The organism is Dietzia sp. CH92 (genome assembly GCF_032248695.1).
In the GTDB taxonomy this organism is placed as follows: Bacteria; Actinomycetota; Actinomycetes; order Mycobacteriales; family Mycobacteriaceae; genus Dietzia.
This window is the reverse complement of the sequence record NZ_JAVHXC010000001.1, coordinates 457,577-515,247: the sequence shown is the minus strand read 5'-3', so window position 1 is coordinate 515,247 and position 57,671 is coordinate 457,577. Positions and strand designations below refer to the sequence as shown.

Annotated in this window: 47 protein-coding genes, 1 tRNA gene and 1 pseudogene (3 of these 49 only partly in view); 38 read left to right on the top strand and 11 right to left on the bottom strand. The window is 71.9% G+C overall.

Going from position 1 to position 57,671, the window contains the following annotated elements:
- Positions 1-230, top strand: the final stretch of a protein-coding gene (locus RWK90_RS02425; protein ID WP_314034313.1) for a glycine betaine ABC transporter substrate-binding protein. 685 nt of this gene lie to the left of the window's left edge; 230 of the gene's 915 nt are visible here — the last part of the coding sequence; its start codon lies off the left edge, out of view; its stop codon occupies positions 228-230.
- A gap of 110 nt (positions 231-340) precedes the next feature.
- Here RWK90_RS02425 and RWK90_RS02420 read toward each other — a convergent pair whose 3' ends face one another.
- The 3 genes from RWK90_RS02420 to RWK90_RS02410 form a co-directional block, all read right to left on the bottom strand.
- Positions 341-4,210 (bottom strand): multifunctional oxoglutarate decarboxylase/oxoglutarate dehydrogenase thiamine pyrophosphate-binding subunit/dihydrolipoyllysine-residue succinyltransferase subunit, encoded by a 3,870-nt coding sequence (locus RWK90_RS02420; RefSeq protein WP_396230254.1) that lies wholly within the window; start codon positions 4,208-4,210, stop codon positions 341-343.
- A gap of 128 nt (positions 4,211-4,338) precedes the next feature.
- On the bottom strand, positions 4,339-5,031 hold the full coding sequence (locus RWK90_RS02415; protein ID WP_314034311.1) for a hypothetical protein: 693 nt from the start codon (positions 5,029-5,031) through the stop codon (positions 4,339-4,341).
- An 80-nt stretch (positions 5,032-5,111) separates the two neighbouring features.
- Positions 5,112-6,446, bottom strand: coding sequence for a D-arabinono-1,4-lactone oxidase (locus tag RWK90_RS02410; RefSeq protein WP_314034309.1), 1,335 nt, complete (start codon positions 6,444-6,446; stop codon positions 5,112-5,114).
- 144 nt (positions 6,447-6,590) lie between these two features.
- Between RWK90_RS02410 and RWK90_RS02405 the strand changes: the two genes are divergently transcribed.
- Genes RWK90_RS02405 through RWK90_RS02385 form a run of 5 tightly spaced genes read left to right on the top strand, consistent with a single transcriptional unit; the run spans position 6,591 to position 13,034 of the window.
- A complete protein-coding gene (locus tag RWK90_RS02405) occupies positions 6,591-7,229 on the top strand; it encodes a TetR/AcrR family transcriptional regulator (RefSeq protein ID WP_070721510.1) in 639 nt (212 codons plus the stop codon).
- On the top strand, positions 7,222-8,418 hold the full coding sequence (locus RWK90_RS02400) for an alanine racemase (protein ID WP_314034306.1): 1,197 nt from the start codon (positions 7,222-7,224) through the stop codon (positions 8,416-8,418). The genes RWK90_RS02405 and RWK90_RS02400 overlap by 8 nt, the downstream gene beginning before the upstream one ends.
- Positions 8,415-9,749 carry a M20/M25/M40 family metallo-hydrolase gene (locus RWK90_RS02395; RefSeq protein WP_314034304.1) on the top strand — a complete coding sequence of 445 codons (1,335 nt, stop codon included), beginning with the start codon at positions 8,415-8,417 and terminating at the stop codon, positions 9,747-9,749. The genes RWK90_RS02400 and RWK90_RS02395 overlap by 4 nt, the downstream gene beginning before the upstream one ends.
- The gene (locus RWK90_RS02390; protein ID WP_314034302.1) at positions 9,746-10,978 is read left to right on the top strand and encodes an MFS transporter; all 1,233 of its coding nucleotides are present in this window, start codon (positions 9,746-9,748) and stop codon (positions 10,976-10,978) included. The genes RWK90_RS02395 and RWK90_RS02390 overlap by 4 nt, the downstream gene beginning before the upstream one ends.
- Before the next feature lie 55 nt (positions 10,979-11,033).
- The gene (locus tag RWK90_RS02385; RefSeq protein ID WP_314034300.1) at positions 11,034-13,034 is read left to right on the top strand and encodes a DEAD/DEAH box helicase; all 2,001 of its coding nucleotides are present in this window, start codon (positions 11,034-11,036) and stop codon (positions 13,032-13,034) included.
- Positions 13,035-13,119: 85 nt separating this feature from the next.
- Here RWK90_RS02385 and RWK90_RS02380 read toward each other — a convergent pair.
- Positions 13,120-13,401 (bottom strand): annotated as a pseudogene (locus RWK90_RS02380) (HNH endonuclease family protein); the annotation flags it as partial.
- Between the two features lie 631 nt (positions 13,402-14,032).
- Here RWK90_RS02380 and RWK90_RS02375 point away from each other — a divergent pair.
- From RWK90_RS02375 to RWK90_RS02355, 5 genes are all read left to right on the top strand, one after another.
- Complete coding sequence (locus tag RWK90_RS02375) at positions 14,033-16,948, top strand: DEAD/DEAH box helicase (RefSeq protein ID WP_314034298.1); 2,916 nt, start codon at positions 14,033-14,035, stop codon at positions 16,946-16,948.
- Positions 16,945-17,694: a hypothetical protein gene (locus RWK90_RS02370; RefSeq protein ID WP_314034296.1), complete on the top strand. Its 750-nt coding sequence runs from the start codon at positions 16,945-16,947 to the stop codon at positions 17,692-17,694. The genes RWK90_RS02375 and RWK90_RS02370 overlap by 4 nt, the downstream gene beginning before the upstream one ends.
- A gap of 49 nt (positions 17,695-17,743) precedes the next feature.
- On the top strand, positions 17,744-18,931 hold the full coding sequence (locus RWK90_RS02365; RefSeq protein ID WP_314034295.1) for a metallophosphoesterase: 1,188 nt from the start codon (positions 17,744-17,746) through the stop codon (positions 18,929-18,931).
- Positions 18,928-21,618 (top strand): AAA family ATPase, encoded by a 2,691-nt coding sequence (locus RWK90_RS02360; RefSeq protein WP_314034293.1) that lies wholly within the window; start codon positions 18,928-18,930, stop codon positions 21,616-21,618. Before RWK90_RS02365 ends, RWK90_RS02360 begins: the two co-directional genes overlap by 4 nt.
- Before the next feature lie 78 nt (positions 21,619-21,696).
- A complete protein-coding gene (locus RWK90_RS02355) occupies positions 21,697-22,176 on the top strand; it encodes a MarR family transcriptional regulator (RefSeq protein ID WP_314034291.1) in 480 nt (159 codons plus the stop codon).
- Positions 22,177-22,296: 120 nt separating this feature from the next.
- On the opposite strand, the gene RWK90_RS02350 is transcribed toward RWK90_RS02355, so the two are convergent.
- A tRNA-Arg gene (locus RWK90_RS02350) sits at positions 22,297-22,372 on the bottom strand.
- Positions 22,373-22,563: 191 nt separating this feature from the next.
- Between RWK90_RS02350 and argS the strand changes: the two genes are divergently transcribed.
- From argS to thrB, 5 genes are read left to right on the top strand one after another with little or no spacing between them, the layout of a single operon-like run.
- Complete coding sequence (gene argS / locus RWK90_RS02345) at positions 22,564-24,216, top strand: arginine--tRNA ligase (protein ID WP_314034288.1); 1,653 nt, start codon at positions 22,564-22,566, stop codon at positions 24,214-24,216.
- The gene (lysA, locus tag RWK90_RS02340) at positions 24,213-25,631 is read left to right on the top strand and encodes a diaminopimelate decarboxylase (protein WP_314034286.1); all 1,419 of its coding nucleotides are present in this window, start codon (positions 24,213-24,215) and stop codon (positions 25,629-25,631) included. The genes argS and lysA overlap by 4 nt, the downstream gene beginning before the upstream one ends.
- Entirely contained in the window at positions 25,628-26,974 is a 1,347-nt protein-coding gene (locus RWK90_RS02335) for a homoserine dehydrogenase (RefSeq protein WP_314034284.1), read from the top strand. Before lysA ends, RWK90_RS02335 begins: the two co-directional genes overlap by 4 nt.
- Positions 26,971-28,053, top strand: coding sequence for a threonine synthase (gene thrC, locus RWK90_RS02330; protein ID WP_314034282.1), 1,083 nt, complete (start codon positions 26,971-26,973; stop codon positions 28,051-28,053). Before RWK90_RS02335 ends, thrC begins: the two co-directional genes overlap by 4 nt.
- Entirely contained in the window at positions 28,050-29,012 is a 963-nt protein-coding gene (thrB, locus tag RWK90_RS02325) for a homoserine kinase (RefSeq protein ID WP_314034280.1), read from the top strand. The genes thrC and thrB overlap by 4 nt, the downstream gene beginning before the upstream one ends.
- Before the next feature lie 7 nt (positions 29,013-29,019).
- Here the strand turns inward: thrB and RWK90_RS02320 are convergent, their stop codons facing one another.
- The gene (locus RWK90_RS02320; RefSeq protein ID WP_314034278.1) at positions 29,020-30,687 is read right to left on the bottom strand and encodes an AMP-binding protein; all 1,668 of its coding nucleotides are present in this window, start codon (positions 30,685-30,687) and stop codon (positions 29,020-29,022) included.
- A 428-nt stretch (positions 30,688-31,115) separates the two neighbouring features.
- On the opposite strand from RWK90_RS02320, the gene rho reads away from it, so the two are divergent.
- From rho to RWK90_RS02235, 17 genes are all read left to right on the top strand, one after another.
- Positions 31,116-33,305, top strand: coding sequence for a transcription termination factor Rho (gene rho, locus RWK90_RS02315; protein ID WP_314034276.1), 2,190 nt, complete (start codon positions 31,116-31,118; stop codon positions 33,303-33,305).
- On the top strand, positions 33,302-34,387 hold the full coding sequence (gene prfA, locus RWK90_RS02310; RefSeq protein ID WP_314034274.1) for a peptide chain release factor 1: 1,086 nt from the start codon (positions 33,302-33,304) through the stop codon (positions 34,385-34,387). The genes rho and prfA overlap by 4 nt, the downstream gene beginning before the upstream one ends.
- A gap of 2 nt (positions 34,388-34,389) precedes the next feature.
- Positions 34,390-35,382, top strand: coding sequence for a peptide chain release factor N(5)-glutamine methyltransferase (gene prmC / locus RWK90_RS02305; protein ID WP_314034271.1), 993 nt, complete (start codon positions 34,390-34,392; stop codon positions 35,380-35,382).
- Positions 35,379-36,032 (top strand): L-threonylcarbamoyladenylate synthase, encoded by a 654-nt coding sequence (locus tag RWK90_RS02300; protein WP_314034269.1) that lies wholly within the window; start codon positions 35,379-35,381, stop codon positions 36,030-36,032. The genes prmC and RWK90_RS02300 overlap by 4 nt, the downstream gene beginning before the upstream one ends.
- A 3-nt stretch (positions 36,033-36,035) precedes the next feature.
- Positions 36,036-37,196 carry an MraY family glycosyltransferase gene (locus RWK90_RS02295; protein WP_314034267.1) on the top strand — a complete coding sequence of 387 codons (1,161 nt, stop codon included), beginning with the start codon at positions 36,036-36,038 and terminating at the stop codon, positions 37,194-37,196.
- A 10-nt stretch (positions 37,197-37,206) separates the two neighbouring features.
- The gene (locus RWK90_RS02290; RefSeq protein ID WP_314034265.1) at positions 37,207-37,653 is read left to right on the top strand and encodes a hypothetical protein; all 447 of its coding nucleotides are present in this window, start codon (positions 37,207-37,209) and stop codon (positions 37,651-37,653) included.
- A gap of 269 nt (positions 37,654-37,922) precedes the next feature.
- Positions 37,923-38,648, top strand: a complete 726-nt coding sequence (gene atpB, locus RWK90_RS02285; RefSeq protein ID WP_007627624.1) for a F0F1 ATP synthase subunit A — start codon at positions 37,923-37,925, stop codon at positions 38,646-38,648.
- A 100-nt stretch (positions 38,649-38,748) separates the two neighbouring features.
- Complete coding sequence (locus RWK90_RS02280; RefSeq protein WP_106386252.1) at positions 38,749-38,988, top strand: ATP synthase F0 subunit C; 240 nt, start codon at positions 38,749-38,751, stop codon at positions 38,986-38,988.
- 32 nt (positions 38,989-39,020) lie between these two features.
- The gene (locus RWK90_RS02275) at positions 39,021-39,593 is read left to right on the top strand and encodes a F0F1 ATP synthase subunit B (protein WP_314034262.1); all 573 of its coding nucleotides are present in this window, start codon (positions 39,021-39,023) and stop codon (positions 39,591-39,593) included.
- Positions 39,594-39,607: 14 nt separating this feature from the next.
- Positions 39,608-40,426, top strand: coding sequence for a F0F1 ATP synthase subunit delta (locus RWK90_RS02270; protein WP_314034261.1), 819 nt, complete (start codon positions 39,608-39,610; stop codon positions 40,424-40,426).
- Positions 40,427-40,523: 97 nt separating this feature from the next.
- Positions 40,524-42,164, top strand: coding sequence for a F0F1 ATP synthase subunit alpha (gene atpA / locus RWK90_RS02265; protein WP_314034259.1), 1,641 nt, complete (start codon positions 40,524-40,526; stop codon positions 42,162-42,164).
- A 55-nt stretch (positions 42,165-42,219) separates the two neighbouring features.
- Complete coding sequence (locus RWK90_RS02260; RefSeq protein WP_314034257.1) at positions 42,220-43,206, top strand: F0F1 ATP synthase subunit gamma; 987 nt, start codon at positions 42,220-42,222, stop codon at positions 43,204-43,206.
- A gap of 3 nt (positions 43,207-43,209) precedes the next feature.
- On the top strand, positions 43,210-44,658 hold the full coding sequence (atpD, locus tag RWK90_RS02255; protein WP_314034255.1) for a F0F1 ATP synthase subunit beta: 1,449 nt from the start codon (positions 43,210-43,212) through the stop codon (positions 44,656-44,658).
- 9 nt (positions 44,659-44,667) lie between these two features.
- Positions 44,668-45,039: a F0F1 ATP synthase subunit epsilon gene (locus tag RWK90_RS02250; RefSeq protein WP_314034253.1), complete on the top strand. Its 372-nt coding sequence runs from the start codon at positions 44,668-44,670 to the stop codon at positions 45,037-45,039.
- A 58-nt stretch (positions 45,040-45,097) separates the two neighbouring features.
- Positions 45,098-45,547 (top strand): DUF2550 family protein, encoded by a 450-nt coding sequence (locus RWK90_RS02245; protein ID WP_314034251.1) that lies wholly within the window; start codon positions 45,098-45,100, stop codon positions 45,545-45,547.
- 48 nt (positions 45,548-45,595) lie between these two features.
- On the top strand, positions 45,596-46,276 hold the full coding sequence (gene nucS / locus RWK90_RS02240; RefSeq protein WP_314034249.1) for an endonuclease NucS: 681 nt from the start codon (positions 45,596-45,598) through the stop codon (positions 46,274-46,276).
- A gap of 12 nt (positions 46,277-46,288) precedes the next feature.
- Positions 46,289-46,591, top strand: a complete 303-nt coding sequence (locus RWK90_RS02235) for an ATP/GTP-binding protein (RefSeq protein WP_314034247.1) — start codon at positions 46,289-46,291, stop codon at positions 46,589-46,591.
- Here RWK90_RS02235 and RWK90_RS02230 read toward each other — a convergent pair.
- Positions 46,572-47,450 carry a hypothetical protein gene (locus RWK90_RS02230; RefSeq protein ID WP_314034245.1) on the bottom strand — a complete coding sequence of 293 codons (879 nt, stop codon included), beginning with the start codon at positions 47,448-47,450 and terminating at the stop codon, positions 46,572-46,574. The two genes, RWK90_RS02235 and RWK90_RS02230, sit on opposite strands and share 20 nt — an antisense overlap.
- Positions 47,451-47,485: 35 nt before the next feature.
- Entirely contained in the window at positions 47,486-47,956 is a 471-nt protein-coding gene (gene mce, locus RWK90_RS02225; RefSeq protein WP_314034243.1) for a methylmalonyl-CoA epimerase, read from the bottom strand.
- 76 nt (positions 47,957-48,032) lie between these two features.
- On the opposite strand from mce, the gene RWK90_RS02220 reads away from it, so the two are divergent.
- Both RWK90_RS02220 and RWK90_RS02215 read left to right on the top strand, forming a co-directional pair.
- Entirely contained in the window at positions 48,033-49,232 is a 1,200-nt protein-coding gene (locus tag RWK90_RS02220) for an acetyl-CoA C-acetyltransferase (protein WP_314034241.1), read from the top strand.
- A 35-nt stretch (positions 49,233-49,267) separates the two neighbouring features.
- The gene (locus RWK90_RS02215) at positions 49,268-50,221 is read left to right on the top strand and encodes a tetratricopeptide repeat protein (RefSeq protein ID WP_314034239.1); all 954 of its coding nucleotides are present in this window, start codon (positions 49,268-49,270) and stop codon (positions 50,219-50,221) included.
- Positions 50,222-50,328: 107 nt separating this feature from the next.
- On the opposite strand, the gene glgB is transcribed toward RWK90_RS02215, so the two are convergent.
- Together glgB and RWK90_RS02205 are read right to left on the bottom strand one after the other, a co-directional pair.
- On the bottom strand, positions 50,329-52,635 hold the full coding sequence (glgB, locus tag RWK90_RS02210; RefSeq protein WP_314034237.1) for a 1,4-alpha-glucan branching protein GlgB: 2,307 nt from the start codon (positions 52,633-52,635) through the stop codon (positions 50,329-50,331).
- Between the two features lie 11 nt (positions 52,636-52,646).
- Positions 52,647-54,665 carry a maltotransferase domain-containing protein gene (locus RWK90_RS02205; protein ID WP_314034235.1) on the bottom strand — a complete coding sequence of 673 codons (2,019 nt, stop codon included), beginning with the start codon at positions 54,663-54,665 and terminating at the stop codon, positions 52,647-52,649.
- A gap of 156 nt (positions 54,666-54,821) precedes the next feature.
- On the opposite strand from RWK90_RS02205, the gene RWK90_RS02200 reads away from it, so the two are divergent.
- The 3 genes in view from RWK90_RS02200 to RWK90_RS02190 are tightly spaced (at most 10 nt apart) and all read left to right on the top strand, a layout consistent with a single transcriptional unit that may run on beyond the window.
- Entirely contained in the window at positions 54,822-55,664 is an 843-nt protein-coding gene (locus tag RWK90_RS02200; RefSeq protein WP_314034233.1) for an ABC transporter ATP-binding protein, read from the top strand.
- A 5-nt stretch (positions 55,665-55,669) separates the two neighbouring features.
- Positions 55,670-56,443 carry an NUDIX hydrolase gene (locus RWK90_RS02195; protein WP_314034231.1) on the top strand — a complete coding sequence of 258 codons (774 nt, stop codon included), beginning with the start codon at positions 55,670-55,672 and terminating at the stop codon, positions 56,441-56,443.
- A 10-nt stretch (positions 56,444-56,453) separates the two neighbouring features.
- Positions 56,454-57,671, top strand: the 5' portion of a protein-coding gene (locus RWK90_RS02190; protein ID WP_314034229.1) for a THUMP-like domain-containing protein. The gene runs 12 nt beyond the window's last position; the window shows 1,218 of its 1,230 coding nt (coding positions 1-1,218); it begins with the start codon at positions 56,454-56,456; its stop codon lies beyond the right edge, outside the window.
- On the bottom strand, positions 57,668-57,671 hold the 3' end of the coding sequence (locus tag RWK90_RS02185) for a PQQ-binding-like beta-propeller repeat protein (RefSeq protein WP_314034227.1). It continues 1,355 nt past the right edge of the window; 4 of the gene's 1,359 nt are visible here — the last part of the coding sequence; its start codon lies off the right edge, out of view — the gene reads right to left on this strand; it ends in the stop codon at positions 57,668-57,670. The two genes, RWK90_RS02190 and RWK90_RS02185, sit on opposite strands and share 16 nt — an antisense overlap.

Sequence of the window (57,671 nt, the reverse complement as noted above, 5' to 3'; positions counted from 1 at the left end):
TCCCCGAGGACATCGTGACGTTGGACGACGACGAGGACGCGATCCTGGCGCAGAATCTGGTGCCGGTCTTCCGCAAGGGCTCCCTGTCGGAGGACCAGTTGGGTCTGGTCAACCGCATCAGTGGTGAGCTGACCACCGACGACATCCGTGAGCTCCTGCTGGGGGTGGAGTTCGGGACCGCCACCCCGGTGGCGCTCGCGAACTACTGGCTGGACTCGCACGGCTACTGACCGGCCACTGACCGGCTACTGACCGGCTACTGATCGGCGCGTTCCCCGGGTGGGAGCGAGAACGGGGCCCGACCGCGAATCGCGGTCGGGCCCCCTCGTCTAGCGGCGGATCAGGCGAAGGCCTCGTCCACCAAGGCCTTCTGCTCGACCGCGTGGACCTTGCTCAGGCCGGTCGAGGTGGCGGCCATCGGGCGACGCGACACCCGCTTGAGCGGCGGGAGGTTGTCGATCCGCTCCGGCAGCTCGAGCGCGAGGAAGCTCCACGCACCCTGGTTGGCCGGCTCCTCCTGAACCCACCGGACCTCGCTGACGTTCGGGTAGTGGTCGAGTGCCTCACGGAGACGACGGTGCGGGATCGGGTGGAGCTGCTCGAGGCGGACGATCGCGATGTCGTCACGGCCGTCCTTCTCCTGACGGGCGGCCAGCTCGTAGTACAGCTTCCCGGAGACCAGCAGCATGGTCTTGACCTTGCCGGCGTCCTTCGACCCGTCGGCGAACGTCGGATCGTCGAGCACGGACCGGAACTTGCCCGAGGTGAAGTCCTCGACCGCGCTCACGGCCTTCTTGTTGCGCAGCATCGACTTGGGGGTGAACACTACCTGGGGCCGCTTGATGCCGTTGGCGTGACGACGCATGAGGTGGAAGTAGTTCGCCGGCGTCGACGGCTGCGCGACGGTCATCGAGCCCTCAGCGCAGAGCTGGAGGAAACGCTCGATGCGGCCGGACGTGTGGTCCGGGCCCATGCCCTCGTGCCCGTGGGGCAGCAGGAGGGTCACGGACGACTTCTGGCCCCACTTGGCCTCACCGGACGAGATGTACTCGTCGATGATGGTCTGGGCGCCGTTCACGAAGTCACCGAACTGGGCCTCCCACATGACGAGCGCCTCGGGGTCGCCCACCGAGTAGCCGTACTCGAAGCCGAGCCCCGCGTACTCGGTCAGTGCCGAGTTGTAGACCTCGAACCGACCCTCGGCCCCGTCGAGGTGCTGGAGGGGGGAGTAGGTCTCGGCCGTGGTCTTGTCCACGATCACCACGTGACGCTGGGTGAAGGTGCCGCGCTGGGAGTCCTGGCCCGCGAGGCGGACGGTACGCCCCTCCATCGCCAGGGAGCCGATGGCCAGAAGCTCGGCGAACGCCCAGTCGATGTTGCCGTTGTAGGCCATCTTCTGGCGGGCCTCGTAGACCGGCTTGACCCGGGGGTGGATGTGGAACCCCTCGGGCAGGTTGCCGAAGGCGTCACCGATCGCGTGGATGACGGACTCGTCGACCGCCGTGACGATCTTGGGCAGCGGCTGATCCGGCTCGATCGACTGGGAGGGCGAGACCGGGTGCTTCTCGAGCTCGCGGACCTCGTTGAAGACGCGCTCGAGCTGCCCCTGGAAGTCGCGGAGCGCGTTCTCCGCCTCCTTCTGGGTGATGTCACCACGACCGACGAGATCCTCGGTGTAGGACTGGCGGACGCTCTTCTTGCCGTCGATCACCTCGTACATGCGCGGCTGGGTCATCGAGGGGTCGTCGGCCTCGTTGTGGCCCCGGCGGCGGTAGCAGACGAGGTCGATCACGACGTCCTTCTTGAACTTCTGACGGAAGTCCATGGCCAGACGGGCCACGCGGACGCAGGCCTCCGGATCGTCACCGTTCACGTGGAAGATCGGAGCACCGACCATCTTCGCGACGTCCGTGCAGTACTGGCTCGACCGGCCCGCCTCGGGGGCCGTGGTGAACCCGATCTGGTTGTTGACCACGATGTGGATGGTGCCGCCGGTCCGGTACCCGTCGATGAGCGACAGGTTGAGGGTCTCGGCGACCACGCCCTGGCCGGCGAACGCGGCGTCACCGTGCAGCATCAGCGGCACGACCGGGTACTCGGCGCGCCACTCCGGGTCCTCGATGAGGTCCTGCTTGGCGCGGACGATCCCCTCGAGGACCGGGTCGACCGCCTCGAGGTGCGAGGGGTTGGCGGTGAGCGAGACCTTGATCTCGTTCTCGCCGAACATCTGGTATTGGATGCCCTCGGCGCCGAGGTGGTACTTCACGTCGCCCGAGCCGTGCGCGGCCGAGGGGTCCATGTTGCCCTCGAATTCGGTGAAGATCTGGCGGTACGGCTTGCCCACGATGTTCGCGAGCACGTTGAGCCGGCCGCGGTGCGGCATGCCGATGACGACCTCGTCCAGGCCGAACTCGGCGGCCTCGTCGATGACCGCGTCCATCATGGGGATGACGGACTCGGCGCCCTCCAGCGAGAACCGCTTCTGGCCGACATACTTGGTCTGCAGGAACGTCTCGAAGGCCTCGGCGGCGTTGACCTTGGACAGGATGTACTTCTGCTCCGCGACGGTCGGCTTGTCGTCGACCCCCTCGATGCGGTCCTGGATCCACTGGCGCTGCTCGTTCTCGAGGATGTGGGTGTACTCGATACCGATCTTGCGGCAGTAGGCGGCGCGCAGGGCCGACAACACGTCCCGCAGGCGCAGCTTGTCCTTGCCGACGAAACCGCCGACGGAGAACTCGCGGTCCAGGTCCCACAGCGTGAGCTCGTGCGTGTTGACGTCGAGGTCCGGGTGGAACGTGCGCCGCCGCCGCGCGTACTTGCCGTCGAGCGGGTCGATGTCGGCCATGAGGTGGCCGCGGTCCCGGTACGCGGCGATGAGCTCGAGGACGCGCGCGTCCTTGTCCACCCGCGGGTCGGTGATGTCCTGGCGCCACCGGACGGGCTCGTACGGGATGCCCAGGGCGTCGAAGATCTCGTCGTAGAACTCGTCGGCGAGCAGCAGGCGGTGGATCTCGCGCAGGAACTCGCCGGACTCGGCGCCCTGGATGATCCGGTGGTCGTAGGTCGAGGTCAGCGTGGTGATCTTGCCGACCGCGTTCTTGGCCAGCAGCTCCTCGCTGGCGCCCTGGAACTCGGCCGGGTACTCCATGGCCCCGACACCGAGGATCGCGCCCTGGCCCACCGTGAGGCGGGGAACCGAGTGGACGGTGCCGATGCCGCCCGGGTTGGTCAGCGAGACCGTCACGCCGGAGAAGTCGTCCATCGTCAGCTTGCCCTCGCGGGCGCGGGCGACGATGTCCTCGTAGGCGTCGAGGAAGCCCCGGAAATCGAGCTCCTCGCAGTTGCGGATCGCCGCGACAACGAGCGAGCGACCGGCCTTGGTCTTCATGTCGATGGCCAGTCCGAGGTTGATCCCCGCCGGGGTGACGGTGTGCGGCTTACCGTCGATCTCCTCGTAGTGGTTGTTCATGTTGGGGTAGACCTTGATGGCCTGCACCATCGCGTACCCGATGAGGTGCGTGAACGAGATCTTCCCGCCGTGGGTGCGCTGGAGATGGTTGTTGATGACCATCCGGTTGTCGATCATGAGCTTGGCCGGCACCGCGCGGACAGAGGTCGCGGTGGGCAGCGTGAGCGACGCGTTCATGTTCTTGACGATGGCGTTGGCCGCCCCGCGCAGCGCCTTGGTCTCCGGCTCGGACGGAGGCGTGTACTGCGGACGGGAGGGCTTGCCCACCGCGGGCGCGGCCGGTTTGGGGCGTCGCTCGGAGGTGTTCACGGGCGCGGGCACGCCCTCACCACGGGCCTTGCGCGCCGGGCTCGCGTCCGCGGCGGGCTTGGCCGCGACGTCCTTGGCGGACGCCTCCGGGGTCACGTCGTCGATGGTCAACTCCGACGGCTTCGTGGACTTCTCGTCCGCCGGACGGGACGTCGTCCCGGCCTTGCCGGTCCCCGCCGACTTCGCACCCGCCGCCTTCGCACCCGCCGACTTCGCTTCGTTCTCACCGCCCTGACGCGCCCGGTCCCCGGCGCCGCGCGCGGCGGTGCCGTTGGAGGAGCCACCCCCGGAGGAGGAGGCGGCCTCCGGGTTGGCCTCGAAGAACTCGTGCCACGACTCGTCCACGGAGGACGGGTCCTTGGCGAACCGGTCATACATCTCGTCTACGAGCCACTGGTTCTGTCCGAACTGTGAGACGTTGTTGCTCACGATCTTGTGGTGCCTCTCTGGTTCTGTGGTGGGTTTCACACGTAATGGATCCAGGCTAGACCGTCTGCCCGATCGGGGCTTTCCGATCTCACCTGACAGGGGGATGCCACTCGCCCGTCACCGCGCGTTCACGTGGCGGGCCAGGTCGTCGGGGGCGAGCCGAACGTCGCGTCGGCGGTGTCCACGACGGTCCGGCCGAGACGGCGGTTGCCCCAGCCGCCGACCGCGGCGCCGAGGCCCGCCGGCGCGAGTTTGCCCATCGCCAGACCGGCCCGTTTGACGGCGAACTTGCGGACGAACCGGTGGAGCATGCGGCGGTTGACCTCCTTGAGGCCGGGGATCCGAAGCGATCCACTCGCGAGCGAGGCACCGCCCGACCCGCCGGCGGACCCGACCGCGTTGGCCAGGAGCGCGGTCCCGGACGCGCCCAACATCACCGTCATGACGAGCAGTTCCTCGTGCTCGCCCTCCCGGACGTCGACGCCGTGGACCTCCGCGACCGCCAGCGTGTAGAAGGCGGCGGCCTCGAGGAACACCAGGGATTCGGCACCGACCGCCCCGAACGCGACGATGGTGCCGATGCCCGGCACGGCGGCGGTGGCCCCCACTGCGGCGCCGGAGGCGGTGACGGTCGTGAGGAACCGGGAGTCGAGTCGGCTGCGGATCCGGGCGGGGCTCTCCTCGGGGTGGGCCCGGCGGAGATGGCGGACGTAGGCGCGGGCCGCGCCGGCCTGACCGCGGATGGCGCGGCGCAGCGCGGCCGTCACCACCCCCGCCGCGGGACCGGAGACGCCGGATTCGGCGGGGACGCGTTCGGTCACTGGTCACTCCTGGGGGTCATGGCGGGCGGGTGGGGCCGCACTCGTACCACCACGGTACGTAACCCGGGACGTGTCGCGCCCTAGGGCAACACGCGCTCGGTGTACTCGTTGCCGAAGAGCCGGTCCGGGTCGAGCCGGTCGCGCACCGCGACGAAGTCGTCGAAGTGCTCGACCATCGTCGACAGGTCCGCGGCGGTCCGCGTGTGCATCTTCCCCCAGTGCGGTCTCCCGCCCGACGCGAGGAAGATCGATTCGGCGAGCCGGAACAACTCAGTGTGGTCCATCCGATGGTACTGGTGCACCGCTATGTAGCAGACGTCGCGGTCGTATGCCGTGGACAGCCAGACGTCGTCGGCGGCCGCGAAACGCACCTCGACGGGGAACGGGGTGACCACGCCGGCGCGATCGATCGTGTCGCGCAGGTCCCTCAGCACGCCCGCCGCGGCCTCGAGGGGGACCGCGTACTCCATCTCGCGGAACCGCACGCGCCGCGGGGAGGCGAACACCCGGTAGCTGCGGTCGGTGAACTCGCGGGCGGACAACGCGCGCGAGGACAGGCGGTTGAGACGAGGCGTGAGCGCCGGTCGCCGGGTCGCCGCGCGGCACACCGCGTCGAACGCCTCGTTGGACAGGAACTCGTCGCTCACCAGCTCCCGGATGCGGCCCACGGGACGGAGGTCGGTGTCCCCGGCCAGGCGGGTGTTGCGCTTGACGCTGATCGCGTCCGTGTGGGGGAACCAGAAGAACTCGGCGTGGTCGGCGGACCGGGCGAACCCCTCCAGATCAGCCAACGCCGCCGAGAGGGTCCACGGCCGCTCCTCGGCCCGGAGGGCGAACGCCGGGACGCACCGGATCGTCATCTTGGTGATGATCCCCAGGGCGCCGATCCCGAGCCGCGCGGCCTCGAACACCTCCGGATGCGAGGTGCGGGAACACGACACGACGGATCCGTCCGCGGTGACCAGCTGGAGCCCCACCACGGTGGCGGGGATCCCGGGCGCGGTGAGTCCCGTGCCATGGGTGCCGGTGGAGACCGCCCCGGCCAGCGACTGCTCCGCGAAGTCACCGAGGTTCTGCTGCGCGAGCCCCAGATCCCACAGGAGCGGGCCGAGGCGGTGCAGGCGCGTGCCGGCCCAGACGGTCACCTCCGCGCCGTCGGCACGGCCGTCCGCGCCGAGGGTCGGGACTATCGCCTCGATCCCGGTGAGATCGTCCAACGAGACCAGGACCCCGTCCGTCGCCGCGGCCGGGGTGAAGGAATGGCCCGCACCGACGCATTTGACGCGGTCCCCGCGCTCCGCGGCCCCCGCCACGATCTCGGCCACCTCGGCGACGGTCGTGGGCCCGCGCCGCTCCGACGGGGTCGCCAGCACGTTGCCGGCCCAGTTCTGCCAGGTGGCCACGGAGGTCGTCATGGCTGCAGAGACTACCGCCGGGTCGCGGTCCCGGAGGCAGACCTGGACATTCGACCTGACCCCTGTCCGTGCAGGCGTTCGCGTCAGGGGGTCGGTGCGCGGTTAACGGTGTCCACGTCCTCGTCGTCGTCGTACCATGGACGGGTGACCAGACGACTACCTGCAGATCAGCGCCGGGCGCAACTCCTCCAAGCCGCGCTGGAGATCGCCGAGCACGACGGTCTGGGGGCGGTGACCGTGCGCGGGGTGGCCGAGCGTGCGGGCGTGTCCCTGGGTGTCGTCCACTACTGCTACACGGACAAGGAAGAGCTCATCCGCGAGGTGATCGGCGCGGTGAACTCCGAGGTCCACCAGGCCGCGCGCGCGTTCGTGAGCGTGGACTTCGATTCGGGGGCCCGCGGAACCGAGGGTCTGCGCCGCCGGCTGTACGAGGCGATCGATCTCGTCTGGGCCGTGATCTCCGCCTCGCCCGATCGACAACTGCTCACCTACGAGATCGTCTCGTACTCACTCCGGACCCACGGGCTACCCGAGGTCGGACTGGCCCGGAACCAGCAGGAGTCCAACGAGGCGATCGTGCGGTCGGTGCTCGAACGCACCGCCGACTCCGCCGGCGTCCGGTGGGGCATGGGTCTCGACGACATGGTGCGGGTGGTGCTCTCGATCATCACCGGCGTCAGCCTGCGCTGGCAGATCTACAGGGACGACGACGAGGCCAACGATCTGTTGCACCGCGCGGTCGACCTCATCGTGCGGGATGCGCGGCCGGTCGACGGTGCCTGAGGCCGACCCGGCTCACCACCGGGCGGTCGCCGGGGCCCTGGACACCGCGACGGCCCGACTCGAGGCGCCCCTCGCCGCGCTGCACCTGCCGAGCCTGCGCGCCAACCTGGAGGACCTGCGCCGACGGGCGGGCGGCACGCGCATCCGGATCGCGAGCAAGTCGGTGCGGTGCCGACGGGTGCTCGAGGAGGCCCTCGGCGCGGACCTGCGCGGCGACGCGGCGGTCCGCGGCGTCATGGCGTACTCCCTCGCCGAGGCGCTGTGGCTCGTCGACTCCGGGTGCGACGACGTCCTGGTGGGGTACCCGACGGTCGACCGGTCGGCGCTGGGGCGGCTCGGTGCGGACCCGGACGCGCTCGACGCCGTGACCCTGATGGTCGACGACCCGCGCCAGCTGGCGATCGCCCGCGAGGCCGGCGCGCGCGGGGCCCGGGTGTGCATCGACGTCGACGCCTCGCTTCGGGTCGGTCCGGTCCACCTCGGCGTCCGGCGATCCCCCCTCCGCGGCCCCGCCGATGTGGAACCGCTGGTGCGCCACGCGAGCGACCAGGGCTTCCGCGTGGTCGGCGCGATGTTCTACGAGGCCCAGGTCGCCGGGGTCCCGGACGACGTACCCGGGATCGGGTTGGTCAAGCGCGTGTCGATGCGCCGCCTGCGCGGGGTGCGCGAGGCGGTCGCCGCGGTGATCGCGGACATCACCGGCGAGCCGCCCGAGATCATCAACTCCGGCGGCACGGGATCGGTCGCGGAGAGCGCCGCGGCGCCGGCCGTCACGGAGGTCACCGCCGGGTCCGGCCTGTACGCCCCGGGACTGTTCGACGCGTACCGCTCCTTCACCCCCCGGCCGGCCCTCATGTTCGCGCTGCCCGCCGTACGCCGACCCGCGCCCGGGCTGACCACCTTCCTCTACGGCGGGTACGTCGCGTCCGGGCCCCCGGGCGGGGACCGACTGCCCGTTCCGGTCGCCCCCGCGGGGATGCGCTACCTCGGTCGGGAGGGCGCCGGCGAGGTCCAGACGCCCGTCCGGGGTGACGTGACGATCGGCGGACGCGGCTGGTGGCGCCACGCCAAAGCCGGCGAGGTGTGCGAGCGGTTCGACACACTCCACGTGGTGGACGAGACTGCAGACGGGCCCGCCCTCGTGGACCGCTGGCCCACCTACCGCGGGGAAGGGAAGTGTTTCGGATGAGCGACGCCCACCAGATGACCGACGAGGCCCGGGCGCGGATGCACGCCGAGGCCGTCTCGATCACGGCCGATCTCGTGTCCATCGACTCGACCAACACCGGCGACGCGGCGACCATCGGCGACGGGGAGACCCGGGTGTGCCGGCGGATCGCCGAGTACCTCGCCGAGGTCGGCATCGACAGTGAACTCGTGGAGTCCGTGCCGGGCCGGGGCAGTCTGTTCGCCCGCGTCGAGGGCGCCGACCCCGGGGCCGGAGGTCTCGTCGTGCACGGGCACGTCGACGTGGTGCCCGCGGTCGCCGAGGACTGGACGGTCCCGCCCTTCGCGGGTGAGATCCGCGACGGGTGGCTCTACGGACGCGGCACCGTCGACATGAAGAACATGATCGGCATGATGCTCGCCGTCGTGCGCCACTACCGCCGGGAGGGGATCGTCCCCCGACGGCCGCTGCTGTTGGCCTTCTTCGCGGACGAGGAGGCCGCCGGGATCATGGGCGCCAAATGGATCGTGCGCGAACGCCCCGAGATCTTCGACGGCATGACCCAGGCGCTCAGCGAGGTCGGCGGATGGTCGGTGCCCGTGGCCGGGCGTCGCCTGTACCCGATCGCGGTCGCGGAGAAGGGGGTGGCCTGGGCGAAGGTCACCGCCCACGGCACCGCCGCGCACGCCTCCCGTCCCACGTCCGACAACGCCGTCGCCGCCGTCGCGGGGGCGGTCCACCGCGTCGCGGGGATCGAGTTCCCGATCGAACCCACCGAGGCCAACACCGCGCTCGCCGCGACGGTCGGCCGGATCGCCGGAGGCGGCGGCGATGTGGCCGAGCTGCCGGAACGACTCGAAGTGCTCGGCCACTTCGGGCCGCTCGTGGCCGCCTCGCTCTCCCACACCGCGTCGCCGACCGTCCTGTCCGCCGGGTACAAGACCAACGTCATCCCGACCGAGGCCCGCGCCGAGATCGACTGCCGTGTCCTCCCCGGGGGAGAGGAGACGTTCCGAGCGGAGGTCGAGCGGGAACTCGGGCCGGACGTGTCGGTCGAGTGGATCTGGCAGCCGCCCATCGCGGCCCCGGCGGACGCCCCGCTGGTCGACGTGATCGGCGACGCCGTCCGCGGATCCGATCCGGACGCGCTGGTGGTCCCGTACCTCCTTCCGGCCAGCACCGACAACAAGCATCTCGCCGAGCTGGGGATCCACGGCTACGGCTTCGTCCCCCTGCGGGTACCGGACGACTTCGACGTCTTCGGCCACTTCCACGCCGTCGACGAGCGGGTACCCGTCGACGCGCTGCACTTCGGTGCCGACGTGCTCGAGCGCGTCCTCCGGTCGGCGTGAGGGGCGCCGCGCAGGCGAGGGACGCCGCTCCGCGGACGAGGTTGCCCGCGGACATCTGGGTTCTGGTCGTGGCCGCCTTCGCGGTCGCGATCGGGTACGGGCTCGTGGCGCCGGTGCTGCCACAGTTCGCGCGCACCTTCGACGTGTCCGTCACCGCGGCCTCGGTCGTGGTGAGCGCCTTCGCCTTCTTCCGGCTCGTGTTCGCCCCCGCCGGCGGCTTCCTCGTCGACAGGATGGGGGAGCGGTGGGTCTACATGACCGGCCTGCTCATCGTCGTGGCCTCGACCCTGGCGACCGGCCTGGCACAGAGCTACTGGCAGCTCCTGATCTTCCGGGGACTCGGCGGCCTCGGGTCCACGATGTTCACGATCTCCGCGATGGCCCTGCTGACGCGGTTGTCGCCGCCCGGGCAGCGGGGCCGGATCGCCGGGCTCTACGCCACGGCGTTCCTCATCGGCAACATCGGCGGCCCGGTGCTGGGCGGGGTGCTCGCGGAGTTCGGGATGCGTGTGCCGTTCTTCGTCTACGCGGGGACCCTCCTCGTGGCGACCGCCGTGGTCGCGGTATTCCTCCGGGGCGGCCGACGGCGCTCCCCGGACGACGAGACCCCGGAACAGGAACCGCTGCTCGTCGGCGAGGCGCTCCGGCACACCGGCTACCGCGCGGCCCTGATCTCCAGCTTCGTCAACGGGTGGACCTCGTTCGGCGTCCGCGTCGCGATCATCCCGCTGTTCGCCGCGGCGAACTTCGACGCCGGAGCGGGCGTGGCGGGCACCGCCCTGGCCTCGTTCGCGGTGGGGACGGCATCGGTGGTGTCCGTGGCGGGCAGACTGTCCGACCGATTCGGCCGCCGCCCGATGGTCATCATCGGGCTCATCGTCTCGGGTGTCACCACCATCGTCCTGGGCTGGTGCGACACCGTCCCTCTGCTCGTGGCCGCGTCGGTCGTGGCGGGCATGGGGGCGGGCATCCTCAACCCCGCCCAACAGGCGGCGGTCGCCGACGTGATCGGAGCGGACCGCGCCGGTGGCAAGGTGCTCGCCACGTTCCAGATGGCCAGTGACTCCGGGGCGATTCTCGGCCCGGTGGTCGTGGGGCTCATCGTCGACCGGCTCGGCTACACGACCGGCTTCGCCGTCTCCGGAGCGCTCCTGCTCCTCGCGGTGGTGCCCTGGGTGGTCGCCAGGGAGACCCGCCAACCGGCCGACGAGGTCCACGCGGGGGAGTGACCTGCGCAAGCCGTATCGCTCATAGAGGCCGGGACGCCGTAGCATGTGAGACCTCATGGACAACAACGACGAGGACCGTACCGCCACCGCCGGCGACGAGGTCGACACCGACGCCAGCACTCCCGAATCACCTGCAGCCGCCCCCACCCGTGAGGGCGACGACGCCCCCGCCGTCACCTTCGCGGACATGGGCCTCGCCCCCGCCGTGATGAAGGCGGTCCGCGACGTGGGCTACGAGGTGCCGTCCGCCATCCAGGCGGCCACCATCCCGCTGGTCCTCGAGGGGCGCGACGTGGTCGGCCTCGCGCAGACCGGTACCGGTAAGACGGCGGCGTTCGCGCTGCCCATCCTGTCCCTCATCGACCCGGCGGTGAAGGCCCCGCAGGCGCTCGTCCTGGCGCCGACCCGCGAGCTCGCGCTCCAGGTCGCCGAGGCGTGCGTGACCTACTCCGCCGACATGCCGCAGGTGAACGTCCTGCCGATCTACGGCGGCCAGGCCTACGGCATCCAGCTGTCCGGCCTACGGCGCGGCGCGCAGATCATCGTCGGCACCCCCGGGCGTGTGATCGATCACCTCAAGAAGGGGACGCTCGATCTCTCCGGTCTGCGGCACCTCGTGCTGGACGAGGCCGACGAGATGCTGGCGATGGGCTTCCAGGAGGACGTCGAGCGCATCCTCTCGGACACGCCGGAGAGCACCCAGGTCGCCTTGTTCTCGGCCACCATGCCGGCCGCGATCCGGCGGATCTCGCAGAAGTACCTCACCAACCCGACCGAGGTGAAGGTGGCGTCCAAGACGTCGACCGCACCGACCATCCAGCAGCGCTACGTCCTGGTGAACCACCGGGACAAGCTCGACGCGCTGACCCGGATCCTCGAGGTCGAGGACTTCGACGCGATGATCATGTTCGTCCGCACCAAGTCGGCGACCGAGGAGCTGGCCGAGCGGCTGCGGGCGCGCGGGTTCTCGGCCGCCCCGATCAACGGTGACATCCCGCAGAACCTGCGCGAGCGCACCATCGAGGCGCTCAAGGACGGGCGGACCGACATCCTCGTCGCCACCGACGTCGCCGCCCGGGGCCTCGACGTGCCGCGGATCAGCCACGTGGTCAACTACGACATCCCGCACGACACGGAGTCGTATATCCACCGCATCGGCCGCACCGGCCGCGCGGGCAGGAGCGGACACGCCCTGCTGTTCGTCACCCCTCGCGAGCGGCGCCTGCTCAGCCAGATCGAGCGCGCCACCCGGCAGCCCCTGACCGAGATCCAGCTGCCCAGCGTGGACGACGTCAACGAGATGCGGATGGCCAAGTTCGCGCAGTCGATCACCGAGAGTCTCGACGATCCGAACATCGCCCTTTTCCGGCGCCTGGTGGAGGAGTACGCCTCCGAGCACTCGGTCTCGATGGCCGATATCGCCGCCGCGCTGGCCACCCAGTCCCGGAACTCGGACGAGTTCCTCATGCGCGAGCCCGAGCGTCCCCAGCGACGCGATCGGCAGGACGATCGCGGCCAGGACCGTCGCGACCGGCCGGCGCGGAGTTTCTCCGACGGGCCGCGGCCGTCGCGCACGGGTAAGGACATGGCCCAGTACCGGATCGCCGTGGGCAAGCGGAACAACGTCAAGCCCGGCTCCATCATGGGCGCGCTGGCCAACGAGGCCGGCCTCAGCGGTGGGGACATCGGGCGGATCTCGATCCGGTTCGATCACTCGATCGTCGAGCTGCCCGCCGGCCTGCCGTCGGATCAGCTCGAGTCGATGAAGGGCATCCGCGTCGGCGGTGCCGAGATCGACATCCGTCCGGACAGCGGCGCGCCGGCGGGCCGACCCTCCTCGTTCCGCGACGACCGGGGCGGCAAGCCGCGCGGCGGCGGGCACCGGCGAGACGACCGCGGCGACCGCGGCGACCGCTACTCGGATCGGCGCGGCGACCGGCAGGGCGATCGCCGGGACAACCGGCGCGACGACCGTGGATCTTTCCGCCGCGGTGACGACGACCGCCGCGGTGGCGGCTTCCGGGGCCGGTCGTCGGGCGGCCAGGACCGCTACTGACGCGAGGGCGCCGGGCCCGGCGCCGATGCCGGGCCCGGGCCCGACGCGCGGCCGGACATCGGCGGGCCGCATCGCCGAGGGCCTCGTGGTCCGCTCTCGTCACCGGGAGTCCGTAGGCCGTCGCCGCGGTGAGGTAGCGGGCCGCGTAGAAGCAGTGCCGGGTCTCGTCCGGTGGTAGCCAGTCGGCGGGGGTCGAGTCGCTCTTGCCCGTGTTGACCGCCGCGGAGACGGCCAGCAGGTTGGCGTCGACGTCGTTGGCGAAGGCGGCGCGTCGCCCCGGGGGCCAGGCCCAGGCGCCGAGGTCCCACGCGGCGGACAACGGGTAGACGTGGTCGACGTGGACACCGCGTGAGCCCGTGACCCCCACGTCGACTCTACGTCCCGTGTACGGGTCGACCAGCACTCCGCCGGAGCGTTCACACGGCGACCCGGGGACGGGGACGGCCCCGACGAGATCGCGGGCCAGGACGTCGTGGCGGGTCGAGCACCCGTTACCGGATCCGGGGGCGTCCGAGACGTCGCTCCAGGCGGGCCCGAAGACGCAGGCCGACGCCCCGGAGCAGTCCCGGTCGTAGCCGGGGGCGGGCGTGCGCTCCGGCACGACCCGCACGGTGTCGAGGAGGGCGAGCACCGTCTCCCTCGGAGGACTGCCGGGCGCCGACCCGGGCGGCTCGGCGAGGTGGGAGACCAGGGCCGCGGTCAGCAGGACGGTCAGGGCGAGCGCCAGGGCCCGCGGTGCGAGCGGCGGCACGGCGCGGCACGGGGACGGTGCACGTTCACGTCCCCCGGGACCGTGCCCCGCCGTCTGTCGTCCCGCCGGCCGCGGTCGTCGCCTCCCGATCACGGCCCGATCCTGGCATCGGGGATCGGGCGCAGCCTGCCGCCGGGGGTTCCCGGGCGGGCGGCCTGTGGAGACGGACGGTACCTGTGGAGGACCCGCGGGCCGCGGCGGGGGCGTGCGCGACGGCCCTGTCGGACCGGCGTGCTTACATGTGGGCGTGACCCCTGCTCCGGCCCCCCGCCTTCACGCCGTCTGGCAGGCGGGTGTCATCGGGCTGTGGTGCGAGACGGGCCTGCGCAGGCCCGAGTCCATCGCCCCGGCGGCCTCGGTGACCGCGGTGGGTCGGGCCGGGGCCCCGCCCGAGGTCGTGGAACTGCTGGACGGGTACTCGCTCACCCACAAGATCCCGGTACGGGTCCCCCTGGACGGGCGTGTCCGCCCCGCCACGGTCCCGGGGATACGCGTCTCGGTGGCCTCGGCGGTGGACCTGTGCGCGATGGCGGACCATACCGAACACTGGGTCGGTCCGGGTCTGCGGGCGCTCGGCAGGCTCTCCGCCGGGGTGGCGGCCCTCGTCCGCGCCGGGCACGTCGTGCCCAGGATGACCCGCGCGGACGGTACGTGGGTCACGTCGTGGGCTCTGGTCGCCTCGCCCGTCGTGTCGGCGTGGACCGCCGAGAGCCTGGGCCGATGCCACGGTCTCGTGGCGGGTCGGGAGGACCTGGACAGGCTGCTGGCGGCGTTGGCGGATCAACACGCCCGGATGGCGCTGGCACCGCTGGCCGCCGGCCGCCGCAGCGCGCTGGGGACCGCCCTGATCACCGGTGGTGAGGTGACCTCGGGAGGTCACGCGTTGGCGGAGGCGGTCGCCGAGTTCGGCCGGGCCGCGGCGGCGCGCGACGTCGAGGTGGTGTTCCGCGTCGTGGAGCCGTCCGCCGCGGCGGAGGCCGGGGGGAGCGGGGGCGGTGACGGCGGCGGCGTAGGAACCGGTCACCCGCCCCCGGGCACGCCCGCTGATCCGGAGATCTCGTGGCGGCTGGAGGTCCTGGTCCGCACCGGGACGGACTCCCTGCGCCCGTATTCCGAGCTCCCGGACACGACCGCCGTCGGCGACGCCGTGCGCGACGTCGTGGACAGGGCCGTCCGGTCGTGGCCGCCGCTGGGTCGCGCCGCCCCCGCGGCGGGAAGCCCGGACCTGCTCCTGCCCACCGACCTCGTGGTGCAGCTCGTCGACGAGGGGGTGGAGGCGCTGCGCGGCCGGGGCGTCGAGGTCCTCCTGCCCCGGGCGTGGACCAGGGTGCGCACGGCCGTGCGGGTCACCGTCACCCCGCCCGGAACGGAGAACGTGGACTCCGGTCGACGTCTCGGTCTGGACCAGTTGGCGGACGTGAACTGGGAGATGGTCGTCGACGACGTGCCGCTCGACGCGACCGAGGTGCGGATGCTCCTCGACGCGGCGTCCGACCTGGTCCGTCTCCGCGGTCAGTGGGTCCGGGCGGATCCCGGCGCACTCCGGCGGGCGGCCCGCTTCCTCGCGGCGCGGCGGGGTGGTCGGGTCACCGCACCGGCACTGGCCGCCGCGATGATGTCCGAGGAGGGCGAGGGCGTCGAGATCGAGGCGCCCACGACCCTCGACTGGATCCCCTCGTCGTCGTCGATCCCCGTCGACCTCCCGCCGTGGTTCCGCGCCACCCTGCGGCCCTATCAGCTCGAGGGCGTGCGGTGGTTGACGGCGCTGGCCCGGGCGGACGTCGGCGCGGTGCTGGCCGACGACATGGGGCTGGGCAAGACCATGCAGGTCCTGGCGCTCACGGCGAGCGAACACTCCCGTGGGGTGCGCGGTCCCACCCTCGTCGTGGCACCGCTCACCCTGGTCGCCACCTGGGCGCGTGAGGCCGCGACCTTCGCCCCCGAGCTGACGGTGGCCGTCCATCACGGTCCGTCCCGCGAGCGCGGCGACGACGCGGCCGGGCGGCTCGCGGTCGCGGACCTCGTCCTCACCTCCTACGGCACCGCCGCGCGTGACGTCGAGATCCTGGCCGGGGTGCCGTGGCGTCGCCTCGTCGCCGACGAGGCGCAGACGATCAAGAACCCCTCCACGTCCGTCGCCCGCGCGATCGTGTCGATCCCCGCGGAACACCGGATCGCGCTCACCGGCACGCCGGTGGAGAACCGCCTGGACGAACTGCGGGCCGTGCTCGACTTCGCCAACCCGGGGCTGTTCGGCTCGGCGAGCACGTTCCGCGCGCGGTTCGCCGTCCCCATCGAATCCCGGCGAGACGAGGCCGCGGCGTCCCGACTGCGGGCCCTGGCCGCCCCGTTCGTGTTGCGACGCCTCAAGTCGGACCCGAGGGTGGTCGCCGACCTGCCGGACAAACAGCACATCCGGGTGGACGCACCCCTGACCCGCGAACAGGCGACGCTGTACCAGGCCGTGGTCGAGGACATGATGGAGCAGGTCAAGGAGGCCGAGGGGGCCGCCCGCAAGGGTGCGATCCTCTCCGGTCTCACCGCCCTCAAGCAGGTCTGCAACCATCCGGCGCACTACCTCGGTGACGGGTCCGGATTGCTCCGCGGGGGACGCCACCGCTCCGGCAAGCTCGCCGCGCTCGACGAGGTGCTCACCGAGATCCTCGCCGCGGGTGAGAAGGTCCTGCTGTTCACGCAGTACCGCGCGTTCGGCGACCTCATCCTGCCGCTGCTCGAGCGCCGTGCGGCCAGCGCCGTCCCGTTCCTCCACGGGGGCGTGACGGCGGCCGGGCGCGCGCAGATGGTCGAGGAGTTCCAGAGCGCCGACGGCCCGCCGGTGATGCTGGCGTCGCTGCGGGCGGGCGGGACCGGGCTCACCCTGACGGAGGCCAACCACGTCGTGCACCTCGACCGGTGGTGGAACCCGGCGGTGGAGAACCAGGCGACCGACCGCGTCCACCGCATCGGCCAGACGCGTCAGGTCCAGGTGCGCACGCTCGTCGCTCCGGGGACGGTCGAGGACCGGATCGACGAGCTGCTCGAGGCGAAGCGGGATCTGGCCGAACTGACGCTGGGGCCGCTCGCGGGCGCCCTGACCGAACTCGCCGACGCCGATCTCGCGGCCTTGGTCGAGCTCACCGGTGAAGGGCAGGACGAGGAATGACCGGAAGGGGGATCCGGGCGCGCTCACGTGCCGGGGCGTTCGGTGGCCACATGTGGAGTCGCCGGTGGGCGAGCGACCTCGAGTCCGGGGTCACGCGCGGGGAGGCGTACCTGGCGCGGAAGGCCGCGCGGGCCGACCGGGTGCTCTCCCTGGAACACGCGGGGAGGTCGGTGCGGTGCGACGTCGACGGCAGCCGCCCGGAGCCGTTCACCGTCGAGTTCTCCTTCGCCCCCCTCGACGACTCGGATTCGGACGCACTGCGTCGGGCCCTGCGGCGCGAGGAGCACGGGGTGCTCGGCGCGCTGGCGGGCGACTTCTCCGACACCGTCGGGTTCCTGCTCCTGCCGGCGGTTCACGGTGAGACCTCGTTCTCCTGCCACTGCCCCGTGCAACCGGGCCCGTGCCTGCACGTCCTCGCGGCCGCGTACGTCATGGTCGAGTGGTGGGACGCCAGGCCGGACGTCCTCTTCGCGCTGCGCGGCCTGAGCGCCGAGAACCTCGGCGCGGTGCTCCGGGGCGGGGACGACGACGAGGTGTCCGTCGACGTCGAGGAGTCGCTGTGGGCGACCGAGCCGATCCTGCCGACGGTGCCGTCCCCGGAGCCCGCCGGTCTCGAGGACCTGCTGGACACGCCCGTCGCCCGCAGGCTCGCCGCCGCCACGACGAGCGACCCGCTGGAGCAGCTCCGGGTGGTGGCCGACCTCGAGGACTTCCTCGACGCGTTCGGCGACTACCGGGCGCCGTGACGGGCCCCGCCGCGGCCGCCGTGTCGGACCGGCGTCCTACGATGCGCCCATGACCACCCCACGGGACGGTGAGACCATCAGATTCCTGCATTCCGCCGATTGGCAGCTCGGCATGACCCGGCGTTTCCTCGGTGTCGAGTCGCAGGCGGTGTACACGGCCGACCGGCTGGCGGCCGTCGCGTCACTGGGCACGCTCGCCGCCGAGCACGGCGCCCGGTTCGTCGTGGTGGCCGGTGACGCCTTCGAGGACAACGCGGTGCCCCGCTCGATCGTGCTGCGCGCCGTGGAGACGCTCTCGGCGTTCCCCGTGCCGGTGCTGGTGCTCCCCGGCAACCACGATCCCCTGGACGTGGCGTCGGTGTTCCGGTGCAGGGACTTCGCCCCGGCGGTCGAGGGGGGCCGTGTCGTGGTGCTGGACGGCACCGGGCCCGTCGAGATCGCTCCGGGCGTCGAGGTGGTGGGCGTGCCGTGGACATCCAAACGGCCGGATCCCTCCCGGCTGCCCGCGCTGCTCGCCTCGCTGGAACCGACCGACGGGCTGCGCGTCCTCGTCGCCCACGGGGGGACGGACGAGATCTACGGGGGGCACTCGCCGTCGGTGGAGGCGATCGCGGTCGCGTCGCTGGAGGAGGCCCTCGGCTCGGGGCGGATCCACTACGTCGCGCTCGGTGACAGGCACTCGGTGACCCGGGTGGGCTCGGGCGAGCGGATCTGGTTCTCGGGCAGCCCCGAGACCACCGATTTCGACGATGTCGAGACGGATTCCGGCCACGCCCTGCTCGTGGAGCTGACTCGGGGTGCGGAGCCGGCCCGGGCGGGTGCGTGCGAGGTCACGCCGCTTCGGACCGGGCGGTGGTCGTTCCGCGCGATCGACGCCCGGATCGACACGGATGCGGATCTGGACGCGCTGGCCGAGCAGGTCGAGGCGATCGGGGACAAGCCGCGGACGGTTCTCAAGCTCGGGCTCACGGGGACCGTCGGCGTGGCGTTGCGGGCGCGGATCGACGACCTTCTCGAGACGTGGGACGCCCTGTTCGCCGCCGCATATCTCCGGCAGTCGCGGACCCATCTGGTGGTCCGGGCGGAGGACACGGACTTCACCGACCTGGTGGACGGCTACGCGGGGCGCGCCGTGGCGGACCTGGTCGAGATGGCCGGAGCCGGCGGGGCGGACGCCGAGGACGCGGGCCACGCCCTCAGCCTGCTCTACCGACTCGTGGACGGAGGGACCCGATGATCCTGCACCGACTCGTGCTCGAGGACTTCCGTGGGGTGTTCCGCGAAGAGGTCGACCTCCCCCCGCGCGGGGTGCTGGTGATCGAGGGCCCCAACGAATCGGGCAAGACCAGCCTGATGGACGCCCTGGAGATGCTTCTCGAGCACAAGGCCTCGTCGGGGCGCGCCGAGATCAAGGCCGCGAGCCCGGTGGGCAGGGACGTGCCCGTCGTGGTGGAGGCCGAGTTCACGGTGGATTCGCAGCGGATGCGCTACCGCAAGGAGTTCGTCCGCGGGAAGCGGACCTCGCTCGAGTTCCCGGGCTCCACGCGCCCGGCCCTGACCGGGGACGACGCGCACGACTACGTCCGTGATCTCCTGGACCGCCAGGTGGACCGGTCATTGTGGAGGGCGTTGCGGATCGCCCAGGACGAACCGGTGGGTCAGGTCGACGCCGCCAAGGGGATGGGGTCGCTGCGGCGCGCGTTGGACGCCGCGGCGGGCGGGGAGGACCCCACGGGTGACGACTCCCTGATGGAGCGGGTCGCCGACGAGAGGAACCGCTATCTGACGGCCCGCCGCGGTGAACCGACCGGTGAGCTGGCTCGCTCGGAGGCGCGACTGGCCGACGCCCGGGCGGCCCTGGCCGAGGCCCGGGCGCGACACGCGGAGCTCGACGCGGCGGTATCGGATCACGAGGCGCAGGCCTCCGTGCACCGGGCGCGGCAGGAATCGCTGGACACCCTGCGGGCGGAGGTCGACCGGCTCGAGGCGGCCGGCCGGGCGGTGGACGAGCTGCGCGGCGCCTGTTCGGCCGCGGAGGCCGAGCTCGACCGGGCCGTGGCCGCACACGACGGGGCGTCCGGCGCACTGCGGGAGCGCCGCGCCCTGATCGAGCGGGCCGCTGCCGAACAACGCCGGCACGACGAGTCGACCTCGGCCGCCACCGCCGCGGCGGAACGGCTGGCACCGGCCCAGGCGCGGGCCGAGCACGCCCGCGCGGCGGCCGAGGCGGCGGAGGAGCGCCTGTCCCGCGCCCGGGCCCGCCTCGACGCGGTCCGCGCGGACGACGAGCGGGCCCGGCGGCGCGCCGAGCTGGAGCGCCTGGAGCGGCTCCTGGGAACGTTGGCCACACTCGGCGAGGAACTCCGCGGGAAGGAGGCCGACCTCGCGGCGAATGCCGTCCCGGAGGGGGCCGTGGAGGAACTCCGGCGCGCGGAGGACGCCCTCCGGCAGGCCGTGGCACGGAGCGCGGCCAGCGCTCCCAGGGTGGAGATCGCCGGCAGCGGCGAGGTCCGGGTCGCGGGGGAGCACCTCGACGCGGAAGCGGGGTGGTCGCGGGACATCGTGGCGGACACGGTCTTCGAGGTGGGCACCGTGTCGCTCACCGTCATCCCGGCCGGGGACACGGAGGCGGTCCGTCGGGAGGAGGGCAACGCCCGCGCGGAGCGGGATCGTCTCCTCACCGGTCTCGGGGTCGCCTCCGTGGAGGAGGCCGACCTCCGGGCTCGCCGTGCCGAGGGCCTGCGGGCCGAGGTCGAGGCGCTGAAGCGACGCCGCGCGGACCTGCTCGGCACGGACACCCCGCAGGATCTCCACGACCGACGCGACGGTCTACGGTCGCTGGTGGGAGACGATCCCGCCGCCGGGGACGGGCTCGCCACCGCGACGAACGCCGGCGACCGGCACGACGCGGGTGGGGTGGAGGTGTCGGCGGAGACCTCGGACGGGGGGACCGACTCCCCGGGAGCCGACTCCCCGGAGGCCGAGGCCACGGAGGCGGAACACGTGCTCGCGCGGCTCCGCGACGAGGACCGTGCGGCGGAAGTCGAGGCGGCGACGCTCCGGACGGAGCACGCGACCAGGACCGCGCTGGCCGAGGAGTCCGCCGGACGCCTCGCCGAGTGCCGGAAGGCGCTCGACGCGGCGCGGGAGGAGGTCGCGGACCGCGATCTCGAGGTGGCGGAGAGCCGGGCCGGTGACCGGGTCCGATCGGCGAGGGAGAAGGTCGACCAGGCGAGGGCCGCTCTCGCCGAGGCACTCGCGGACGCACCGCCCGATCTGCTGGAGAACGCCCGGGCCTCGCTCACCACGCTCGTCGCCGAGGAGCGCGACTCCGCGGCCGCCGTCGCCACCGCTCTCGGGCGGGTCAACGCGATCGGGGACCAGGGACGGCTGGAGGGGGTGGCCCTGGCCGAGAGGGAACTCGACTCCGCGGAGCGGGAGAACGCCGCCCTGTGGCGGCGGGCGCGTGCGGCGGACCTGCTCCACCGCACCCTCGTCGAGCGCCGCTCGGAGGCGCTGCTCGCGTACCAGGCACCCTTCCACCGCGCGGTTGTCGAGCTGGGGACGCTCGTCTACGGGCGGGACTTCGACGTGAGCCTCGGAGAGGACCTGACGATCCTGTCCCGGCGGATCGGCGACGTGACCGTGAACTACGAATCACTCTCCGGCGGGGCACGGGAGCAGTTGGCCGTCATCGTCCGCATCGCCTGCGCGCGACTGGTCGGCGAGAACGGCGTGCCGGTGTTCCTCGATGACACCATGGGGTACACCGACCCCTCGCGTCGACTGACGATGGGCGCGGTCATCGCCGCCGCGGCGGCGACCTCACAGGTGATCGTGCTCACCTGCGACCGGGCGCGCTTCGCGGGTATCGGCGGGGCGCGCACCCACGTGATGCAGCGGGTGGCCGCCGCTGCGGAGTGAATCCCGCCTGGGAGCACCCCTGGAGAATGGGGGAGTACCTGGACACGTGACCGGTGAGTGTCGTGATGTAATGGTCACATGAGTCAAACACGCTGGTTGAGCGACGACGAGCAGCGCATGTGGCGCCGGTACCGGGACGTCAATCAGTTGCTCGAGCTGGCGATGGAGCGTCAACTCCAGCGTGATGCCTCGATGTCACAATCCGATTACTCGGTCCTGGTGAGCCTCAGCGAGGGCAACGAGCGCGGCCTCCGGGCACGCGAGCTCGGCGCCGCTCTGGGGTGGGACCGTAGCCGCGTGTCCCACCAGGTCCGTCGGATGGAGGGACGCGGACTCGTGGCGAAGGGCGAGTGCGCGGAGGACGGCCGAGGCACCGTCGTCACGCTGACCGAGGCCGGCGCCGAGGCGATCGCCTCCGTGGCGCCCAAGCACGTCGAGAAGGTCCGCGAACTGTTCATCGACGCACTCTCCGCGGACGAGGTGGCCACGCTGACCGACATCTTCGAGCGGGTCGTGAACCGGATCGGACAGGTCGACGGGATCACGTTGCCGCGGTGACGGTCCGGCACGGGATCCGGTGACCCGGCGGTCCTGCCGGGCCACCCGGTCCTCGGACCGGCTCACCTGACAGCACGAGAAAGGCCCGGGCAGTCGCCCGGGCCTTTCTCGTTTTTCCGCTGGTGCCCCCGAAGGGAATCGAACCCCTGACCTTTGGTACCGGAAACCAACGCTCTATCCCCTGAGCTACGAGGGCGGGATACCGGCCCGCACGGGGCCGGAGACTGAACTCGGAACCCACACTCGGTGGAGCCCCTCGAACAGCGAGACTGATCGTAGCACCGGCCCCGGGATGGCACCGCATCGGGCCCCGCCCGGTGTCCGCGACACGGCCGCCGACGGCATCGGATTCCCGGCTCGACGTGCCGACATCTAGGATGGGCAGACGTGACTCCCGCCGACCTCGCCGCCGTCATCCGCGCCGCCCTCATCGCCGTTCTCACCGAGCGTGGGGCCGACACGTCGGTCGTCCCGGAGACGGTGACCGTCGAGAGGCCGCGCAACCCCGAGCACGGTGACTACGCGACCAACATCGCGCTCCAGCTCGCCAAGAAGATCGGGTCCGCACCGCGCGACCTCGCCCAGGCGCTCGCGGACGCCCTGGCGGAGGATCCGGGTATCGCCTCGGCCGACATCGCCGGGCCCGGCTTCCTGAACATCCGGCTCGACTCCGGTGCGCAGGGCTCGCTCGTGGCGACCGTCCTGGAGACGGGGGAGCGCTACGGTCACGGCGACGCCATGGCCGGCCGTCGGGTGAATCTCGAGTTCGTCTCCGCCAACCCCACCGGGCCGATCCACCTGGGTGGTACCCGGTGGGCCGCCGTGGGCGACGCGCTCGGGCGCGTCCTCGAGGCGTCCGGCGCCGAGGTGACCCGTGAGTACTACTTCAACGACCACGGTGCGCAGATCGACCGGTTCAGCCGCTCGCTGGCCGCCGCCGCCCGTGGCGACCGGACCCCGGAGGACGGGTACGCCGGGGCGTACATCCAGGACATCGCGACCCAGGTGGTCGCCGCACACCCGGACGTCCTCGACAAGCCGGAGTCCGAGGCTCTCGAGACGTTCCGGGCGGTCGGCGTGGACCTGATGTTCACCCACATCAAGAACTCCCTCGCCGAGTTCGGGACCGTCTTCGACGTCTACACGCACGAGAACTCGATGTTCACCTCGGGCGCGGTCGACCGTGCCATCGAGACGCTCAAGGGCAACGGCAACCTGTACGAGTCCGACGGTGCGTGGTGGCTCCGCTCCACCGCCTTCGGCGACGACAAGGACCGTGTCGTTCTCAAGTCCGACGGCAACGCGGCCTACATCGCCGGCGACATCGCCTACTTCCTCGACAAGCGCGAGCGCGGCTTCGACCTGTGCATCTACATGCTCGGTGCCGACCACCACGGGTACATCGCCCGTCTCAAGGCCGCCGCCGCGGCGCTGGGCGACGATCCCGCGGCCATCGAGGTGCTCATCGGCCAGATGGTCAACCTCGTCCGGGACGGCGAGCCGGTCAAGATGAGCAAGCGCGCCGGCACCGTCATCACCCTCGACGACCTCGTCGACGCGATCGGCGTCGACGCCGCGCGCTACGCGCTGATCCGGTCCTCGGTGGACCAGACGATGGACATCGACCTGCAACTGTGGACGTCGGCGACCAACGACAACCCCGTGTTCTACGTCCAGTACGCCCACGCCCGGCTGTGCTCGCTGGCCCGTAACGCGGCCGACCTGGGCGTCACCACCGAGGGCGCGGACCTGTCGCTGCTCGTCGAGGACCGCGAGGGCGCGTTGATCCGGACGATCGGCGAGTTCCCCCGGGTCGTCGCGAGCGCCGCGGACCTGCGCGAACCGCACCGCGTCGCCCGCTACCTCGAGGAGCTGGCCGGCGCGTACCACCGGTTCTACGACACCTGTCGGGTGCTGCCGATGGGTGACGAGGAGCCCGGGCCACTGCACGCGGCCCGACTCGCCCTGAGCTCCGCCACCCGCCAGACGCTGGGCAACGGCCTGCGTCTGATCGGCGTCACCGCCCCGGAGAAGATGTGAGCGCGCACCCCGCCGGCTCCCGGCACGAGGTCCCGCACGCCCCCGGTATCGGCGACCGGCCCGCGGACGCGGACGCCCTGATGGCGTTGGCCCCGTCCGTGTGGCCGCGCAACGCCCGACGGCGTGAGGACGGCGTCACGGAGTTCGCCGGAGTGCCCGTGACCGAGCTCGCCGCGGAGTTCGGCACGCCGCTGTTCGTGATCGACGAGGACGACTTCCGTTCGCGTTGTCGCGAGATGGCGGAGGCATTCGGGGCGCCGGAGCGCGTCCACTACGCCTCCAAGGCCTTCCTCACCACCGAGATCGCTCGCTGGGTCGCGCAGGAGGGCCTCGGTCTCGACGTGGCGTCCGGGGGTGAACTGGCGATCGCGCTCCGCGCCGACTTCCCGCCGGAGCGCATCACCGTCCACGGCAACAACAAGTCCGCCGAGGAACTGCGGCTGGCGGTGCGCAGCGGTGTCGCGCACGTCGTGATCGACGCGATGTCGGAGATCGACCTGCTGGACCGCATCGCCCGTGAGGAGGGCGTGGTCCAGGACGTCTTCATCCGCGTCACCGTCGGCGTGGAGGCCCACACCCACGAGTTCATCGCCACCGCGCACGAGGATCAGAAGTTCGGGTTCTCCCTGGCCGGTGGCGCGGCGATGGAGGCCGTCCGGGCGGTCTTCGGCGCCGGGAACATCCGGCTCACCGGGCTGCACAGCCACATCGGGTCGCAGATCTTCGACATCGACGGCTTCGAGCTCGCCGCGCGTCGGGTGATCGGCCTGCTGCGTGACATCTCCGACGAGTTCGGCGCCGAGCGCGCGGCCCAGCTGGATCACCTGGATCTCGGTGGGGGACTGGGCATCAGCTACACCGCGTCCGACGATCCACCGCCGGTGGCCCAGCTGGCCGGCTCCCTCCGCGCGATCGTCGAGGGCTTCGCGCACGACGCGGGCCTGACCCCGCCGACCCTGGTGGTCGAGCCGGGGCGTGCCATCGCGGGCCCGGGTACGGTCACCGTGTACGAGGTCGGTGTGGTCAAGGACGTCGGGCTCGCCGGTGGCGAGACGCGGCGCTACATCAGCGTCGACGGCGGTATGAGCGACAACATCCGCACGGCCCTGTACGACGCGGTCTACGACGCGCGGCTCGTGGGGAGGGCCTCGGACGCCGACCCGGTCGTGTCGCGGCTCGTGGGCAAGCACTGCGAGAGCGGAGACGTGGTGGTCCGCGATCTGTGGATGCCGGAGGACGCCGACTCGGGTGATCTGGTGGCCGTCGCGGCCACGGGCGCGTACTGCTACTCGATGTCGAGCCGGTACAACCTGATCGGCCGCCCCGCGGTGGTCGCGGTGCGCGATGGGCGGGCACGACTGATACTTCGGCGAGAGACCCTGGACGATCTGACGAGCCTGGAGGTGGGACAGTGAGCGACGTAACCGCGTCGGGCGTACGACCCGTGGGGGTGGCGGTGCTCGGGATGGGCACCGTCGGAACCGAGGTCATCCGCTACATGACCGAGAACGCGGAGGCGCTGGCCGCCCGCATCGGGGCGCCCCTGGTGCTGCGGGGTGTGGCGGTGCGCGACCTGACCAGGGATCGAGGGCTCGACCCGGACCTGCTCACCGCCGACCCGGCCTCGCTCGTGTCCCGCGAGGACGTCGACATCGTCGTGGAACTGATGGGGGGCATCGATCTCCCGCGTCCGCTCCTCCTCGAGGCGCTGCGCCACGGCAAGGCCGTGGTGACGGCGAACAAGGCGCTGCTGGCGGAGTACACCGACGAGTTGGCCGAGGCGGCGGACTCCACCCACACGGACCTGTACTTCGAGGCGGCCGTCGCCGGTGCGATCCCGGTGATCGGCCCGCTGCGGCGGTCGATGGCCGGCGACCAGGTCGAGCGCGTCCTGGGCATCGTCAACGGCACCACCAACTACATCCTGTCCGAGATGGGATCGACGGGGGCCGACTACTCGGAGACCCTCGCGGAGGCGTCGCGACTGGGGTACGCCGAGGCCGACCCCACGGCCGACGTGGAGGGGTACGACGCCGCGGCGAAGGCGGCCATCCTCGCGTCGATCGCGTTCCACAGCCGGGTGACGGCAGGCGACGTGTACCGCGAGGGCATCTCCCGCATCTCCCCGGACGACTTCGAGTCGGCCCGGGACATGGACTGCACGATCAAGTTGCTCGCGATCTGCGAGAAGCTGCGTCAGAGCGACGGCTCGGAGGCCGTCTCGGCGCGCGTGTACCCGGCCCTGCTGCCGAACAGTCACCCGCTCGCGGCCGTCAACGGCGCGTTCAACGCGGTGGTGGTCGAGGCCCAGGCGGCCGGTCGTCTCATGTTCTACGGTCAGGGCGCGGGTGGCGCCCCCACGGCGTCCGCGGTGCTCGGCGACATGGTCGCGGCCGCCCGCAACAAGGCCGGAGCCGGCCGCGCCCCGGGGGAGTCGACGTACGCCGCCCTGCCGGTGGCGGACATGAACGAGATCGCGACCCGGTACCACGTGCGCATGCGGGTCGCGGACAAGCCCGGCGTGCTCGCACTCGTGGCCGCGGAGTTCTCCCATCACGGGGTCTCCATCGCCCAGGTCCGCCAGACCGAGGTCCAGGTGCCGGAGGCCGAGGACGTCGAACCGACCGCAGAGATCACCGTCCTGACCCACCGGGCCACCGAGCGGGCGCTCGCCGACACCGTCTCGGCGCTGTCGGAGCAGGATGCGGTCACCGCCATCACCAGCGTCATCCGTCTCGAGGGAGTGGACACCGAATGAGCAACACCCACCAGCCCGTGCACAGCCGCTGGCCCGGCCTCATCGAGGCCTACCGCGACCGGCTGCCGATCGGCGACGACTGGGAGCCGGTGACGCTGTACGAGGGCGGGACGCCGCTCATCCACGCCACCCACCTGTCGGCGGTGACGGGGTGCGAGGTCTATCTCAAGGTCGAGGGTCTCAACCCGACCGGGTCGTTCAAGGACCGGGGCATGACCATGGCGGTCACGGACGCGAAGGCGCGGGGCCAGAAGGCGGTGCTGTGCGCGTCGACGGGTAACACCTCGGCGTCGGCGGCGGCGTACGCCACCCGCGCGGGGATGGGCTGCGCGGTGCTCATTCCGCAGGGCAAGATCGCGGCCGGCAAGCTCGCCCAGGCGGTCATGCACGGCGCCACGATCATCCAGGTCGACGGCAACTTCGACGACTGCCTCGAGCTGGCGCGCAAGACGACCGCCACCTACGCCGAGATCGGCCTGGTCAACTCGGTGAACCCGGTCCGGATCGAGGGCCAGAAGACGGCGGCGTTCGAGATCGTCGACGTCCTCGGCCGCGCGCCCGACCTGCATTTCCTCCCCGTCGGGAACGCGGGCAACATCACGGCCTACTGGAAGGGCTACAGCGAGTACCACGCCGACGGCGTCATCTCGTCCCGTCCGCGGATGATGGGTGTCCAGGCTGCCGGTGCGGCCCCGCTCGTCGACGGCGCGCCGGTGAAGAACCCGGAGACCATCGCGACGGCCATCCGGATCGGCGCCCCGGCGTCGTGGGACGGGGCCGTGGCGGCGCGGGACGAGTCCGGCGGCACGTTCCGCAAGCGCACGGACGAGCAGATCCTCGAGGCGTACCGCACGGTGGCCGGTAAGGACGGCGTCTACGTCGAGCCCGCCTCGGCCGCGTCGGTGGCGGGACTGCTGGACGCGCACGCCAACGGCGAGCTCGAGGCGGGCCAGACCATCGTGTGCACAGTGACCGGTAACGGCCTCAAGGACCCGGACACGGCGCTGCTCGGCATGCCCGAGGTGGAGCCCGTGCCGGTCGATCCCTCCGCGGTCGCCGGCGCCCTCGGGCTGCAGTGAGCGACGTGGACGGCCCGGGCCCGGAGGTCTTCGGCAGCTCGGGTGGGCGGATCCTGCCCGTCGGGAAGACCGTGACGGTCGAGGTCCCGGCGTCGAGCGCGAATCTCGGTCCCGGCTTCGACGCGCTCGGTGTGGCCCTGGGGTTGTACGACACCATCACGGTGACCGTCATCGAGGCGGGGCTGCAGCTCGAGGTGTCGGGGGAGGGCGCGGGCGAGGTGCCCGAGGACGCCTCCCATCTGGTGGCGAAGGCCGTCGAGGCGGGACTGCGGGCGGGCGGTGTCGGCGCACCCGGCGTGCGCATCGCGTGCCGCAACGCCATCCCGCACTCGCGTGGCCTGGGCTCGTCCGCCTCCGCGGCGGTCGGGGGTCTGGTCGCGGCGAACGGGTTGATGGACGGGGCGTTGTCCACCGATCACCTCGTGCAGCTGGCGAGCGAGTTCGAGGGGCACCCGGACAACGCGGCGGCCAGTGTGCTCGGGGGCGTCGTGGTGTCGTGGACGGAGCGTTCCGGTGACGGCGTCCGCTACCGCGCGGTGCGGATGGAGGTCGACCCGTCGATCGTGGCGACCGTGCTGGTGCCGTCCGAGACGTCGTCGACCGCGCAGACCCGCGGTCTCCTGCCGGCGAGCGTCCCGCACGAGGACGCGGCGTTCAACGCGAGCCGCGCGGCGCTGATGTCGGTCGCACTGGCCTCACACCCGGAGCATCTGCTGGCCGCCACCGAGGACCGGTTGCACCAGTCGTATCGTGCGCCGGCGCTGGTGGGGACCACGGAGTGGGTCGCGCGGCTGAGGGATCGCGGGTTGGCGGCGACGGTCTCGGGCGCGGGGCCGACCGTGCTGGTGCTCGGCACGGGCGCCCTGCCGGCGGATCTGCGGGAGCTGGCCGAGCGGCAGGGGTGGACGGTGCTGGACCTGGGCATCGCGGACGGCGCGCGCGTCGTCGACGCCGGCTGAGCCCGCGTCAGTCGGCCGTGCCCGGGGCGATGGTCGTGACGTCGTAGTCTCCCGCCGCGTGCTGGGCGCGGATGCGCTTCTTGTCGAACTTGCCGACCGTGGTCTGCGGGATGCCGTCGACGAACGCCCAGTGGTCGGGCCGTTTCCAGTTCTCCACGAGCCCGTCGAGTCCCTCCCAGAGGGAGCGGGCGCTCGCGGTCACCCCGGCCTTGAGCTGGACCAGGACGAGTGGGCGTGCGCCCCAGCGGGCGTCGGGCACCCCGACGACGGCCGCGTCCGCGACCCGGTCGTCCAGCAGGACGGCGTGTTCGAGTTCGACGGTGGAGATGAGTTCGCCCCCGGAGGCGATGATGTCGTCGACGCGGTCGACCACGTCGAGGTAGCCCCGGGGCGAGATGCTGGCGACGTCGCCGGTGCGCAGCCATCCGTCGACGAACCGGTCGGGGTCCCGGTCGCCGAGGTACCCGGCGGTGACCCACGGTCCGCGGAGTTGCAGTTCGCCGACGGACCACCCGTCGTTGGGCTGGATGCGGTCGCCGTCGACGAGCCGTGCCTGGACGCCGGCGGGGAAGCGGCCCTGGCCCAGCTGCTGGGCGCGCCGGTAGGTGGCCGACGAGTGGGGGTCGGGGCGGGCGAAGCTGGCGATGGGGCTGGTCTCGGTGAGTCCGTAGGCCTGCATGATGGTGACGCCGTGTCGGTCGACGAACGCGTCGAACAGCGCCTCGGGGACGGGGGAGCCGCCCACGAGGACCTCGCTCAGGTGGCCGATCTGCTGGGGGTGTTTCTCCAGGTGGCGCAACAGTCGTTGCAGGGTGGCGGGGGTGGTGGCCATCTTGTTGGGGCGGAAGGTCGCGAGGAGTTCGGCGATGTCGCGTCCGGTGCTCCAGTACCGCCCCGGCCGGGGTCGCGCGGTGATGACGCCGGCGCCGGACATGAACGCCGCGTAGGGCAGTCCCCACGACATGACGTGGTACATCGGGATGGTGGTGAGTACGGTGTCGCCGCTGCGCAGGGCGGCGCTCTCGGCCATGCACATCTGCATGGAGTGCAGCCAGATGGACCGGTGGGTGAAGGCGACGGCCTTGGAGGCGCCGGTGGTGCCGGAGGTGTAGGAGATCGCCGCGGCGGACCGCTCGTCGAGTTCCGGCCAGGGGTAGGTGGTGGGTTGACCGTCGAGGAGGGCCTCGAGGGCGTGGACCTCGGCGCCGAGGTCGCCGGTGTCGAGGGTGGCGGGGACGGTGGGGGCGACGATGACGAGGTGTCGCAGTGTCTCGATCTGTGCGGCGGCACCGAGTGCCGACGGGAGTAGTTCGGGATCGACCAGGATGACGCCGACCCGGTTCTCCCGCAGGACCGACACGATGAAGTCCTCGGAGCGCAGGACGTTCACGGGCAGCGCGACGGCGCCCATGGCCGGGAGGGCGAACATCAGCTCGACGACCTCCGTGCGGGCGCCGGAGAGGATGCCCACCACGTCGCCGGGGCGGACGTCGAGACCGGCGAGGGCGTTCGCGGTGGCCGCGGCGCGGGAGGCGACCACGTCGAAGCGGACCGGTCGCGGTTCGAGGTCGCCGACGAACCCGGTCACGGTGGTGCCACCGTGTCGCTCCGCGGCGTGCTCGAGGATCCGCGACACGAGCAGTGGTGTGTCCGCCATGGTTCCGAACACGGTCACCTCCACGTCGTGTGCCCAGGTGTGGTGTACGTTACCGCCCCCGGGTCCGGCGCCCGGCGGCGGTCGCGACTCGCACGAGGGGACGTGCACGCGATCCGCGCGCGGGTAGTATGCTTGACCTCAGCCACGGGCGCCCGGTCGTCCCCGCATCCCCAGTCTTCCCACTCGACACCCACCGCAGCAGGTCGGTGCCACGTGGGTCGGTCTCGGTGGGAGCGGCCGATCGGCGAGTGGCGCACAGGGATCCCCGGCAGCGGGCAGTTCTCCCCTCGCGAGGATCCCCCTCAGACGAAAGATCCGTGCCCGGCCATGACGTCGGTGCGGAAGGCCTCACACGGCCACCCCGGGACGGCGAGTCCGCTTCCCGGACACCTGCTCGATGCGAGGCGGCATCCACCGCCCCGGCCCCGGGCCCAGAAAGGATCCCCGTGACCTCGACGGACATCACCTCCACCCCGCCGCAGGGAGCCCCGCTGTCGGCGATGCGCCTGCCCGAACTCAAGTCGCTGGCCCAGCAGATGGGTCTCAAGGGCCTGTCCGGTAAGCGCAAGGGCGACCTCATCGCCATGATCGAGGGCGCCAGGGGTGGCCGTCCCGCCCCCGCCACCGCCCCGGACGGTGACACCGCCACCGCCACCGCCACCGCCACCCGCCGTCGCTCGGCTCAGCGGCCGCAGGCCGCGCCGGAGGCCGCCGCGACGGACGCGGGCCCGGCCACCCGGGACGAGGGCTCGACCGCTACCAGCTCGGCGCCGTCCGCCGACCAGCCGGCGGCGCCCGCTCGCGCGGCGTCGACGGATCAGTCCACCGCGACGGGTCCGGACCGGGGCGAGCGCGACGAGCGGCCCCGGCGCGAGAGCGGTGGGCGCTCCGGCGGCTCCCGTCAGGGACGCGGCCAGCAGGGACGTGACCAGGCCGACGGCGACCAGCAGAGCGGCGACAAGGCCGGTCGGGACGGTCGTGAGGACCAGAACGGGAACGGCGGCCGTGGCGACCAGGCCGGGCAGCGCGGCCGCGGGGACCAGAACGGCCAGGGCGGCCGCAGAGACCAGAACGAGCGCGAGGGCCAGGGCCGTCAGGGCGACCAGCGGGGACGCAACGGCCAGGACGGCCGGAACGACCGCGGTGGCCAGGACAACCGGAACGACCGCGGGAACCAGGGCGGGCGCGACGAGCAGGGCCGACAGGGCAGCCAGCGCGGCCGCGACGACCAGGGACGACAGGGCAACCAGCGCGGCCGGGACGAGCAGGACGGTCAGGACGGCGGCGACACGAACGGCCCCCGGGGTGACGGGCAGAACCGCGACGACGACGGTGGGGGCCGCGGCCGCCGCAGCCGGCGCCGCCGGGAGCGCAACCGCGGAGGGGGCCGCCCGGTGGACGGCGAGGCCGAGGTGCGGGAGGACGACGTCCTCCAGCCGGTCGCCGGCATCCTCGACGTCCTGGACAACTACGCGTTCGTGCGGACGTCCGGCTATCTCGCGGGCAACAACGACGTCTACGTCTCCATGAACATGATCCGCCGCCACGGACTGCGCCGCGGTGACGCGATCACCGGCGCGGTGAAGATGCCGCGCGACGGCCAGTCCGACGCCCAGTTCGACGGGCCGGGCGGAGGCCAGGGCGGCGGCCGGGGTGGTGGACAGGGCGGCAAGAACCGCGCCAAGTTCAATCCACTCGCCCGCATCGACACCGTCAACGGCGGGCCCGTCGAGCAGGCCCGCCAGCGCCCGGACTTCTCCAAGCTCACCCCGCTGTACCCCAACCAGCGGCTGCGCCTGGAGACGGAGAAGAACATCATCTCCACCCGCGTGATCGACCTGATCATGCCGATCGGCAAGGGCCAGCGCGCGCTCATCGTGTCCCCGCCCAAGGCCGGTAAGACCACGATCCTGCAGAACATCGCCAACGCGATCGCGATCAACAACCCCGAATGCCACCTCATGGTCGTCCTCGTCGACGAGCGACCGGAGGAGGTCACCGACATGCAGCGCTCGGTCAAGGGCGAGGTCATCGCGTCGACCTTCGACCGGCCGCCGTCAGACCACACGCAGGTCGCCGAGCTGGCCATCGAGCGGGCGAAGCGCCTCGTGGAGCTGGGTCAGGACGTCGTCGTCCTGCTGGACTCCATCACGCGGCTCGGCCGCGCCTACAACAACTCGTCCCCGGCCTCGGGCCGGATCCTGTCCGGTGGTGTCGACTCCACCGCGCTGTACCCGCCCAAGCGCTTCCTCGGCGCGGCGCGCAACATCGAGAACGGCGGCTCGCTGACGATCATCGCCACCGCGATGGTCGAGACCGGCTCGGCCGGCGACACGGTCATCTTCGAGGAGTTCAAGGGCACCGGTAACGCCGAGCTCAAGCTCGACCGGCGGATCGCCGAGCGCCGCGTGTTCCCGGCCGTCGACGTGGGCCCGTCGGGCACCCGCAAGGAGGAGTTGCTCATGAGCCCCGAGGAGGCGGGCATCATGCACAAGCTCCGCCGGGTGCTCTCGGGCCTGGACACCCACCAGGCCATCGACCTGCTCATGTCGCAGCTGCGCAAGACCAACACCAACTACGAGTTCCTGTTGCAGGTGGCCAAGACGACGCCCACGCTGCCGCAGGACGAGGAGTGACCCAGGGCGCGGGGCGGTCGCCGTCCTCGATCGACGACGTCCTGTCCGAGTACGGCGGCCTCGAGGCGCAGCTGTCCGACCCGTCGCTGCACGAGGACGCCGCCGCCGCCCGTCGGGTCGGCAAGCGCTTCGCCGAGCTGACCCCGATCGTGCAGTGTCACCGGGCACTCGTGGCGACCCGGGACGACGCGGCCGCGGCCCGCGAACTCGCGGGGGACGACTCGTCGTTCGCTGAGGAGGCCGACCGCCTGGACGCCGAGGCCGCCGAACTCGAGGCCCGGTTGGCCGACCTCCTCGCGCCGCGCGACCCGCACGACGCCGACGACGTGGTCATGGAGATCAAGTCGGGGGAGGGCGGCGAGGAGTCCGCGCTGTTCGCGGCGGACCTGGCCCGGATGTACACGCGGTACGCCGAGAAGCACGGCTGGACCGTCGAGGTGCTCGGTCTCACCGAGTCGGACCTGGGGGGCTACAAGGACGCGTCCTTCTCCATCCGCTCCCGCCAGCCGTCGCGGGACGGTGTCTGGTCCCGCCTCAAGTTCGAGGGCGGCGTGCACCGCGTCCAGCGCGTGCCCGTCACCGAGTCCCAGGGCCGCGTGCACACGTCGGCCGCCGGCGTGCTCGTGTTCCCGGAGCCCGAGGACGTCGGCCCGGTGGAGATCGACGAGTCGGATCTGCGGATCGACGTCTACCGTTCGTCCGGCAAGGGCGGGCAGGGCGTCAACACCACCGACTCCGCGGTGCGGATCACCCACCTGCCCACCGGCACCGTCGTCACGTGTCAGAACGAGCGCAGTCAGTTGCAGAACAAGCAACGCGCCCTCCAGGTCCTCGCGGCGCGCCTCCAGGCCGCCGCCGAGGAGGCGGCGGGAGCCGAGGCCGCGGAGGGTCGCGCGAGCCAGGTCCGTACCGTCGACCGTTCCGAGCGCATCCGGACCTACAACTTCCCGGAGAACCGGATCGCCGACCACCGGGTGGGGTTCAAGGCCCACAACCTCGACGCCGTTCTCGACGGCGACCTCGACGCCGTCCTCGACGCCCTCGCCGCCGAGGAACGCCGTCGCCGCATGGAGCAGGCCTGATCATGGCCCCCGACCGGACCGCGGTGTCCGCGGTCGTGCGAGCGGCGGCGCAGCGGCTCCGGGCGGCCGGTGTCGACTCCGCACACGTCGAGGCCCAGCTCATCTGCGCCCACGTCCTGGGGGTCGACCGGGGCCGGCTCATGGTCGCCGACGACCTCGACGCCGCGTCGGTTCTCGAGGTGGACCGCATCGTCGCCGCGCGGACGCACGACCGCACGCCGCTGCAGTACCTGCTCGGGCGGGCGCCGTCCGGTCGGCTCGACCTGGCCGTGGGACCCGGCGTGTTCATCCCCCGCCCGGAGACCGAACTGCTCGTCGAGTGGGCGCTGGCCGCCCTGCCCGCGGCCGGGACGGGTCCCGGGCCGATCGTGGTGGACCTGTGCGCCGGTAGCGGGACCATCGCGTTGGAGATCGCCCACGCGCGACCCGACGCGGAGGTCCACGCCGTGGAGCTCCACGAGCCGGCCCTGGGATGGCTGCGTCGCAACGCCGAGGACCGCGCGGCGGCGGGCGACACCCCGATCACCGTCCACCACGCCGACGCCACCGACGCCCGCACTCTCGAACACCTCCGGGGCCGGGTCGCGGCGGTCGTGTCCAACCCCCCGTACATCCCGATGACCGACGAGCTCCCCGCGGACGTCCTCGCGCACGAGCCCGCCACCGCGCTGTTCGGGGGAGCGGACGGCCTCGTCGTCGTCGTCCCCCTCGTCGACCTCGCCGCCACCCTCCTGGCACCGGGTGGGGTGCTCGCCGTCGAGCACGACGACACCACCGGTGACGCGGTCGCCGCGGTGGTCTCCGCGCACGGGGGGTTCGGTACCGTGGAACAGCACGCCGACCTCGCCCACCGACCGCGGTTCGTCACCGCCAGGCGCGGCGACGCGCCCCGCGACCACGTCGGTGCGCGCCGCGACCACGACGGCGCCGGACACGGCGACACCCACGACGACGACGAGGTCGTCACGAACGCCCGGAAGGGGACCACCCGGTGACCATCACCTACGACTGCACCGAGGACACCGGCCGCGAGGTCGGCCTCAGCTCCGCGGCCGGCGCCCTGCGCGCGGGCAGGCTGGTCGTCACCCCCACCGACACGCTGTACGGCATCGCCGCCGACGCCTTCGACCCCGACGCCGTCGCCCTGCTGCTCTCGGCCAAACGCCGCGGCCCCGACATGCCCGTGCCCGTGCTGGTCGGCTCCTGGGAGACCATCGACGGTCTCGTCGTGAGCACCCCCGCCCCGGCCCGCGACCTCATCCGCGCGTTCTGGCCCGGCGGCCTGAGCCTCATCGTCCACCAGGCGCCCTCGTTGAACTGGAACCTCGGACACACCAGCGGCACCGTCATGCTGCGCATGCCCCTGCACCCCGTGGCCATCGAGCTGCTCCGCGAGGTCGGCCCGCTCGCCGTGTCCAGCGCCAACGTCTCGGGGCAGCCACCGGCCACCACCGTCGCCCAGGCACGCGAGCAGCTCGGCGACTCGGTCGCCGTCTACCTCGACGGCGGTCCCTGCGCGATCGGCGCGCCCTCGACCATCGTGGACCTCACCGGTGCCGCCCCGCGGATCGTGCGGGAGGGCGCGGTGACCGCCGAGCGCGTCGGCGAGGTCCTCGGCACGGACCCCGCGGCACTGCGCGGCTGAGCCGTGGGCATCGGGATCCCGTTCCGGGAGCTCCTGCTCATCGGGGTCACCGCCGGCCTCGTCACCTTCGTCGTGACCGGCCTGGTCAGGGGAGTGGCCCCCGCCATCGGCGGCCTCGCCTACCCCCGGGAACGGGACGTCCACGTGGTCCCCACCCCGCGGCTCGGCGGGGTGGGCATCTTCACCGGGATGCTCGTCGCCGTCTACCTCGCCGCCCAACTGCCCGCCCTCAACCGGGCCTTCCCGCCGTTCGCGCCCGACGTCGAGGCCACCATCATCGCCGGCGGCGTGATCGTCCTGGTGGGGATCGTCGACGACATCCTCGGACTCGGGGCGGTCACCAAACTCGCCGGCCAGGCCGCCGCCGCCGGGGTCCTGGTCGCGATGGGCGTGTCGTGGACGTTGGTGTACCTACCGTTCGGGGACGGCAACATCCTCGTGCTGGACCAGCTCCAGGCCGGGCTGCTCACCGTCGTGTTCACGTTGGCGATCGTCAACGCGATGAACTTCGTCGACGGCCTCGACGGTCTCGCCGCCGGGCTGGGCGCGATCGCGGCGCTGGCCATCTGCGTGTTCTCCGTGGGCATCATGCTCGACCAGGGTGGCACCGTCGGCGCCTACCCGCCCGCGCTCGTCACCGCCGTGCTCGCGGGAGCGCTCCTGGGCTTCCTGCCGCACAACTTCCAACCCGCCCGCATCTTCATGGGCGACTCCGGGTCGATGCTCATCGGGCTCGTGCTGGCCGCCGCGTCGACCAGCGCGTCGGGCAAGATCTCGCAGAGCCTGTACGGCCCGCAGGAGATGATCGTCCTGCTCTCGCCCGTGATCGTGGTGGCCGCGGCGATGTTCGTCCCCGTCCTGGACCTCGTGATGGCCGTCATCCGGCGCGTCGGGGCGGGACGCAGCCCCTTCGCGCCCGACAAGATGCACCTGCACCACCGGCTGCTCGACCTGGGGCACTCGCACCGTCGGGTGGCCCTGGTGATCTACGCGTGGGTCTCCCTGATCGCGTTCGGCGCGGTCGGCGCGACGATGCTGCCCACCGAGGTCATCGTCCCGCTGGTCGCCGCCGGGCTCATCTCCGTCCTGGCCGCGACTCTGGTCCCGCGGCTGCGGAGTTCGCGCGCGGAGGACCGCGTAGGGGGAGACACCCCGGCCGACTAGGCTGCACGGCATGACCGACACGCCCGCACCCGCCGATCAGCCCGCCGAGAGCCCCCACACCGCCGCACTGCGGAAGGCGGTCAGGATCGGCGCCCTCGCGCTCGTCGCGCTCGCCGTGATCAGCGGAGCCGTCTGGGCCCTGGTCGACGGCCTGCCGGGGCTGTGGGGCGCGCTCATGGGCGCCGGCGTGGGCGGGGCGTTCGTGCTCACCACCGCCGTCACCGTGATCGCCACCGCCCGGTCCGCGCCGCAGACCACGGCCGCGGTCCTGCTCGGGACGTGGCTGCTCAAGCTCCTCGTCGCGATGGGCGTCGTCGCGGGCCTCGCGCAGTTCGACTTCTACTCCCACACCGCGTTCGGGGTGACCATCATCGCCGCCCTCGTCGTGGTCCTGGCGGGGGAGACCTGGGCCGTGCTCAAGGCGCGCACGCCCTACGTCGAGCCGACCGTCCCCTGACGGGTCCCCCTGACGACACGCGCCGAGACCGGGGTGTTACTCTCTACGACGGTGAGACGAGCACGTCACCGGGCTGCCACGTGGCCTGACGACGTTCGCGCGCTGACCCGATCCGGCCGCGAACTCCGGGCCGCTCATACCGAACGCGCTGGGGCGCCCGTCGCCCGACACGACCAGGGGAGAACACACTGAGTACCACGCTTCTGGCCTTCAAAGGCGAGTTCCATCCCCCGAACATCGACAAGGAATTCTTCCCTGCCGAGCAGTGGTTGACGGACTTCGCCGGCGGTGCCTTCACCCTCGACCGCCTCATGCTGGTCCGCCTCCTCATGGCGGTCGTTCTCCTCGCGTTCCTCGTGATCGCGATGCGCAACCCGAAGCTCGTGCCGCGGGGCGTCCAGAACGTCGCGGAGATCTGCCTCGACTTCGTCCGGGTGCACATCTCGGAGGAGATCCTCGGTAAGGAGCAGGGTCGCCGCTTCCTCCCGATCATCGCGACGATCTTCTTCGCGGTGGTGGCGATGAACCTCCCGGCCATCATCCCGGGGTTGAACATCTCCCCGAACGCCCGGATCGGCTTCCCGCTGGTGCTCGCACTGCTGGGCTACGTCACCTTCATCTACGCGGGATCCAAGCGCTACGGCTTCGGTCGCTTCATCAAGGCGAGCGTCGTGATCCCCAACCTGCCGCCCGCCCTGCACCTGCTGGTGGTGCCGATCGAGCTCGTCTCGACGTTCATCCTGCGCCCGGCCACGCTCACTATCCGACTCATGGCGAACATGCTCGCGGGGCACCTGATCCTGGTGCTGCTGTTCAGCGCGTCGAACTTCTTCTTCTGGCAGCTCAATGGCTGGACGGTCCTGTCCGCCGGCATCTCGCTGCTGTCCGTCGCGTTCACGCTCTTCGAGCTGCTGGTGATCTTCCTGCAGGCCTACATCTTCGCGCTGCTGGTCGCCGTCTACATCGACAGTGCGCTCCACGCGGAGAACCACTAGTACCCGGGCCGTCAGGCCTGACACGACCACCCGTCAACCAGACAACCCACGTCCGACCGGGGCGGAACCACCCGCCCCGGCCATCTGAAAGGGAAACCCCATGGACATCGTCACTCTCGCCCAGGCCACCGAGCAGACCGTCACCGGCTACGGCGCGATCGGCTACGGCCTCGCCGCGATCGGCCCCGGCATCGGCATCGGCATCCTGGTCGGCAAGACCGTCGAGGGCATGGCCCGTCAGCCCGAGATGGCCGGCACCCTGCGTACCACGATGTTCCTCGGTATCGCCTTCACCGAGGCGCTCGCCCTGATCGGTATCGTCGCCGGCTTCCTGTTCTGATCGACGACACACCGACCTCTTAGGGACGCACCATGAACAACGTCATCGCCATCTTGGCGGCCGAGGGGGAGACACTCCCCCTGGAGGAGAGCCCCAACCCGCTCATTCCTCCGCTGTATGACATCGTCTGGTCGCTCATCCCGCTCGCAATCATCCTCTGGATCTTCTGGAAGTTCGTGCTTCCCAAGTTCCAGCAGGTACTGGACGAGCGCGAAGAGCGCATCGAGGGCGGTCTGCGTCGTGCCGAGCAGACCCAGGCCGAGGCGAAGGAGGAGCTCGCCAAGTACAAGGCGCAGCTCGCCGAGGCGCGCAGCGAAGCGGCCAAGATCCGCGACGACGCGCGAGCCCAGGGGCAGCAGATCCTCGCGGACATGAAGGCCGAGGCACAGGCCGAGAGCGACCGGATCGTCGCCGCCGGCCACCAGCAGCTCGCGGCCCAGCGTCAGCAGATCGTCGCGGAGCTCCGTTCCGATCTCGGGCGTCAGTCCGTCGATCTCGCCGAGCGGCTCATGGGTGAGCAGCTGTCGGATCCCGTCCGTCGCTCCGGCACCATCGACCGCTTTCTGGCAGACCTCGACCGGGTCCCCGGCGCGGGCAAGAACTAAGGGAAGTGGAGTCCATGCACGCAGCGAGTCGCGACGCGCTCGACCAGACCCGTGAAGCACTGACGTCCGCCCTGGCCGCCAACCCGGCCGGGGGCGCCACCGGTGCGAAGGTGGGCCAGGAGCTCTTCCAGGTCGTCGACGTCCTGGAGGACAACCGGTCACTCCGGGTCGCCGTGGCCGACACGTCCGCCCCCGTGGAGGCCCGCCAGGACCTCGTTCGCGGGGTGTTCGGGTGGAAGGTCGACCAGACCACGCTCGATCTCCTGCTCGCTGCGGTCTCCGCGGACTGGTCCAACCCGCGTGAACTGCGGGAGGGCCTGATCCTGCTGGGCCGCGAGGCGCTCCTGCGCTCCGCGGAGCAGCAGGACCAGCTCCAGACGGTCGAGGACGAGCTGTTCCGGCTCGGCCGCATCGTCGCCGGCGACGCCGAGTTCGAGCAGGCACTGGCCGACAAGACCACCCCGGCCGACGCCAAGCGGGCTCTGTTGGCCCAGGTGCTCTACGGCAAGGTCACGGCGGTGACCGAGGCCCTGGCCTCGCAGGCCGTCGCCCGGCCGTCCGGGATGCCCGCCGACGACTTCATGGAGATCTCCAGGCAGGCCGCGGAACTCCGTGGTCGCGCCGTGGCCGTGGTGACGAGTGCGGAGCCCCTCACATCGCAGCAGGCCGACGACCTCCGTGGTCGGCTCGCGTCGATCTACGGCCGGGAGCTCGCCATCCACAACGACGTCGATCCCGCCCTCCTGGGCGGGGCGGTGGTCCGCGTGGGCGACGAGATCATCGACGGCAGCGTGGCGGGTCGCCTGGACGCCTTGCGGCGCACCCTGCGCTGACCGGACAGACCGGTCGAACGACGAGCTGCGGTCGCCAGTGGTCGAGGCTCGCGAAACACCTTCTAAAGCACATCCCGACTTTGAGAGCAGGAATGACATGGCGGAGTTGACGATCTCCTCCGATGAGATCCGCAGCGCGATTGCGAACTACACCTCAACCGTTTCGACCGACGCGACCAAGGAAGAGGTCGGCGTCGTCGTCGACACCAGTGACGGTATCGCGCACATCAGCGGTCTCCCCTCGGCGATGGCCAACGAGCTCCTGGAGTTCCCGGGCGGCATCCTCGGCGTGGCGCTGAACCTCGAGGACCGTGAGATCGGTGCGGTCATCCTCGGCAACTTCGAGGAGATCGCCCAGGGTCAGGAGGTCCGTCGCACCGGTGACGTCCTCTCCGTGCCCGTCGGCGACGGCTTCCTCGGCCGCGTCGTCAACCCGCTCGGCCAGCCGATCGACGGCCTCGGCGAGATCGAGTCCGAGACGACCCGCGCCCTCGAGCTGCAGGCCCCGTCCGTGCTCGAGCGCCAGCCGGTCGAGGAGCCCATGCAGACCGGCATCAAGGCCATCGACGCCATGACGCCGATCGGCCGCGGCCAGCGTCAGCTCATCATCGGTGACCGCAAGACGGGCAAGACCGCCGTCTGCATCGACGCCATCCTCAACCAGAAGGCCAACTGGGAGTCGGGCGACAAGACCAAGCAGCTGCGGTGCATCTACGTCGCCGTCGGCCAGAAGGGCTCCACCATCGCGGGCGTCAAGGCGACCCTCGAGGAGCACGGTGCGATGGAGTACACCACCATCGTGGCCGCCCCGGCCTCCGACTCGGCCGGTTTCAAGTGGCTCGCGCCGTTCACCGGCTCGGCCATCGGCCAGCACTGGATGTACCAGGGCGCCCACGTCCTGGTCGTGTTCGACGACCTGTCCAAGCAGGCCGACGCCTACCGTGCCATCTCCCTGCTGCTGCGTCGCCCGCCGGGCCGCGAGGCCTACCCCGGTGACGTGTTCTACCTGCACTCCCGCCTGCTGGAGCGGTGCGCCAAGCTGTCGGACGAGATGGGCGGCGGCTCCCTGACCGGCCTGCCGATCATCGAGACCAAGGCCAACGACGTCTCGGCGTTCATCCCGACCAACGTCATCTCGATCACCGACGGCCAGGTCTTCCTCGAGTCCGACCTGTTCAACCGCGGTGTGCGTCCGGCCGTCAACGTCGGTATCTCCGTCTCCCGAGTCGGTGGCGCCGCGCAGACCAAGGGCATGAAGAAGGTCTCCGGTTCGCTGCGTCTCGACCTGGCCGCCTACCGCGACCTCGAGTCCTTCGCCACCTTTGCCTCCGACCTCGACGCCGCCTCCAAGGCCCAGCTCGAGCGCGGGCAGCGCCTGGTGGAGATCCTCAAGCAGGACCAGAGCTCGCCGGTGGCCGTCGAGGACCAGATCGTCTCGATCTACCTCGCCGGTGAGGGCTTCTACGACAGCGTTCCCGTCGAGGACGTGCGTCGCTTCGAGAACGAGCTCCTCGAGCACCTGCACCACGCCGCGGCGGACGTGTACAGCCAGATCGAGGGCGGCGCCGCGCTGAGCGACGAGTCCATGGCGACGCTGAAGGCCAAGACGGACGAGTTCAAGGAGGGCTTCGTGGCCTCCGACGGCTCGCGGGTCGTCAACGAGCCCGAGGCCGAGGCGCTCTCCGAGGACGAGATCGACCGCGAGACGCTGACGGTCACCAAGAAGAAGAAGGCCTGAGGCCTCGCGATGACAGCCATCCGATACTCGGGCGAGAGGAGTGTGATCTGAGACCATGGCGAATTTGCGTGAACTGCGCGACCGGATCAAGTCGGTCAACTCGACCAAGAAGATCACCAAGGCCCAGGAGCTGATCGCGACCTCGCAGATCTCCAAGGCCCAGGCCCGCGTCGCCGCGGCGAAGCCGTTCGCGGACCAGATCACGGCGATCCTGACCGACCTCGCGAGCGCGTCGTCGATCCAGCACCGGATGCTCAACGAGCCCGAGGACCCCAAGCGGTCCGCGGTGCTCGTGGTGACCTCCGACCGTGGTATGGCCGGCGGCTACAACTACAACGTCCTCAAGGAGGCCGCCGAGCTCATCGCGTTCCTCGAGGGCGAGGGCCGCGAGGTCGACATCTACGTGCTCGGCAACAAGGGCATCGTGTACTACACGTTCCGCGAGATCCCGCTCGCCGGGTCGTGGCACGGGCACTCCGAGAAGCCGGACTACCAGGAGGCCCGCCCGGCCTTCCAGCTGCTGTCGAAGGCCTTCGCCGTCGGCGGCGAGGGATCGTTCGACGCCTCCGAGTTCCTCGGTCAGGACGAGCAGGGTGACACGACCCGCAAGGGCGTGGACGAGGTCCACATCGTGTACACCCAGTTCGTGTCGATGCTCACCCAGAAGCCCAAGGCGCGGCGGCTGGCCCCGATCGAGACGCAGGTCGAGATCGAGGAGCTGGATCTGGGCGAGGACTACATGGACTCCCCGGAGGCCGAGTACAAGCCCGAGGTCACCTTCGAGCCGGACGCGGACACACTGCTCGACAACCTGCTCCCGAGGTACATGTCGACGCGTGCGTTCGCCGCACTGCTCGAGTCGGCGGCCTCGGAGTCGGCGGCGCGTCGTACGGCCATGAAGTCGGCGACGGACAACGCGACCGAGATCGTCGAGGGCCTCAGCCGCGAGGCGAACCAGGCCCGCCAGGCACAGATCACCCAGGAAATCAGCGAGATCGTCGGCGGAGCCGGTGCGCTCGCCGCGAGCGCAGGAAGTGACTAGACAATGACCACAGCTGTAACCGATCAGAGCACGACGGGCACGGCCGGTCTCACCGGCCGGGTCTCCCGCGTCCTGGGCGCGGTCGTCGACGTGGAGTTCCCGCGCGGCGCCCTCCCGGCCCTCTACAACGCCCTCACGGCCGAGATCACCCTCCCGGCCGTCGCCAAGACGGTGACCTTCGAGGTCGCCCAGCACCTCGGCGACAACATGGTGCGCTGCATCTCGATGCAGTCCACCGACGGACTCGTCCGCGGTGCCGAGGTCGTCGACTCCGGCAAGCCGATCTCGGTGCCCGTCGGTGACGTCGTCAAGGGCCACGTCTTCAACGCCCTGGGTGACTGCCTCGACGCCCCCGGCACCGGCCGGGACGGCGAGCAGTGGGGCATCCACCGCGAGCCCCCCGCCTTCGACCAGCTCGAGGGCAAGACCGAGATCCTCGAGACGGGCGTGAAGGTCATCGACCTGCTCACCCCGTACGTCAAGGGCGGCAAGATCGGTCTGTTCGGTGGTGCCGGTGTCGGCAAGACCGTGCTCATCCAGGAGATGATCACCCGTATCGCGCGCGAGTTCTCCGGCACCTCGGTGTTCGCCGGTGTCGGTGAGCGCACCCGTGAGGGCACCGACCTCTTCCTCGAGATGGAGGAGATGGGCGTCCTCCAGGACACGGCCCTCGTGTTCGGCCAGATGGACGAGCCGCCGGGGACGCGTATGCGCGTCGCCCTCTCGGCCCTGACGATGGCCGAGTACTTCCGCGACGTGCAGGGACAGGACGTCCTCCTGTTCATCGACAACATCTTCCGCTTCACCCAGGCCGGTTCCGAGGTCTCGACGCTGCTCGGCCGTATGCCGTCCGCCGTCGGTTACCAGCCGACCCTGGCGGACGAGATGGGTCAGCTGCAGGAGCGGATCACCTCGACGCGCGGTCGCTCGATCACCTCGCTGCAGGCGATCTACGTCCCCGCGGACGACTACACCGACCCCGCGCCGGCGACCACCTTCGCCCACCTCGACGCGACCACGGAGCTGTCCCGCTCCATCGCCTCGAAGGGCATCTACCCGGCCGTCGATCCGCTGACCTCGACCTCGCGCATCCTCGAGCCCGGCATCGTCGGCGAGGAGCACTACCGCGTGGCGCAGGAAGTCATCCGGATCCTCCAGAAGTACAAGGAGCTCCAGGACATCATCGCGATCCTCGGTATGGACGAGCTGTCCGAGGAGGACAAGGTCACCGTCCAGCGCGCGCGTCGTCTCGAGCGCTTCCTCGGCCAGAACTTCCTCGTCGCCGAGAAGTTCACCGGCCAGGTCGGCTCGGTCGTGCCGCTCTCGGAGACCATCGAGGCCTTCGACAAGCTGTGCAAGGGCGAGCTGGATCACCTGCCCGAGCAGGCGTTCAACGGCATCGGCGGTCTGGACGACGTCGAGAAGGCCGCCAAGAAACTCGCGGGGAAGTGACCGTAGACAATGGCTGACATCGAAGTCGAGTTCGTCACGGTCGAGCGCCGTTTCTGGTCCGGTACCGCCACGATGGTGGTCGCCAAGACCACCGAGGGCGAGATCGGCATCCAGGCCGGGCACGAGCCGCTGCTCGGTGAACTGGACGCCGGTGGCACCGTGACGGTCTACACCGACGAGGGGAAGAAGGTCGCCGCGGTGCAGGGCGGCTTCCTCTCGGTGACCGCGAACAAGGTCAGTATTCTCGGCGAGGCGGCCGAGTGGTCCGACGCGATCGATCGCGCCGCCGCCGAGAAGGCTCTGTCCGAGGCGGGTGACGACGCCGCGGCCGCCGCGGCCGCCCGTGGTCGGCTCCGGGCCGTCGAGAAGGCCGGCGCCTAGTTCAGGTACCCGGCCCGACCGCTCCCACGGCCGCGGCCACCGGAAGGAGATGAGCCCAGTGACGGCTCCCATCGAGATCGTTCTCGGTGTCGTCATCGTGCTCGTCCTGATCCCGGTGGTCGCGGCCGTCGTCTATCGGCTGGTCGTCGTCCGCCGCAACTCCACCTCCGTCCTGGTGCGCAGGGCGGGGGAGGAGTCCTGGCGCTACGGAGCGGTCCGCTACTCCGACACCGAGGTCGCGTTCTACCGTCTCGCGAGCGTGCGGTTCGGCGCCGACGTCCGACTCGACCGCCGCAGCCTGGAACTCGGCTCGCGACGACAGCCGACCGGGCCCGAGCTCGACGTGGCGGAGGAGGGCGAGCTCATCGTGCCGTTCTCCGGAACCGACCGTCGGGGCGGGGTCGTGGAGGGTGAACTGTGCCTGGCCCCGGCCAAACTCACCGGTCTGCTCGCCTGGGTCGAGGCCTGCTCGACCGAGCAGATCCGGCCCCGGCGCCCCCACCGCTGACTCCCGGGGCCGCGCTCCCGCTCAGCCGCCCGAATCCAGGAGGACTCCTTGCGTCTCGTCGTCGCCACCTGTCAGGTCGACTACGTGGGCCGTCTCACCGCACACCTTCCCATGGCTCCCCGGCTGCTGCTGGTCAAGGCCGACGGCTCGGTCAGCGTGCACGCGGACGACCGGGCGTACAAACCCCTGAACTGGATGACCCCGCCGTGCACCCTCAGTGAGCAGGAGCATCCGGAGGACCCGGAACACCGCCTGTGGATCGTGGAGAACAAGGCGGGGGAGCAGTTGCGCATCACCATCGCCGAGGTGCATCACGAGTCGCAGCACGAGCTGGGGGTCGACCCCGGTCTCGTCAAGGACGGGGTGGAGGCGCACCTCCAGGAGCTGCTCGCCGAGCACATCGAGACGCTCGGCCCGGGGTACAGCCTCGTGCGGCGTGAGTACATGACCGCAATCGGGCCCGTGGACATCCTCGGCCGTGACGCCGACGGGACGACCGTGGCGGTGGAGATCAAGCGTCGGGGCGAGATCGACGGCGTCGAACAGCTCACCCGCTACCTGGAGCTGCTCAACCGCGACCCGCTGCTCGCCCCGGTGACGGGCATCTTCGCGGCCCAGGTCATCAAGCCGCAGGCGCGGACACTCGCGACGGACCGGGGGATCAGGTGCGTCACCCTCGACTACGACACGCTCCGCGGGATCGAGTCCACCGACCTGCGCCTGTTCTGAGCCGGCCGAGCGATGCCCAGGAGACACCACCGTGGGCGCGGTGAACGTCCCGTCCCGCCGCGGGACGGACTCGGCGGAGCCGGGCTGGAGGAGGGTCCCGCCGGCGACCCCGACCCGTATCACGTCCGGCGGATACCGCCGTCCCGGGCGGTGAAGGACTACCGCTGCCCCGGCTGCGACCACCTCGTCACCGCGGGTACGGCCCATGTGGTGGCGTGGCCGGACAGGCCGCGTGGCGACGAGGAGCGTCGGCACTGGCACGCCGGCTGCTGGGCGGGTCGTGGTCGCCGCGGGCTCACCCGTCGCTGGAGCTGAACCCCGGCCGAGGCGGCAGGTCGAACTCCGCGTCCCCGGCGGGACCCGGTACCGGTTCGAGTCTCGCGCGGATCCGTGCGAGGTCGGCGACGACGCTCTCCCGCAGCGCCCGCAGCTCCTCGGTGTGCGTGCGGGCCAGCGAGGTGAGGCGTTCCGCCTCCCCGCGGGCCCGGTCGACGATCTGCCGCGCCTCGTCCTGAGCCCGGCGGCGCGTGGCCTCCGCGGCGGCGACGGCCGCGTCGTGGCGCTCGCGCTCCTCGCGCAGCGACTCGCTGCGCCGCAGATCCGAGGCCAGACGATGGTCCTCGTCGACCTGCGCCCGGCGACGCGCGGCCTCCTCGTCGAGACGGCGGGCCTCGCGTTGCGCGGCCCGCACGAGCTCCTCGGCACGGGTGCGGGCCGCGGTGAGGACGGCGGTGTGCTCGGAACGGACCGCGGCCGCCCGGGAGCGCACCTCCGCGAGCTCGGCCTGCGCGGTCTGCCCCAGCCGCCACGCCTCCTCGTCGGCCTCGGTCCGGATGCGGTCGGCCTCGGCCAGCGCCGCGTCCCGGATCGCTGCGGCCTCGGCGGTGGCGAGCGAGAGCATGGTGGCCAGCCGGTCGGACATCTGATCGCTCGTGACCGGCGCCCGGCCCAGTTCGGCGACGCGTGCCTCGAGCTCGCGCACCCGGGCGCGGTCCCGTTCCGCCTCGGCCGTCGCCCGGTCGGCACGGGCGACGGCCGCATCCCGATCGGCGCGCAGGAGCTCCGCCTCCGTCTCGAGGCGTGAGAGGGCGGAGAGCACCTGCTCGCGGTCGAAACCCCTGCGCACCACCGCGAACGGGTCGGCGGTCGCCGGGGGTGTGTGCATGCTCGACATGTGCCCCACCCTAGCCGCGGGCGGGGCGGCCACGCCTAGTGCGGGTCGGCGGCGGGCTCGACCAGCTCGAGGAGCACACCGCCCGCGTCCTTGGGGTGGACGAAGTTGATGCGCGAGTTCGCCGTGCCGCGCTTGGGGGCCGGGTACAGGACCCGGACACCGCGCCCGGTGAGGTGCTCGGTGATCGCGTCGATGTCCGTCACCCGGACCGCCATCTGCTGGATGCCGGGGCCGTTGCGGTCGATGAACTTGGCGATGGTCGAGCTCTCGTCGAGGGGGGCGAGGACCTGGAGGAGGGCGCTGCCGTCGGGGCGGCCGGGCGACCCCAGCATGGCCTCTCGGACGCCCTGCTCCTCGTTGACCTCCTCGTGGAGGTTCTCCATGCCGAGGTTGTCGCGGTACCAGGCCACGGCGGCGTCGAAGTCGGGGACCGCCACGCCGACGTGGTCGATCGCCACGACGAGCTCGGACGGGAGGAGGGGCTGGCCGCTTGGGGTAGTCGTCATACCTGCCACGTTATCGGTTCCCCCTTCGCGGTAGTTTGGCCAGTACAGTCGTTTCCCCTCGATCGGAAGGTGTCCCATGACCGCCGACCCCACCCGCACCGTCATCGTCTCCGGTGCCCGCACCCCGTTCGGCCGCCTGCAGGGGGGCCTGTCGTCCCTGTCCGCGCCGGAGCTGGGCGGCATCGCGATCCGCGCCGCGCTCGAGCGCGGGAACGTCCCCGCGGACGCCGTCGACCAGGTGATCATGGGTCAGGTGCTGTCCGCCGGTAACGGGCAGATGCCCGCGCGGCAGGCCTCGCTCGCGGCCGGGATCCCCAAGCACGTCGACGCGCTGAGCATCAACAAGATGTGCCTGTCCGGGCTGACCGCGATCGCGCTCGCCGACCAGGCGATCCGCTCGGGCCACTCCGAGGTCGTCGTCGCGGGCGGCCAGGAGTCCATGTCGCAGGCGCCTCACCTGCTGCCGAAGAGCCGCGCCGGCTACAAGTACGGCTCGATCGAGGTCCTGGACCACATGGCGTTCGACGGCCTGCACGACGTGCCGACGGACCAGCCGATGGGCGCCCTCACCGAGGCCCGCAACGTCGAGCTCGAGATCACCCGTGAGCACCAGGACGAGTTCGCCGCGGTCTCGCACCAGCGCGCCGCCGCGGCCGCCGCGGAGGGCCGGTTCGCCGACGAGATCGTGCCGGTGACGGTCAAGGGCCGCAAGGGCGAGACCGTCGTGGACACCGACGAGGGTGTGCGCGCCGACTCCACGCCCGAGTCGATGGCCAAGCTCAAGCCCGCGTTCGCCAAGGACGGCACCATCACCGCCGGGTCGTCGTCGCAGATCTCCGACGGCGCCTCCGCGGTCATCGTGACCAGCGCCGCCCGCGCCGAGGCCGAGGGCTGGACCGTCCTGGCGGAGATCGTCGGGTACGGCACGGTCGCAGGCCCCGACTCGACGCTGCAGCACCAGCCCGCCGACGCGGTCCTCGACGCCTGCAAGCGGGCGGACATCGAGGTCGCCGACATCGACCTGTTCGAGTTCAACGAGGCGTTCGCCTCCGTCGGGCTGCACTCCACCCGGATGCTGGGGCTGAGCTCGGACAAGGTCAACGTCAACGGTGGGGCCATCTCGATCGGTCACCCGATCGGCGTGTCCGGTAACCGCGTCGTCCTGACGCTGGCGCTGGAGCTCGCCCGCCGTGGTGGCGGACTCGGCGCGGCCGCCCTGTGTGGCGGCGGCGGTCAGGGTGACGCCCTGATCATCCGGGTGCCCGCGGCCGGCTGACACCCCCCGCCGCGCGGCGTGGCAGGATCGGATACGTGACGAGACCAGGTAACCGACCCCCGTCCGCCGCCGAGCAGAAGCTCGCGGCGTCGCTCGCCGGCGCCGTCGATCTCTCCGGCCTGAAGAAGCGGGCCGAGACCCGCCGGGACGCGACCCCCGCGGGTCGCGCCCCGGGCCCGGGCGGCGCGCCGCAGGCCGGGGGATCGCCGGTCCGGGTGGACGTGGACGAGGCCTCCTTCGAGCAGGAGGTGCTCGTCCGGTCCACCCAGGTGCCGGTGATCCTCGAGCTGGTGTCCCAGCGGGCGCCCACCGCGCTGACGGCGACGCTGGCGGCGCTGGCCGAGGAGGCCGGTGGCCAGTGGGTCCACGCGACGGTGGACGTCGACGTGGCCCCGGGGATCGCGCAGGCCCTCCAGGCCCGGGCGGTACCGACGGTGTACGCCGTGGCGGCCGGCCGGCCGCTGGCCGACTTCGAGGGCGAGCAGCCGGAGGACGCGCTGCGTCAGTGGCTCGCGGCGGTGCTCCGGGCGACCGAGGGCAAACTCAGCGGCCCGGCGCCGGACGCCGGGGAGACCGATCCTGCGGAGGCGGCCGATCCCGAGCGGGACGCCGCGGAGGAGGCGTTGGCCGAGGGCGATCTCGCGACCGCCGAGGAACGCTTCACCGCGCTCGTGGACGCGCGCCCGGGCGATCACTCCCTCGTCGAGGCGCTGCGGTACGTACAGGCGGCCCGCCGGGTCGCGGACGCCGCGGGGGACCCCGGGACGGACGAGGGCACGGTTGCCGTGGCGCTGCGCGCCGCCGACGCTGCGCTGGTCGCGGGGGAGTACGAGACCGCGTTCTCGGCTCTGGTCGACGCGATCCGCGTCACGGCCGGCGACGACCGGGCCACCCTGCGGGCGCGGCTGCTCGAGGTGCTCGAGGCGCTGCCGGTGGACGACCCGCGCGTGCTGGCCGCGCGGCGCGACCTGGCGAGCGCCCTGTACTGAGAACGGGACCCCGGGGGGCGCGCGTCTCCGGCTCCGCCCCCCCCCGGGGTCCCCGTGTGTCGCCGCCGACCGCCCCGCGCTCCACGGGGGCGGTCGACGGCTCGTCGCTATCCGGCCGGGGTGTGGCGGAACCACACGGTGGCGCGGGAGCCCACGGTGATCGCGGCGGAGTAGGGACGACCGTGGTGGGCGATCTGCTCGGCCTCGACCCCGCCGAGGTTCCCGGCTCCCGAGCCCTCGTACGCGCCCGCATCGGTGTTGAGGATCTCCTCCCAGTACCCGGCCTCGGGCAGGCCGATGCGGTAGTCCCCGAGCGGGGCACCGGAGAAGTTCACGACGCAGGCGAGGGTGTTGCCCGCGTGGTCGGTGCGCAGGAACGACAGTGTGTTGTGCTCGGAGTCGTTCGCGTCGATCCAGGAGAAGCCCGACGGGTCGTCGTCCAGCGCCCACAGCGCGGGGTTCTCCGCGTAGCGGGCGTTGAGATCACGCACGCAGTCCCGGATGCCGCGGTGATACTCGCCCTCCCAGCCCTCGAGGTCGTCCCACGCGACGCCGCGTTCGGCGTCCCACTCGGTGGTCTGCCCGAACTCCAGCCCCTGGAAGAGCAGCTTCTTGCCCGGGTGGGCCCACATGTAGGCGTAGAGGCTGCGGATCCCGGCGGCGCGGTCCCACGAGGAGCCGGGCATGCGCTCCCACATGGAGCCCTTGCCGTGGACGACCTCGTCGTGGCTGAGCGGGAGGACGAACCGCTCGCTCCACGCGTACATCATGGAGAACGTGATCTCGCCGTGGTGGTACCCGCGGTAGATCGGGTCGAGCCCGACGTAGCGCAGGGTGTCGTTCATCCAGCCCATGTTCCACTTCATGGAGAAGCCGAGGCCGCCGGTGTAGGTGGGCGCCGTGACACCGCCCCAGGAGGTGGACTCCTCGGCCACGGTGAGGACGCCGGGGTGCTTTCGGTGCAGGGTGGCGTTGACCTCCTGGAGGAAGGAGATCGCCTCGAGGTTCTCGCGGCCGCCGTGGACGTTGGGGGTCCACTGGCCGTCCTCGCGGGAGTAGTCGAGGTAGAGCATCGAGGCGACGGCGTCCACGCGGAGCCCGTCGACGTGGAACTCCTCGGCCCAGTACAGGGCGTTGGCGACGAGGAAGTTGCGGACCTCGCGGCGGCCGAAGTCGAACACGAAGGTGCCCCAGTCGGGCTGCTCGCCGCGTCGCGGGTCGCCGTGCTCGTAGAGCGGGGTGCCGTCGAACCGGCCGAGGGACCACTCGTCCTTGGGGAAGTGCGCGGGCACCCAGTCCACGAGCACCCCGATGCCGTGCGAGTGCAGGTGGTCGATCACGTAGCGCAGGTCGTCCGGGGAGCCGAACCGGCTGGTGGGGGCGAAGTAGCCCGACACCTGGTACCCCCACGATCCGCCGAACGGGTGCTCGGCGACGGGCATGAGCTCCACGTGGGTGAACCCGGTGTCGAGCACGTGCTCGGCGAGCTGGTGCGCGAACTCGCGGTAGGAGAGCCCGGGGCGCCACGAGCCGACGTGGACCTCGAGGACGGTCATGGGGGAGCGCGAGTGGTCGCGGGTCGCCCGGGCGGCGATCCACTCGTCGTCGTCCCACTCGTAACCGGACGTGAACACCTTCGACCCGGTGGCGGGGGGCACCTCGGTGGCCACGGCCAGCGGGTCGGCGTGGTCGACGGTGCGGCCGTCGGCGCCGCGCACGCAATACTTGTAGACGGCGCCGTCGCCCACGCCCGGGACGAACAGCTCCCACACGCCGGAGGAGCCGATCGAGCGCATGGGCAGGGCGACGGGGTTCCACCCGCAGAAGTCGCCGACGACGCTGATGCCGCGCGCGTTGGGGGCCCACACCGCGAAGGACGTCCCGGTGACGGGGCCGCGGGGGGTGTCGTAGGTGCGGACGTGGGCGCCGAGGACGTCCCAGAGTCGTTCGTGGCGGCCCTCGCCGATGAGGTGCAGGTCGACCTCGCCGAGGGTGGGCAGGAAGCGGTAGCCGTCGGCGACGGTGCGGGTGTGGCCGTCCGCGTAGGCGACGCGGTAGCGGTAGTCGGGGACGTCGGCGTCGGGCAGCGCGGCGTGGAACAGTCCGTCGCCGACGGGCTCCATGGGTACGGTCCGGTCGCCGAGGTCGATCTCGACGGTCACCGCGCCGGGCTGCACGGTGCGCACGACCGAGCCGGCGCCGTCGCGGTGCGCGCCGTAGACCGAGTGGGGATCGTGGTGGGTGCCCGCGCGGAGGCGGCCGAGGACCTCCCCGGTGAGCGGGGTGGGGCCCGACGGGGCGGCCGGCGCGGGAGGCGCGGCCGGCGGCGTCGCGCGCGCCGATGGTGACGACGACGAGGTCGTCAGCTTCCCTGTCCGGGCGGCGGCGGGGTCCTTCTTCTTGTGCTTTCCCATGGTCGTGAGCCTCAATCCACGGTGTGCGTTCGGTAGGACAGTTCGACCCTACGTGCTTGCGAGCAGGGTGGGATCGAGACGATGTGCGCGACCGCGGACCACGGCTCGAGCCGGACGTAGTTGCTGGACCCCCAGTGGAACTCGCCGCCCGTCACCTCGTCGCGCACGCTGAACCGGGCGTCGTCGTCGTATCCCAACGCCGCCATGTCCAGGTGAAGGGTGCCCTCTTGGGCGCCGTGGGAGTCGAGGGTCACCACCGTCAGGACGGTGTCGCCGGTGGCGGGGTCGATCTTGGAATAGGCGATGATCTGGTCGTTGTCCACGTCGTGGAAGCGCAGCGTGCGCAGCTGCTGGAGCGCGGGGTGCGCGCGGCGGACCCGGTTGAGGGTGCGCAGCCACGGGGCGAGGGACTGGCCGGCGGCCTCGGCGGCGGCGAAGTCGCGGGGACGGAGCTCGTACTTCTCCGAGTCGAGGTACTCCTCGCTCCCGTCGGCGACGGGCTGCCACTCGTAGAGCTCGAACCCGGAGTAGACGCCCCAGGCGGGGGAGAGGGTCGCGGCGAGGGTGGCCCGGATCGCGAACATCGCCGGGCCCCCGCGCTGGAGTGACTCGTGCAGGATGTCCGGGGTGTTGGTGAACATGTTGGGCCGCGCCTCGTCGACGTGGGCCAGCAGCTGCTCGCAGAACTCGACCAGCTCCGCCTTGGTCGTCTTCCAGGTGAAGTAGGTGTACGACTGCGAGAAGCCGCGCTTGGCCAGCCCGAACAGCCGCGCCGGGCGGGTGAACGCCTCGGCGAGGAACAGCACGTCGGGCTCGGTACGCTTGACCTCGCTGATGAGCCGGTTCCAGAAGTCGGCGGGCTTGGTGTGGGGGTTGTCCACGCGGAAGATGCGCACGCCCAGCGCCGTCCAGTGACGGACCACCCGCAACACCTCGGCGTAGATGCCCTCGGGGTCCGTGTCGAAGTTGATCGGGTAGATGTCCTGGTACTTCTTGGGCGGGTTCTCGGCGTAGGCGATGTGCCCGTCGGGCAGGACGGTGAACCACTCGGGGTGCTCGGCGGCCCAGGGGTGGTCGGGGGCGCACTGCAGTGCGAGGTCGAGCGCGATCTCGACGCCGCGCTCGCCGGCGTACTCCACGAGCCCGCGGAAGTCCTCGATCGTGCCCAGCGCCGGGTGGACGGCGTCGTGACCGCCGTCGCGCGAGCCGATGGCCCACGGGGACCCGACGTCGCCCGGCCCGGGGGTCAGCGTGTTGTTGCGGCCCTTGCGGTTGATCTCGCCGATGGGGTGGACGGGCGGCAGGTACACCACGTCGAACCCGAGGTCGGCGGCGTGGTCGACGTAGGCCCGGGAGGTGGTGAAGGTGCCGTGGACCGGCCGGCCCTGCTCGTCCCAGCCGCCGGTGGAGCGGGGGAAGAACTCGTACCACGAGCTGAACTGGGCCTCGCGTCGATCGACCCACACGCGGTGCGTCCGGCCGACGGTGACGAGCTCCCGCACGGGGTCGGCGGCGAGGGCCTCCGCGACCTCCGGGGACAGCGCCCGCTCGGTGCGGGTCGCGGCGTCGCCCTCACCGCGCAGGGCGGCGGCGGCCGCGGCGAGCAGCTCGGCGCGGGCGGCCTCGCCCGCGGTGGTGGCGCGGGTGACGGCGAGGTCGAGCACGCGCGCGCCGACCTCGAACTCGTTGCCCAGCACGTCGGCGTCCTGCCCGGCGGCCATCTTCTTGGTGATACCGCTGTGCCAGGTGGCGAACGGGTCCGACCACGCCTCGACGCGGAACGACCACATCCCGGCCACGTCGGTGGGCAGCAGGGCGTGGACGGTGTCGGGCTCGGTCCCGGGGGTCATGGTGGTGCGCGAGGAGAGGCCGCCGGGCCGGCGGACCACGAGGCTGGCGGACAGGGCGTCGTGACCCTCCCGCCAGACGGTGGCGGAGATCGGCAGGATCTCGCCGACCACGGATTTCGACGGGAACCTCCCGCAGGAGACGAGAGGACGGACCTCGTCGATGGCAAGACGGTCGTTCACGTCGGTGCTCCTTTTCGGCTGCGCGTCGGCGCCGCGGTGGGCGACGTCCGTCACCGTCGACGCTAGCGAAGTCGGGCCGATCCTTCAGGGCGGTCAGCTCCGGTTCACCGGCGCGAGCCGTGTTCCTCACCACCCGTCACGGCCGGACCCGGTTAGATGGGGGTCGTGAGCACCGTGATCGACACCGACCCCGACCTCGTCCTCGACCTGCGTGACGTCTCGCTCCGGCGCGACGGCAACACCCTCGTCGGGCCCCTGACCTGGCAGGTCGAGCTGGACGAGAGGTGGGTGGTGCTCGGCCCCAACGGCGCGGGCAAGACCTCGCTGCTGCGCATCGCCTCGGCGCTGGAGTACCCCAGCACCGGCACCGCCGTCATCCTGGGCGAGCAGCTCGGACACACGGAGGTGACCGAGCTGCGCAGCCGGGTGGGGCTGTCCTCGGTCGCGGTGGCGGGTCGGATCCCCGGTGACGAGGTGGTCAGCGACCTGGTCATCTCGGCCGGGTACGCGGTCCTGGGCCGCTGGCGGGAGAGGTACGACGAGCAGGACTTCGAGCGGGCGGCCGACACGCTCGAGTCGATCGGGGCCGAGCATCTCGCGGAGCGGACGTGGGGCACCCTGTCGGAGGGCGAGCGCAAGCGGGTCCTCATCGCCCGCGCGATGATGACCGACCCCGAACTGCTGCTGCTCGACGAGCCCGGCGCCGGGTTGGACCTCGGCGGGCGCGAGGACCTGGTGGCCCGGCTCGGGGACATGGCCATGGACCCGGACGCCCCCGCGACGGTGCTGGTGACCCACCACGTCGAGGAGATCCCCCCGGGCTTCACCCACGCGATGCTGCTGGCGGAGGGGGAGGTGACGGCGATGGGGCTCATCGAGGACGTCATCACCTCCGAGAACCTCAGCCGCGCGTTCGCCCAGTCGATCACGGTCGACCCGATCGACGGCCGCTACTTCGCGCGCCGGGCCCGCCGTTCCGGCCGGCACCGACGGGGCTGACCGGGATGGCGGGCACGTCCGGGTCGTCGCGCGTGGCGGGCGGCGGCCACACCCCCGCGGCCCACGAGCCGGAGGCGGTCCCGGTCCGGGAGGCGGCGACCGTCGCGCTCGTCCGTGACGCCCGCGTCGGCGGGGGAGTCGAGGTGTTCCTGCAGCACCGGGTCTCGACGATGCAGTTCGCGGCGGGCATGTCGGTGTTCCCCGGCGGAGGGGTCGAGCCGCGCGACCACCGCGGCACCCGGCCGTGGCGCGGGCCCGGGCCGCGCTGGTGGGCGGAGCGGTTCGGTGTCGACGTCGACCGCGCCGCCGCGGCGGTGCGGGGCGTGGCCCGCGAGCTGTTCGAGGAGACCGGTGTCCTGCTCGCCGAGCCGACGGATCCCGCGGTGAACGCCCGCCCCGCCCCGCCGGGCCCCGCGGAGCGACGCGCGCTCGACGCCGGGCGCGGCGACCTCGACTCCCTGCTGGCCGATCACGAGCTGACCCTCGCGGCGCACCTGCTCCGGCCGTGGGACCGGTGGACGACCCCGGTCGGACCGCCGCGCCGCTACGACACCCTGTTCTTCGTGGCCGCGCTGCCGGACGGGGTGGAGCCGGACGGCGGGACGAGCGAGGCGCGGGCCGCCGAGTGGATCCGTGCGGACGACGCCGCTCAGGCAGGCATCCTCGGGCACCTCGGGATGCTGCGGCCGACCCTCCACGTGCTGTCCGACCTGGCGGTGGCCGCGGACGTGGCCGAGGTGCTGGCCACCGAGCGGGCCATCGCGCCCGGCGGGAACTAACGTTGCGGCGGTGACCCCCGAGGACCTTGACTTCCTGCGCACCGACGCCGGCCGCGAGCTGCTCGAGCTCGCCGCGGGCCTCGACTGGTCGCGATCGGCGGTCGTCTCCTCGACGGCGGCGGTCCGTCGCGCGGACGCCGGGCACGCGGCCGCCGCGATCGACGTCGTCACCGCCCGGGCCCGCGCGCGGGGCCGGATCCGCGGCGCGGAGCAGATGCTGCTCACCGACGAGGCCGTCCAGCAGGCGACCGCCTGGCCGGTGGCGGCCCTGCGCGCGGCGCGCCTGTCCGGGCGGGACGTCCACGACGTCACGTGTTCGGTCGGCGCCGAGCTGGCCGAGCTCGTCCGTACCGCCGGCCGGGTGATCGGCTCGGACCTCGACCCGGTGCGCGCGCGGATGGCCGCCCACAACGTCCCCGACGCCCTGGTGTGCGTGGCCGACGCCCTCGCACCGCCCAGCCGCGACGCCGTCCTCGTGGCCGACCCCGCCCGCCGCGCCGGGGGTCGCCGCATCCACGACCCGGCGCAGCTCAGCCCGCCGCTCCCGGATCTGCTCGCCGTGGCGGCGGACCGTGATCACGTCATCAAGTGCGCGCCCGGCCTGGACACCTCGGTGCTCGACCACGCCGGTGAGGTCGAGCTCGTCTCGCTCGACGGTTCGGTGCGCGAGGCCTGCCTGTGGTCGCCGGGGTTGTCCGCGGGCGTGCGCCGCCGTGCGACGGTCGCGCGCACCGCCGCGCCGGGCGTGCCCGGGCCGTGGGGGCCGCCGCGCCTGACCGCGGACGGGCTCGCGGTGCACGTCGAGGAGGTGACCGACGGCGACGACGACGAGGTGGACGCCCACCCCGAGCCCGAGCGGTTCATCGTCGATCCCGACGGGGCGGTGGTCCGGGCCGGGCTCGTGCGGCACTGGGCCCGCCGACACGGGCTCCGGCAGCTCGACCCGCGCATCGCCCACCTCACGGGCCCGCGGATCCCGCCCGGCCACAGCGGCTTCGAGGTGCTCGAGTCCTGCCGGCTCGACCGCAAGCAGCTGCGCCGGGCCCTGCGCGCACGGGACTGCGGTTCGCTGGAGATCCTCGTGCGCGGTGTCGACACCGACCCGGACGCGCTGCGCCGCTCGCTGTCGCTGTCCGGCTCGCGCCCGCTCGCGCTCGTGGTCACCCGCATCGGCAGTTCGGCCGTGGTGTTCGTGTGCGGGCCGCGCACCCGTGCGGAGTCGGCTCAG

Excerpts from the sequence above, each read along its gene's own strand:
- RWK90_RS02270 (WP_314034261.1), top strand. The coding sequence starts at position 39,608 with ATGCACGCAGCGAGTCGCGACGCGCTCGACCAGACCCGTGAAGCACTG.
- thrC (WP_314034282.1), top strand. The coding sequence starts at position 26,971 with ATGAGCAACACCCACCAGCCCGTGCACAGCCGCTGGCCCGGCCTCATC.
- RWK90_RS02365 (WP_314034295.1), top strand. The coding sequence starts at position 17,744 with ATGACCACCCCACGGGACGGTGAGACCATCAGATTCCTGCATTCCGCC.
- RWK90_RS02290 (WP_314034265.1), top strand. The coding sequence starts at position 37,207 with ATGACCGACACGCCCGCACCCGCCGATCAGCCCGCCGAGAGCCCCCAC.
- RWK90_RS02280 (WP_106386252.1), top strand. The coding sequence starts at position 38,749 with ATGGACATCGTCACTCTCGCCCAGGCCACCGAGCAGACCGTCACCGGC.
- RWK90_RS02395 (WP_314034304.1), top strand. The coding sequence starts at position 8,415 with ATGAGCGACGCCCACCAGATGACCGACGAGGCCCGGGCGCGGATGCAC.
- RWK90_RS02220 (WP_314034241.1), top strand. The coding sequence starts at position 48,033 with ATGACCGCCGACCCCACCCGCACCGTCATCGTCTCCGGTGCCCGCACC.
- RWK90_RS02200 (WP_314034233.1), top strand. The coding sequence starts at position 54,822 with ATGGGGGTCGTGAGCACCGTGATCGACACCGACCCCGACCTCGTCCTC.
- RWK90_RS02370 (WP_314034296.1), top strand. The coding sequence starts at position 16,945 with ATGACCGGAAGGGGGATCCGGGCGCGCTCACGTGCCGGGGCGTTCGGT.
- prmC (WP_314034271.1), top strand. The coding sequence starts at position 34,390 with ATGGCCCCCGACCGGACCGCGGTGTCCGCGGTCGTGCGAGCGGCGGCG.
- RWK90_RS02250 (WP_314034253.1), top strand. The coding sequence starts at position 44,668 with ATGGCTGACATCGAAGTCGAGTTCGTCACGGTCGAGCGCCGTTTCTGG.
- RWK90_RS02260 (WP_314034257.1), top strand. The coding sequence starts at position 42,220 with ATGGCGAATTTGCGTGAACTGCGCGACCGGATCAAGTCGGTCAACTCG.
- RWK90_RS02355 (WP_314034291.1), top strand. The coding sequence starts at position 21,697 with ATGAGTCAAACACGCTGGTTGAGCGACGACGAGCAGCGCATGTGGCGC.
- RWK90_RS02410 (WP_314034309.1), bottom strand. The coding sequence starts at position 6,446 with ATGACGACCTCCGTGGCCACCTGGCAGAACTGGGCCGGCAACGTGCTG.
- RWK90_RS02275 (WP_314034262.1), top strand. The coding sequence starts at position 39,021 with ATGAACAACGTCATCGCCATCTTGGCGGCCGAGGGGGAGACACTCCCC.
- RWK90_RS02230 (WP_314034245.1), bottom strand. The coding sequence starts at position 47,450 with ATGTCGAGCATGCACACACCCCCGGCGACCGCCGACCCGTTCGCGGTG.
- mce (WP_314034243.1), bottom strand. The coding sequence starts at position 47,956 with ATGACGACTACCCCAAGCGGCCAGCCCCTCCTCCCGTCCGAGCTCGTC.
- atpA (WP_314034259.1), top strand. The coding sequence starts at position 40,524 with ATGGCGGAGTTGACGATCTCCTCCGATGAGATCCGCAGCGCGATTGCG.
- RWK90_RS02235 (WP_314034247.1), top strand. The coding sequence starts at position 46,289 with ATGCCCAGGAGACACCACCGTGGGCGCGGTGAACGTCCCGTCCCGCCG.
- atpD (WP_314034255.1), top strand. The coding sequence starts at position 43,210 with ATGACCACAGCTGTAACCGATCAGAGCACGACGGGCACGGCCGGTCTC.
- glgB (WP_314034237.1), bottom strand. The coding sequence starts at position 52,635 with ATGGGAAAGCACAAGAAGAAGGACCCCGCCGCCGCCCGGACAGGGAAG.
- RWK90_RS02195 (WP_314034231.1), top strand. The coding sequence starts at position 55,670 with ATGGCGGGCACGTCCGGGTCGTCGCGCGTGGCGGGCGGCGGCCACACC.
- RWK90_RS02360 (WP_314034293.1), top strand. The coding sequence starts at position 18,928 with ATGATCCTGCACCGACTCGTGCTCGAGGACTTCCGTGGGGTGTTCCGC.
- RWK90_RS02385 (WP_314034300.1), top strand. The coding sequence starts at position 11,034 with ATGGACAACAACGACGAGGACCGTACCGCCACCGCCGGCGACGAGGTC.